Below are 56148 nucleotides of genomic sequence, written 5' to 3'. Positions count from 1 at the left end.
CGGCATGATTCTCTACGTGCTGCTCGCCGTGGCCGGAGCGAGCTCCACAGCCTTGTTCGTAATCCTGTGCGCAGTCATCATCTCCTTCTACGGTGGGGGTTTCTCCACCGTTCCCGCGTACTTGCGCGACCTGTTCGGTACCTACCAGGTAGGCGCAATCCATGGCCGTCTGCTCACCGCGTGGTCGACGGCGGGCGTGCTCGGTCCGCTGATCATCAACCGCATCCTCGATACGCGGGGCACGCCGGGCGAGCTCGTCGCATCCGACTACCGGCCCGCCCTGCTCACCATGGTCGGCGTCCTGGCGATCGGGTTCACCGCGAACCTGCTCATCCGGCCGGTCGCCGAACGCTGGCACGAGAGGACCCCGGTTTCGGACGCCGTTGACACCCCTCGTCGTCCTACCACCACACCCAACCAGTGATCATCCGACGCAACGGCTTGGAGGAATGCGGACCATGACCGAATCCACTCCCCGCACACCCGACAAGTACAAGGCAGAGATAGGCATTACTTGGCTGATCGTAGGAATCCCCCTGCTCTACGGCCTGTTTAACGCCATCACGGCGGCCTTGCAACTGTTCACCACGTGACCCAATGCCGGGGATGCCGCGCCCGTTTGCCGACGCGTCATCCCCGGCACCGCGCATACAACGTCACAACCCGACGAGTACCGCATCACCGACCCACCAGCCACCTCTCGCCCAGGTCGTTCCAGATACGTCGTTAGTCGCCTGCAGTGTCGAGCTCCACCGGAAACGTCACGGATTCTCCAGTGTCCAGGCCAGATTCACGAACCTGCGCTTCCTCGACAACGCCGGGCTCATCCAGTCCCGGTATTGGAAAACCCGTGCGGCTGGCGAGATCGACCGTGCTCTGCAGATCCATCCCGCCAGCAACGTCGAGGAGAGCCCGAGCCAGGATCGGCTCCGGATCGCGGTCGTGGATGACCAGGCCAATGGTCTGGGTGGCTTCCGGCTCCACCAGCGGGATGGCGCGCATTCCCTCGGCCACATTGTGCCCGTTCACCCAGGACTGCGGGAGCACGGTCGCGCACCGGCCCTCCTCGACGTACGCCCGCAGCGCAGTGATCGAATCGGCCTCCACGGCAGGTACGGGTCGGGCGTTGACCTCCTCGAAGATCGAGTCCAGAATGCGGCGGTTCTGCATGTCGCCGGACAGCAGGCACAGCGGCACCTCCGCGGCCTCCTGCCAGGTCACCGAGCTTCGTCCGGCTAACGCGTCGTCGCCAACCAGCAGCAGGTACCGCTCGCGGTAGAGCGGCATCGACCGCACCCGGCTGAGCGGTTCGTTGTCCACGTACGTCACGCCGACGTCCAGCTCGTAGTTCGACAGGTCCCGCTGGATCTGCGCGGAAGTCATCGACCGCACGGAAAACCGGATGCGCGGCTGCGCCTCGGACAACAGCGCGGTGAGCACGGGCAGCACGTTGAGGGCGGTGGGGACGCTGCCGATGCGCAGGCATCCACTCAGCCCCTCGCGCATCACGCCCACGTCCTCGACCAACGAGTCGCGCTCGGCCAGGATCCGGTAGGCCCACTGCAAGATGCGCTCTCCTTCGGGCGTGAAACCGAGGAACCGGTTGCCTCGCTGGATGATCGGCACGTGCAGATCAGCCTCCAGCTTGCGGATCGCAGTCGACAACGCGGGTTGCGAGATGTAGCAAGTCTCTGCCGCACGGGCGAAGTGCCGTTCACGCGCCAAGGCCGTGAGGTATTCCAACTGCCGGATCAGCATCTGAACATCGCACCTCCACCACGATCCCCCATCCCACAGCTCAAGGGCCACCCAGCGCCCACCATGCCATCAATCGGTAGAACGCTCGCAATGGCTCAACCCGCTCGACTGCCCGGGCGGATGCACTCCGTCCGGGCAGTCGACGGCCAGGAGCGAGCTGCCGCTCACCACCTGGTCGAAGCACGCGGCCAGTCGGCGTGACGTCGCAGGTCCTGCTTCCACGGACCCCGGCCGCACTGCCGGTCACTAGTCGCTCGAATCCGCCGTAAACACACTGCTCCCGTATATGTCCTCCGCAGTGATGGTGACGAGATCCTCCTTCCCCAAGGGGCGGTTCAATCCCACCAGGCGGCGAGCCTGACGCAGCCGGCTGCGCTCGATGGCGTTGCGCACGCTGCGCGCGTTGGAGAAGTTCGGCCGCTGCATCCGGCGGGTGAGGTAGTCCGAGAAGACCTCACGTGCCTGCTCGTCGAAGCGGAAGTTCTCCTCCGCGACCATGAGATCGGCGATCTGCAACAACTCGGCGTGGTTGTAGTCCTCGAACTCGATGTGATGCGGAACCCGTGAGCTCAAACCCGGGTTGGCCGAGAAGAACGTCGCCATCCGATCCGGGTACCCGGCGAAGATGACCACCAGGTCGCCTCGCTCGTTCTCCATCTCGGTCAGCAGGATCTCGATGACCTCCTGCCCGTAATCGCGCTCGTTCTCCGGGCGGAAGAGGTAGTAGGCCTCGTCGATGAACAGCACTCCCCCCGCCGCGCGAGCGAGCGCCTCCTTGGTCTTCGGCGCGGTGTGGCCGATGAACTGGCCGACCAGGTCATCACGGGTCACCACGTGCACCCGTGGGGCCCGGATGTAGCCGAGGGCGTGCAGAATGCTCGCCATCCGCATGGCCACGGTGGTCTTTCCGGTACCAGGCCCACCGGTAAAACTCATGTGCAACGTCGGATTCGACGCCGTGAGCCCGAACCGCTCGCGGGCGCGGTCGACCTGCAGCAACGAGGCGATCTCGCGGACGCGCCGCTTGACCGAAGCCAAGCCGACCAGTTCGGCCTCGAGACAGGCCAGGGTCTCCGCGACCCTGGCCGCCGACTCGTCCGCCGAGAGGTCGAGCTCCGCGTCGTCACCGAGAGGGGCCGGCTGCCCCGAGCCCTCCTCAACGATCGCTTCGTCCGGCTCCGATTCGTCCTTGGCAGGCCGAGGGAACCCGAAACCTTTGGGCGTTTCCATCAGATCACCCGCTTGCGTACCGAGCCCCGGCAGGCTTCTCGGTGGCGTAGGACTTCACGGAGTACCGCTGGGTGCGGTCCGGCCCTTCCTGGCGTTCGAGGAGGAAGCCGGGCTCCTCCTCGGGTCGTTGAACGAGGAAGTGCATCGCGGTCGACTGCCTGCCCAGACTCGCGTCGTAGGCCAGCACCCGGACGTAGTGGCGAGGGTGGGTCGCGCGACACTCGTTGATCTGCGCGAGAACACCGTCGGGCTCGGCCAGGTCGAACATCGGCAGGCCCCACATCTCCCAGTAGACGTTGCGCGGATGCGGGTCGTCGGTGTACTCCACCGACACTGGCCAACCCTGGGAGAGGGCGTACTTCACCTGGGCCGCGATCTCTTCGTCGGTGAGGTCGGGCAGGTACGAAAACGTTCCATACCGGAGTTTCATGACGTGCTCCTGTGTCAGTGGGTGGTCAGGCCGACGGCAACGGAGTCGGGACGAAGTCGGGCGCGTCGGTGCTGGTGTAGTCGAAGGTGACCTCGCCCCACGTGGAGAGCGCAGCCTCGAGGGACTGGCAGTTCTTCGCGGCAGTGCGAAGCACGTCGGGGCCCTCGCGCAACAGGTCACGACCTTCGTTTCGCGCCTTGACCATGGCCTCCAGTGCAACGCGGTTGGCTTCAGCGCCCGCGGCGATGCCGTACGGGTGACCGATGGTGCCGCCACCGAACTGCAGGATCACGTCGTCACCGAACAGATCCAGCAACTGGTGCATCTGACCGGCGTGGATACCGCCGGAAGCGACCGGCATGACGCCCGGCATGGAGGCCCAGTCCTGGTCGAAGAAGATGCCGTTCTGCAGGTTCAGGGGAACGTTGTTCTCGCGCAGGGTGTCGTAGTACCCGCGGGTGGTGGCCGGGTCGCCTTCGAGCTTGCCGACGACGGTGCCGGCATGGACGTGGTCCACCCCCATCAGGCGGCACCACTTCGCGATCACCCGGAAGCTCACGCCGTGCGTCTTCTGCCGCGTGTAGGTCGAGTGGCCGGCGCGGTGCAAGTGCAGCAGCACGCCGTTCTCCCGGGCCCAGTGCGCCATCGACTGGATCGCCGTGTAGCCGATCGTCAGGTCGATCATCACGATCACGCTGCCGAGTTCCTTGGCAAGCTCCGCGCGGCGGTACATCTCCTCCATGGTGCCGGCGGTGACGTTGAGGTAGTGCCCCTTGACCTCGCCGGTCTCGGCTGTCGCCCGGTTGACGCCTTCCATCGCGTAGAGGAAGCGGTCACGCCAGCGCATGAACGGCTGGGAGTTGATGTTCTCGTCGTCCTTGGTGAAGTCCAGCCCACCGCGGCAGGCCTCGTACACCACGCGGCCGTAGTTGCGGGCCGACAGGCCGAGCTTGGGCTTGATCGTGGCGCCCAGCAGCGGGCGGCCGTACTTGTTGAGGTGCTCGCGCTCCATGACGATGCCGTGCGCCGGACCCTGAAAAGTCTTGGTGTAGGCGACCGGAATCCGCATGTCCTCGAGACGCAGCGCCTTCAGCGGCTTGAAGCCGAACACGTTGCCGATGATCGAGGAGGTCAGGTTCGCGATGGAACTCTCTTCGAAGAGGTCGATGTCGTAGGCGATGTAGGCGAAGTACTCCCCCGGCCGGCCTGGGACCTCGTCAACGCGATAGGCCTTGGCCTGGTAGTGAGTATTGGCCGTGAGCCGGTCGGTCCACACCACCGTCCAGGTCGCGGTGGATGACTCACCCGCCACCGCCGCGGCGGCCTCGATCGGGTCAACGCCATCCTGCGGCGTCACTCGGAACACCGCGAGCACGTCGGTGTCCTTGGGAACGTAGTCCGCGTTGTAGTAACCCATCCCCGCGTAGCTCTGCACGCCCGGGTCCCAGCGTTCCTTGGTCTCCGTACCGTCTTCGCTGATCGTCATGGCAGTTCCCTTTCCTGTCCGCTCGGTGCACGACCAGTCTCGGTTCCCAATCAATCAACGACAATCGAAACTTTTCTTCGAATAGATAAGGCATCATTGAACTATGGATGGGATTGCCGATCTGCCTGCCGCGGCCACCTGGGCGCGACTGCACACCTTCATGGCGGTCTACGAAACGGGCAGCGTGAAAGCCGCTGCCGAAGCGCTCCACGTGACGCCGTCGGCGGTCTCAGCAGCCATCGCGGCCTTGGAGTCCGCGCTCGGCACGACGCTGTTCGCGAAGGCAGGACGTGGCATCGTGCCCACGGACGCCAGCGAGACCTTCGCTACCTACGTCCGCAAACTCCTCGGTTTGCTCGCCGAAGCCGCCGGCGCGGTGCAGGACGCCGAGCGCGGACGCGTGCGGATCGGTGCCGTCGCGACAGCAAGCGAGTACGTCCTGCCGCGGCTGATCGCGTCGTTCGCCCGGGAGCATCCGCAGATCGAACTCTCCCTGTCGGTCTTGCCACGGGACGAACTGTTCTCGCTCGCGTCCGACCACGCCGTCGACGTGGTGCTCGCCGGCCGCCCGCCGCATGGGTCCGGTCTGGTGACCAGAGCGCGACGAGCGAACCGCTTGGTCCTCGTCGGCCGGCCGGAAATTCGAGGTGACCCACGGACGACGACCTGGTTGCTGACCGCCTTGGGATCGGGCACGCGCGAGACGACCTTGGCGCTGCTCACGCGACTGCAGGCAGCACCGCCGCTGCTGACGCTCGGCACCGCCGGTGCCGCGGTCGCCGCCGCACGCGAGGGCCTCGGTGTCACGCTGGTGCACGAGGAGGCCGTGCGCGAGCAGCTGGAGGCTGGCGAACTCGCGTCATACCCGGTGACGGGGACTCCGCTCGACCGCCCGTGGCATCTGTGCACCACCTCCGAGCCGACGGCTGCGACTCGCTTGTTCCTGCGGCACGTGTGCGCCCGGGAAAGGGTGGGTTCGGCGGCGTTTCACACCCGGCATCGCCCCAAGGGGTGAGTACAACGCATGGCACAGGTCACAACATGCTGAGCATGACGACCACTTTTCCCAGCAGCGTTCCCGCCCTAGCAGAGACTGCGGAGCAGATGACCTGCGAAGGCCGGGGCATCCTCGCGGCCGACGAGTCGATCAAGACCATGTCGGCCCGCCTGAAGGCCGAGGGAATTCCCGCAAACGAGATCACTCGTCGCGACTACCGCGAGCTGCTGCTCACCGCCAACCGGCTGTCGGACTCGGTCAGCGGGATCATCCTCGCCGACGAGACGTTCGGCCAGCATCTCAACGACGGCCGCACCTTCCCCGAGGCCGCGCACGATCTCGGCATCCTGCCGGGCATCAAGGTTGACACCGGGACCACCCCGCTGCCGGGGCTCGGCGGTGCGCTCATCACCGAAGGCCTCGACGGTCTGGGTGCCCGGCTGGCCTCCTACGCCGAGCGCGGGGCCGCCTTCGCCAAGTGGCGGGCCGTGTTCGACGTGCAGACGATCACGGCCTACAGCGCCCGTGCCAACGGCCACGCCCTCGCGAGGTACGCGTCACTGTGCCAGCAGCACGGAATCGTCCCGATCGTCGAGCCGGAGGTGCTCTGCAACGGGGTTCACGACCTGGCAACGTCCGCGCACGCGACCCGTCTAGCCCTCGCCGGCTTGTTCGAGGAGCTCGACCAAGCCAGTGTCGACCTGAACGGGATCGTGCTCAAGCCGAACTTCGTGACACCCGGTCTGGGCGCGCCACCGGCCGCAGCATCCACGGTGGCCGCAGCTACCTTCGAGGTCCTCGGTGACACCGTTCCCCGCGCCGTTCCGGGGATCGCCTTCCTGTCCGGCGGACACCCGACGTCGGACGCGTGCACGTTCCTCGCCGACCTCAACGCAACCACCAAGCGTCCATGGCAGGTTACCTTCTCCTTCGGGCGAGCGCTGGTCAGCGACGCCCTGCGCACCTGGGGCGGCGACGCGGCCAACGTCGCCGCCGCCCAGGAAGCCCTGGTCGCAAACTGCCGGCAGGCCGCAAAGGCAATCAGCTGACCTCCCTTGAACCGTTGAGGCGGCACGACCGCTTGGCCCGCCCCCGCGACCGCACCTCCTAGGGTTCTCAGCCGTCTTCTCGCGAGGACATTTCGTGACGTATGGACATACATGGGAATTGGGATTCCGAGCGTGAAGGCGGCTGAGGCCCTCGTCCCACCCGCCAGTAAAGGTGTGTTCAAAGGACAAACGCTAGAGCGGGAGTTCGACGAGCATCGTGGTACCGCGCTCCGGGACGGACTCGACTCGCAAGGACGCCTCGATGATGGCGCAGCGCTCGGCGATGGAGCTGAGGCCGAAGTGCTGCGCCCCGTCCGCGTCCATGGTGCGCGCATTGCGGCGTTCTTCCTGATCGAAGCCCTTCCCATCGTCTGCGCACCCGATCACGATCGAGTCGCCGACCCGGCGCAGTGACAGCACGATGCGGTCCGCTTCGGCGTGCTTGACCGCGTTGGCCAGGGCCTCTTGGAGGATCCGGTAGAGCGCGGCCGCCGCATGGTTGGGGAGGTCATCAGTATCGGCCGCGGGGTCCACCACGAGCTCGATCGACGGCCCCTCATCCCGGCTGGCCATCTGCACGAGCGACTCGATCGCCGCGACCAGTCCGAGGTCGTCGAGGACCAGGCTGTGCAGGCCCGAGATGGCCGCTCGCGTCTGGTTGTAGGCCATGTCGGCGAGCACGCGAGCACTCACCAGCTCGGCTCGCGCGCGCTCCAACTCCTGCGCCCGCATCGAGGCCTCCGAGTCGTCGTGCGCTGCGAGTTCGGAGACGGTCAGGTCCGCAGCCGAGAGGTGGAACGACATCGACGCCAGCGCAGTGGTCACGCCGTCGTGCAGGTCGAACGCGATCCGGCGCCGCTCCGCCTCCTGCGCCGAGATGGCCTGCTTCATGAGCCGGTCCCGCTCGGTGCGGTGACGGTTGACCGCCCTCCACAACTGCTCCGCGTGCAGCCGCAGACCGAGCACCGTCGCGATCGGTCCCGCGGCTTCGAGGTCGTCCGGACCGAACGGCCGCCGCGGGCTGCGGTGGACAGCCAGGACACCTACGACACCGGCCTCTTCGTCGAGCCCCCGCAGCGGGAGGCACATCCGGGCCACGGTCTGCTGCGGCTTGAGCCCCAGAAGCTGGCGGTGCAACGAATTGCGAGGCGAGTCGGCCTCAAGCAGAACCGGCTTGCCGGTGCGCGCGACCAATCCCGTGACTCCGAAGCCGACCTGCAGCTTCAAGGAGCCCGCGGAAGCGTGCTCTGGCCAGATGTCGACGATGCTTAGGTCCTGGGCTTCAATGGCGTACAGCAGCACACCGTCGGCCTCGAACAGTCCGGCGAGGTCCGCCGCGCTGGGAATCGAACTGGCGGCCGCGCTCAATGGAACAGCCCCTCCCGCAACGCGACGGCGATGGCTCCGCTGCGGTCGGCGACCCCCAGCTTGCGGTAGAGCCCGCGGATGTGGGTCTTCACCGTGTCCTCGCTGACCACGAGCTTGCTCGCGACCGCCTTGTTCGAGTGGCCCGCGACCAGCAACTCCAGCACCTCCGACTCTCGCTGGGTGAGGCCGAGGTGCGCACCGGACCAGAACTCGCCCGCGTTGAGCCGCGCGGCCGAGAGTGCCACCCGACCTGCCAGCGCTGGATCGACGACGGTCTCGCCCTCACGGATCCGGCGCAGATGGCCGACCAGTTCCTGGCCGTCGATGCGCTTGAGGATGTAGCCGGACGCACCGACGCGCAGGGCTTGGTAGAGGTAGTGCTCGTCGTCATACACGGTCAGCAGGACGACCTTGGTGTCCGGATACTGCGTGGTGATCTGGCGGCACAGGTCCAGGCCGCTCTCCTTGCCGATGCGCACGTCGCACAGCACGACCTCGGGGCGCTGCTCCGCGACCATCGTGAGCGCCGCCGCTCCGGTCGTCACCTGCCCCACGACCAGCACCTCGTCGGGAAAGTGACCGAGCATGGCGCCAAGCCCGTGCAACACCATCTCGTGGTCGTCGACGAGCACAAGGCGCTGGGGGTTCGGGGACGACGCCGTCATGCGCCAAGCCTACGGCGAGGAATCCGCCGGGCATATCACCCGCCCGTCCACCCGCGTGGGTGAGTGCGCAGCGTGCGTGACGGGGTCCGATGAACACACCCGATTTGAAAGGCCACGCCATGACCGACTCCAGTGTCCGCCAGCCGCTCGTCGTACCGTCGGTGTTGCCCGCCGATTTCGCCGAACTCGGCAACGAGGTGCAGGCGCTCTGCGAGGCGGGCGTAGACCGGATCCAGTGGGACGTCATGGACGGCGTCTTCGTCCCGAACCTCACCTTCGGTCCTGATGTCATCGCGGCGGCGCGCCCGCACAGCGCGGTCGAGTTCGAGGCCCACCTCATGGTGGTCACCCCCGACGAGCTGCTGGGACGGTACGTCGATGCGGGGTGCGAGCTCGTCATCGTGCACGCCGAGGCCTGCACCCACCTCCATCGCACGCTGGCGCGCATCCGCGACCTCGGCGCGCGCAGCGGGGTTGCGCTGAACCCGCACACTCCCGCGGATATCGTCGAGCACGTTCTGGGCGAGACCGACCTGGTCCTGGTCATGACCGTCAATCCCGGATTCGGCGGCCAGGCGTACATCCCCGCCGTGGAGTCGAAGATCGCGCGACTCCGGCGAATGATCGACGCCTCCGGTCTGCCCGTCGAGCTCGAGGTCGACGGCGGCATCACCGCCAAGACCATCCGGTCGGCTTCCGCCGCCGGTGCCGACGTCTTCATCTCGGGCTCGGGGTTGTACGCCCACCCGGCGGGCAAAGCGGCTGCCGTCGCGGAGTTGCGCGCCGCGGCGAGCGAGAGCGCATCACAGAGAAAGGCAGCTTGATGACCAACGTCCTGCAAAGAGCTCGCGTGCCCGTCGAGACCGACCGCCTGGCCGTCGACACGCTCCGCTTCCTCGCCGCCGACATGGTGCAGTCCGCGTCGAGTGGGCACCCGGGAATGCCGATGGGGGCGGCTCCGATGGCATGGACGCTGTGGAGCCGACACCTGCGCCACGACCCCCAGGCGCCCGGCTGGGCGGACCGCGACCGCTTCGTGCTGTCCGCCGGCCACGGCTCAGCCCTGCTCTACGGGCTCCTGCACACCTTCGGCTACGATCTCCCGGAAGCCGAGCTGCGCTCGTTCCGCCAGTTGGGCTCCCGCACCCCGGGACATCCGGAGTTCGGACACACGCCGGGTGTCGAATGCACCACCGGGCCTCTCGGTCAGGGCCTCGCCATGGCGGTGGGCATGGCACTGGCCGAGCGGATGGCCAACGCCAGGTATCCCGAGGTCACCGGCCACCACACGTACGCGATCGTCGGTGACGGCTGCCTCATGGAGGGCATCAGCCACGAGGCCGCTTCCTTCGCCGGGCATCTCGGCCTCGGACGGCTCGTCGTGCTCTGGGACGATAACGACATCACCATCGACGGCGGCGTCGACCGCTCGTGCGGCGATGATCAGCCCGCCCGCTTCGCCGCGTGCGGCTGGCACACCGAGGCGGTGGTAGACGGCACCGACATCGATGCGATCGACCAGTCGATCACCCGCGCCAAGTCCGACCCGCGACCCAGTTTCATTGCGGTGCGGACCGTGATCGGCCAGGGCGCTCCGGGGGTGGAGGGCACGGCGAAGGCGCACGGAAGCCCGCTGGGCGACGCGCTGCTCGCCGAGACCAAGGAACTCGCTGGGTGGGAGCATCCGCCGTTCACGGTGCCCGAGCCGGTGCGCGAGGCCTGCGCCGCGCTGGCCGAGGCCGGCGCTCGGGAACGCGCCGCCTGGGGCGAGGACTTCGCGACCTTCGAAGCTGCTTGCCCGGAGCGCGCCGCGAAGTACCGCCGAGCGCAGGAACGCAGGCTGCCCGACGACCTCACCCCCCTGCTGCAGGTAGCAGACGCGGTACCCCGGGCAACCCGGCAGTCCTCACAGGCCTGCTTGGACGCCGCCCGCGGGATGCTGCCGGAGCTGGTCGGCGGGTCGGCGGACCTGTCCGGATCGACCGGCACCGCCTTCGGCGAGCTGGTGACCCGCGACGACTACGCGGGCACGGCGATCGCGTTCGGCATCCGCGAGTTCGGCATGGCCGCGATCATGAACGGCATCAGCCTGCACGGCGGGTTCCGGGTCTTCGGCAGCACCTTCCTGGTCTTCGCCGACTACCTGCGACCGGCGCTCAGGTTGTCGGCGCTCATGGGACAGCCGGTCATCTACGTGCTCACCCATGACTCGATCGCGGTGGGCGAGGACGGTCCCACCCACCAGCCGGTCGAGCACGTCGAGTCGCTGCGCGCGATCCCCGGGCTTCAGGTGCTGCGCCCGGCGGACACTGCCGAGACCGTGGAGGCCTGGCGGTTGGCGCTCAAGCGCACCGACGGGCCCACAGCGCTGATCCTCTCCCGGCAGTCGCTCCCCCAGCTGGACGGGGATGACCTCGACGGCGACCATCCCGTTTCACTCGAAATCGTGGCGACCGGCTCGGAAGTGTCGCTGGCCACCGCCGTTGCTCGTGGGCTGCGAGCCGAGGGGCACGGCGTCCGGGTGGTCTCGGCACTCGACCGCTCGCGCTACGCACCGGATCCCTCCGTGACCTCCGTCAGCCTCGAGGCAGGCAACACCGCGGGCTGGCGAGGGATCGTCGATCTCGCCATCGGCATCGACGACTTCGGCGACAGCGGCCCCGGTGGCGAGGTCATGGCCCGCCACGGCTTCACCGCGGACGCGGTCGCCGCCCGTGTACGCGACTACCTCGATTCCGCCCGATGAGCCGGCTCGACGCGGTGATCTTCGACGTCGACGGCACGCTCGTCGACAGCGAGCGGGACGGCCATCGAGTGGCGTTCAACGCGGCGTTCGAGGCAGCCGAGCTGTCGGATCGCTGGGATATCGCCACTTACGGACGGCTGCTGAAGATCACCGGTGGTGCCAAGCGGCTGGCGTTCTGGTTCGAAAGCACCGGCCGGTCACCGGGCGAGGCCGCGGAACTCGCGGAGCGGCTGCACAAGCGCAAGACCCAGATCATGCGGCGTCTGGTCGAGGATGGGCAGGTGCAGGCCCGCGCAGGGGCTCATCAGCTGATCGACGAGATCGAGGCGAGCGGCGTCCCGGTGCACGTGGCGACCACCGGCACGCGCGCATGGGTCGAACCCCTGCTGGAACACGCCTTCGGCAACAGGTTCCACACCGTGATAACCGGCACCGAGGTCCCCGATCTCAAGCCCAGCCCGGCCGCGTACCTCGAGGTGTTGCGCCGGACCGGCTGCCCACCCGAGCACGCGGTTGCCGTCGAGGACTCCGCCAATGGCGTGCAGGCGGCTGTCGCCGCCGGACTGCGCTGCGTGGCCGCGCACAACCCCTACACCCGCGACGACGACCTGTCCGGGGCGACGCTCGTCGCGGGCGGGCTGGACGACCCGGCGCTCGTGGCCTGGTTCCACCGCCGACTGAGGAAACGGCCGGACGAGTGACGAGGGCACGCAGGTGCCCCGTCCAGGTTTCAGACTTGCCAAGGTCAGGAACCTGGACGGGGCACCGGCGTGCTTCGCTCGCAGAGCGAGAAGCGGGCACGGTCTTGATCGAGACCGTGCCCGCTCCTGCGCGCTCAGGGCCATCAACGTTGCGCGGCCTCTGCCGAATCCTCCTCAAGAATCCGGATTCCGGGCAATTGCTTACCTTCGAGGTATTCGAGGCTGGCGCCTCCACCGGTGGAGATGTGCCCGAAGGCCGACTCGTCGAAGCCGAGCAGGCGGACTGCGGCGGCGGAGTCGCCGCCGCCGACGACGGACAGTCCATCCACCGTGATCAGTGCCTCGGCGACCGCCCGGGTGCCGTTGGCGAACTCGACGACCTCGAAGACACCCATCGGGCCGTTCCAGAAGACCGTGCTGGCGTCCGTGAGGACGTTCGCGAACGCCTTGGCCGACTCCGGCCCGATGTCCAGGCCGAGCGCGTCGGCGGGGATGGCGTCGGCGGCCACGACCTTGGGCTCAGGGGTGCGGCTACCGTCGGGAAACGCAGTGTCGACCACGACGTCGGTGGGCAGCACGACCTCCACACCCGCCTCCCGCGCCTGCGCGAGATAGCGCCTGACGGTGTCGAGCTGGTCGGACTCCAGCAGGCTCCTGCCGACCTCGTGGCTCTGGGCGGCTAGGAAAGTGAAGGCCATACCACCACCGATGAGCAGCTTGTCGGCTTTGGTCAGCAGGTTCTCGATGACGCCGAGCTTGTCGGAGACCTTCGAACCACCCAGCACCACGCGTAGGGCGGGTCGGGATCGACGGTCAGCTGCCGCAGCACGTCGATCTCCGTGGCCACCAAGCCGCCCATCGCGCGCGGGAGTCGCTGCGCGACGTCGTAGACGCTGGCCTGCTTGCGGTGCACCACGCCGAAACCGTCGGAGACGAAGGCATCGGCGAGCGCGGCGAGCTGGTCGGCGAACGCGGCCCGCTCGGCGGCGTCCTTGGAGGTCTCGCCGGAGTTGAACCGGACGTTCTCCAGCAACGCCACGTCACCGTCGGCCAGCCCCGCAATTGTCGCCGAGGCCGACTCGCCCACGGTGTCGGTGGCGAAAACGACCAGTCGGCCGAGCAGCTCGGCGAGCCGCGCGGCCACCGGGGCCAGGGAGTACGCCGGGTCGGGCTCTCCCCGGGGGCGGCCGAGGTGAGCGGTCACCACGACCCGGGCACCGGCCTCGGAGAGCGCTTCGATCGTCGGCACCGCCGCGAACCCGACCGTCATCGGTGATGCTGGAGCCATCCAGGGGAACGTTGAGATCGGACCGGACGAGCACCCGCTTGCCACGGACATCGCCCAATCCCGCGAGGAAGTCCACCATTGCTCAGACGCTCTCACCGACGTGAGTGATCAGATCTGCGAGCCGGTTGGAGTAACCCCATTCGTTGTCGTACCAGCCCACGACCTTGACCTGGTCGCCGATCACCTTGGTCAGCGGCGAGTCGAAGATGCACGACGCCGGATCGGTGACGATGTCAGACGACACGATCGCATCGGTGGAGTACCGCAGGATCCTGCCATCGGCCGCAGCCCTGACGATCTCGTTGACCTCCTCGACCGAGGTCTGCTTGGGCGCCTCGAAGGTCAGGTCGGTCGCCGAGCCGGTCGGCACCGGCACCCGCACTGCGTAACCGTCCAGCTTGCCCCGCAGCTCCGGCAGCACCAGACCGATTGCCTTCGCCGCACCGGTCGAGGTCGGGACCACGTTCAACGCGGCGGCACGCGCACGGCGCGGATCCTTGTGGATGTTGTCCTGCAAGTTCTGGTCGGCCGTGTAGGCGTGCACCGTGGTCATCAGACCCTTGGTGATGCCCAGGCCGTCGTGCAGCGCCTTGGCCATCGGGGCCAGGCAGTTGGTCGTGCACGAGGCGTTCGAGATCACCGTGTGCGCCGCCGGGTCGTAGTCCTGCTCGTTCACCCCCATCACCACGGTGACGTCCTCATGGCGCGCTGGAGCCGAGATGACCACCTTCTTCGCACCACCGGAGTCGACGTGTGCACGTGCCTTCTCAGCATCGGTGAACAAGCCTGTCGACTCGACGACGATGTCGGCGCCGAGATCCTTCCACGGCAGATCAGCCGGGTCGCGCTCCGCGAGCGCTGCGACCGATGTGCCACCGACGACGATGGCGTCTCCGGTGGCGGTGACCTCAGCGTCCAGCCGGCCGAGGATCGAGTCGAACTTCAACAGGTGCGCCAGCGACGCGTTGTCGGTCAGGTCGTTGACGCCCACGATCTCGATGTCGGCGCCGCCGGAAGCGTTGAGCGCACGCACGGCGCGGAAGAAGTTACGGCCGATGCGGCCGAAACCGTTGATACCTACGCGAACGGTCACTGATGTCCTCCTCGGGTGCAGGGGCGGATTGCTCGATGGGCGCGGGTCAACGAGCCTTGTCGCGACGCTCGAAGAGCCGCCAGAGCATCGGGGTGAAGATCAGCTGCATCGCCAGGTCCATCTTCCCGCCGGGGCAGACGATGGTGTTCGGGCGCGACATGAACGAGTCGTGCAGCATCGAGAGCAGGTAGGGGAAGTCGATCCCGCGCGGGTCGGCGAAGCGGATGACGAGCATGGACTCGTCCGGTGAGGGAATCGTCCGCGCGATGAACGGGTTCGAGGTGTCGACCACCGGAACCCGTTGGAAGTTCACGTGAGTTCGGGAGAACTGCGGGCACATGTAGTGCACGTAGTCGTGCATCCGCCGCAGGATCGTCTCGGTCACCGCCTCGGTCGAGTAGCCCCGTTTCGCCTTGTCCCGTTGCAGCTTCTGGATCCACTCGAGGTTGATCACGGGCACGACGCCGATCAACAGGTCGGCGTGCTGGGCGACGTCGACCTTCTCGGTGGCCACCGCGCCGTGCAGCCCTTCGTAGAACAGCAGGTCCGTATCGGCCGGGATGTCCTCCCAGGCTGTGAACGTCCCCGGTTCCTGCGCGTACGGCGCCGCCTCCTCCTCGTTGTGGAGGTACTTGCGTACCTTCCCGGTGCCGCTCTCGCCGTACTCCCGGAACAGGGTCTCCAGTTCCTCGAACAGGTTGGACTCGGGGCCGAAATGGCTGAAAGTATGGTCCCCCTCGGCGAACGCCCTAACCATCTCGCCCTTCATGGCCATGCGGTCGTAGCGGTGGAAGCTGTCGCCTTCGACGAAGGCGGCCTCGACCTCCTCCCGGCGGAAGATCTGCTCGAAGGTGCGCATCACCGAGGTGGTACCGGCGCCGGAGGACCCGGTGATCGCGACGACTGGGTGCTTGGCGGACATGGATCCTCCAGGAGATCAGATGGCGTGAAACAGGCCGCGGACGCCGTACAACGGGTTCCAGTGCTCCGTCGTGTCGCTCGGCTCCTCGGTCGGCTCGGTGTGATAGCGCGTGATCCGCTCGACCTCCTCGCGGGAGCCGAAGACGAGCCCGATGCGCTGGTGCAGGTCGGTCGGGTTCACCTCGAGGACCCGCTCACGGCCGGTCGTGGCAAGGCCGCCGGCCTGCTCGATCAGGAACCCGATCGGGTTCGCTTCGTAGAGCAACCGCAGCCGACCCGCCTTCTCGGGGTTCTTCGAATCCCGCGGATACATGAAAACGCCACCGCGAGTGAGGATCCGGTGGGCCTCGGCCACCAGCGATGCCACCCAACGCATGTTGAAGTCCTTCTCACGGGGACCCGACACCCCTTGCAGGCACTCATCGATGTAACGCTTGATCGCCGGCTCCCAGAAGCGGCGGTTGGAGGTGTTCACGGCGTACTCCGCGGTGGTCTCCGGCACCTCGATGTCCTGGCGGGTCAGAAAGAACTCGCCGAGTTTCGGCTCAAGGGTGAAGGCGTGCACCCCCGTCCCGACGGTGAGCACGAGCACCGTCGACGGGCCGTAGATGGCATATCCGGCGGCCACCTGCTTCGTTCCCGGCTGCAGGAAATCCTCCACCCGGGCTTCCTCCCCGGGCGCCGGCGCCCGCAGGATCGAGAAAATGCTGCCCACCGAGACGTTGGCGTCGATGTTGGACGAGCCGTCGAGCGGGTCGAACGTGAGCAGGTACTTGCCACGGGGGAATTCGACCGGGATGGAGTACGGCTCCTCCAGTTCCTCCGAAACCATGCCGGCGAGTTGACCACCCCACTCATTGGCGCGCAGGAAGATCTCGTTGGCCACGACGTCGAGCTTTTGCTGCTGCTCGCCCTGAACGTTGACCGCACCCACGCTGCCGATCACGCCCGTAAGCGCACCAGAGGCGATGCGCTGGGAGATGGCTTTGCAGGCCAGCGCCACGTCTAGAATCAGCGAGTTGAGCTCTCCGCTCGAACCGGGATGACGTCGGCGTTCCTCGATGAGGAATTGGGCCAGCGTCGAGCGCTCGGTCAGCATCTCATCACTCCTGACGGGTCATGGGCGTGCGTCGAGCACAACCGGGGCGTGCGTTGAGCCCACCAGCCTGGCCGGCGACGAGCATCCACCCGAGGGGTGACCGCGGGGGTGGTTGCCAGATGGCGGGGTCTCTTGGAATCACCCTGCCGAGCAGCTCACCCCTGAGCTCATTCCCGCAGGTGATTCCTTGGCTCCGCGCGTCTCATAACGTCGGCCCACAGTCCCCACCGCACGTCAGAGGAGCCCGACGCACATGATGGGTGAGACCACCACCGACTCCCTCGGCACCGAGCCCCTCAGCACGCTGTACCGCGGTCTGATCTGCGACCTCGACGGTGTCGTTTACCGCGGCGCCACGGCCGTCCCCGATGCGGTCGAGACCTTGAACCAGGTGACAGCGGACGGCCTGCCGGTCGTCTTCGCGACCAACAACGCATCTCGCTCACCGAAGAACGTGGGCGAGCACCTCCACCGGCTCGGCGTCGCACCGCAGGGCTGGTCGGTGGTCACCAGCTCCCAGGCCGCCGCGGCGCACCTGTCGGAGCGTCTCGAGCGAGGCGCTCCCGTGTGCGCGGTCGGCGGGCCAGGTGTCGCACAGGCGCTCACCGAAGCCGGACTGACCCCGGTTCGCGTCGCGGAGCTGGATGACACCGGGGTCGAGGCGGTCGTCCAGGGACTGGGAGTCGACGTCACCTGGGCCGAGTTGGCGGCGGTCGGATACCTCGTCCACGGAGGAGCCGCCTGGGTGGCGACGAACCTCGACCTCATGCTGCCCACCGCGCACGGCCCAGCCCCCGGCAACGGCGCCCTCGTCGCGGCGGTGCAGACCGCGACCAGCGCAACCCCGCACGTGGTCGGCAAGCCGCGCGCCGCCCTGTTCGACCTGGCGCGCACCCGGCTCGGCACCGATCAATCAGACACCCTCGTGTGTGGAGACCGGTTGGACACCGACATCGAGGGTGCCAACTCGGCCGGTCTCGACTCGCTGTTCGTGCTGAGCGGTGCCTCCCGTCTCCGCGACCTGGCGTTCGCCCCGCCGTCCGCACGCCCGACGTACGTCGCCACCGACCTGACCGGTCTGCTCGCTCCCGGGCTGCCCTTGCACACCACGGTGCCCGACCAGCTCGTCGAGCTCACACCCGAAGCCGTTCTTCGCATGCGGGTTGATGGCGACAACAGCAAGCTGCTGCAGTCCGTGGTCGCCACGGTATGGGCCGCGCTCGACGACGGTCGTGCGGTCCCCGACGACGAAGACATGTGGGCCAGGATCGAACGACAGCTCGAACTCGACCGCGCGAGCTCGAGCTCGGTTGTTGCGAGATGAGCTAACGGTCGGCCGTTCCGGTTGCGTGATGCGCCGCGGGGTACTCCATGCCGTCTTGGCGCGTGAGCGCTTCCACGACGGGGCGTCACGAGCTGCTCAAGCTGACCCGGGCTTCAACGCGCAGGACCACCGCCCGTTGGCCATCCTTCAGTACGGTCGGTTCAATTGGATCAGTCCGACGGTGTCGCCGGTTCCGCCTGCGCGGCGGGCGAACTGGTCGCGCCACCTCGGTCCCGCGCGAGACAGTCGATCCAAAACGGCTGGGGGGAAGAGCGAAATTGTTCACCCCTGCCGACATCCAGTTCGCCGCACGCCAAGACGCCCAGACCACACTCGAACGCGACGTCCTGCACTTGCTCAGAACGCGTGCAGGATGTCTTCGACGCGCTTCTTGGCGTCGCCGAACAGCATCGCGGAGTTGTCCCGGAAGAAAAGCGGGTTCTGCACGCCGGCATACCCGGAGGCCATCGACCGCTTGAACACGACCACGTTGTCGGCCTTCCACACCGTGAGCACGGGCATGCCCGCGATCGGGCTGGCGGGGTCCTCGGTGGCGGCCGGGTTAACCGTGTCGTTGGCTCCGATCACGAGAACGACGGAAGTGCCGGTGAAGTCGTCGTTGATCTCATCCATCTCGAGGACAACGTCGTAGGGCACCTTTGCCTCGGCCAAGAGCACGTTCATGTGCCCGGGCAGGCGACCTGCGACCGGGTGGATGCCGAACCGCACGTCCACGCCCTTCTCACGCAGCTTGCGGGTGAGCTCGGCGACGCCGTACTGCGCCCGGGCCACCGCCATGCCGTAGCCCGGCGTGATGATGACGGAGTCGGCACGGGCCAGCAGCTCCGCGACGCCCGCCGCGGTGATCTCGCGGTGCTCACCGCACTCGGTGTCGCCGGCCGGGCCGGCCTCCACGCCGAACCCTCCGGCGATCACCGAGATGAAGGACCGGTTCATCGCCTTGCACATGATGTACGACAGGTAGGCACCCGAGGAGCCGACAAGCGCGCCAGTGATGATCAGGAGGTCGTTCTCGAGCAGGAAGCCCGACGCGGCGGCCGCCCACCCCGAGTAGCTGTTGAGCATCGACACCACGACCGGCATGTCGCCGCCCCCGATCGAGGCGACCAGGTGCCAGCCCAGCAGCAGAGCGAGCGCGGTGACCACGATCAGCAACCACAGCTGCGGCTCGAGGATGAACCAGGCCGTGAGGGCGACGAACCCGACGAGCGCGCCCACGTTGAGCAGGGTCTTGCCCGGCAGCACCAGCGGGTCGGACTTCATCCGTGCTGACAACTTCAAGAACGCCACAATCGAGCCGGTAGAGGTGACCGCTCCGACGAACACGCCGATGACGACCTCGGCGCTGTGGATGCCCAGCAGGTCCGACCGGCGCAGCTGCTCGGCGGCGGCGCCGACGGGGTGGTGCTCCACGTGGAAGAAGCCGTTCCAGCCGACCAGGACCGCAGCGAGTCCGACGAAGCTGTGCAACAGCGCGATCAACTCCGGCATCCCGGTCATCTCCACGACGCGGGCTCGCCACAGCCCGATCGCGGCACCGACGGCAGTAGCGCCCAGCAACAGACTGAGACCGAGCGGCCCGATGCCCCGATCGACGGCGAGCGCCAAGGTCGCGAGCAGCGCGACTAACATGCCGGCGATACCGAAGCCGTTGCCGGCCTTGGCCGTCTCGTGCTTGGACAGACCCGCCAAGGCAAGGATGAACAACAGGGCAGCGACGATGTACGCCGCCTGCGCGGTGGTTCCCACCGAAATCATGTGATCAGCGCTCCGTCAGAGCTTGTTCCTGAACTGGTTTGGTGTTTGTCCTGAGGCGGCAAATCCGCTTGGCCCACCCGAGCAACCTGCGCCGCTGCGCAACGCAAGCCCAGGGAGCAGGCGCTCAGGACCGGGAGAACATGGCGAGCATGCGGCGGGTCACCGCGAAGCCACCGAAGATGTTGATGCTGGCGAGCAGGATCGCCGCGGTCGAGAGCACGGTAATCGCGGCATCCCCTTGGCCGATCTGCAGCACTGCGCCGATCACGATGATTCCCGAGATCGCGTTCGTCACCGACATGAGCGGTGTGTGCAGCGCGTGGTGCACGTGCCCGATCACGTAGTAGCCGATCACGATCGCGAGCGCGAACACCGTGAGGTGCGCCTGCAGCGCCTCAGGCGAAATCGCTACCAGACTGAACAGGACGGCGGCCGCGGCCGTGACGATGCCGAGCCGCTTGCCCGCGGACATGGGCTGTCGCACCGGTTTCTCCACGGGCTCCCGTGTGGATTCCAGCTCCGGTGCAGGGGTCGCCGAGACCTGCACCGGCGGGGGCGGCCAGGTCAACTCCCCGTTTCGCACGACGGTCATCGAACGTTGGACCACGTCGTCGAAGTCGAGCACCAGTCGGCCGTCCCCATCCGGTGTCATCAGCTTCATCAGGTTCACCAGGTTGGTGCCGTAGAGCTGAGAGGCCTGGGACGGGAGCCGACCGGCCAGGTCGGTGTAGCCGATGATGGTGACACCGTTGCCGGTCACGACCCTCTCACCGGCGACGGTCCCCTCGACGTTGCCGCCGGTCGAGGCAGCCATGTCCACGATCACGCTGCCGGGTTTCATGCCGGCCACCATTGCCTCGGTGATCAGTCGCGGTGCTGGCTTGCCGGGGATGAGCGCAGTGCTGATCACGATGTCAACATCGCTGGTCTGCGCGGCGTACAGCCGCGCCTCGCGCGCCCGGTATGCCTCGTCCATCTCCTTGGCATAACCGGTAGCGCTGACCTCGGCTTCGGGCGACTCGATCGCGAGGTATTCGCCACCGAGCGACTTCACCTGGTCGGCGACCTCGGGGCGCGGGTCGGTGGCGCGCACGATCGCCCCCAGACTTCCCGCGGCGCCGATCGCGGCCAACCCCGCCACACCGGCCCCTGCCACCAGCACCTTCGCCGGCGCGACTTTTCCCGCTGCGGTCACCTGGCCGGTGAAGAACCGCCCGAACTCGTGCGCCGCCTCCACGACCGCGCGGTAGCCGGCGATGTTGGCCATCGAGGACAGCACATCCAACGACTGCGCCCGCGAGATCCGAGGAACCGCGTCCATCGCCATCACCGTGATCGGCCGATTCTCCAGATCCGCGACCAGGTCGGGGTCCAGCGCTGGGCTCAGCAAGCTGATCAGCGTGGCACCCTCGCTCAGGCAGTCGAGCTGCTTCTTCGACGGCGCGTTCACACCGAACACGACGTCGGCCGCGAGAGCCTCGCCCAGCCGTGCCCCGGCCTCGATGTAGGCTTCGTCCGGGAACGCCGATGCCACGCCCGCACCTGGCTCAACAACCACCCCGTAGCCCAGCTTCAGCAGCTGAACCACGGTCGCCGGTGTTGCCGCCACCCGAGTTTCGCCCGGACGCGACTCCTTCAGCACGCCAATGTCCATTCGCTTCTTCCTGTGTCGTCTCGGCGGCGCGTCGTGCCCTCAAGCAGCCGCGCTCTCCCGACCGGCGCAGCGCGCCGCAGTGAGGGTGTTGCTCAGCAGCATCGCGATCGTCATCGGACCGACGCCGCCGGGCACTGGTGTGATCGCGCCGGCCACCTCGGCGACGGTTGCGGTGTCGACGTCCCCGCACAGACCCGCGTCGGTGCGGTGGATCCCGACGTCGATAACAGTCGCGCCGGGCTTGACGTGGTCCGGACCGATCATCCGGGGCAGGCCGGCCGCGGCGATGAGCACGTCTGCGCGTCGGCAGGCGGTAGCCAGGTCGCGGGTGCGGGAGTGGCAGACGGTCACCGTGGCGTTGCGTTCGAGCAGGAGCTGCGCCATCGGCTTGCCGACCAGGTGCGAGCGTCCGACCACCACCGCCTCCGCGCCCTCCAGCCGCACGCCTGCCCGGTCGAGCAGGGCGATGACGCCGGCGGGGGTGCACGGGCGCAGGCCCGGCGCGCCGAGCGCGAGCCGGCCGACACTGGCGATGGTGAGCCCGTCGACGTCCTTGTCGGGGTCGATGCGGGCGATCAAATTCGCGGCGTCCAGGTGGCGCGGGAGAGGGAGTTGGAGCAAGATCCCGGTAACCGCCGGATCGGCATTCAGGTCGTCGACCACCGCTGCGAGCTCGGCCGCCCCGATGTCCGCGGGCAGGTGCCGGTGCAGGTCGCGCATCCCGGCCTGCACGCACTGCCTGCGCTTGCTCGCGACGTAGACCGCTGACGCCGGGTCATCCCCGACCAGCACCGTGGCCAGACCGGGCGGCTCGGGCAGCTGCGCGACGTCGTGCGAGATGCGCTGACGCAGCTCCGCCGCCGCGGCCTTGCCATCGATTATCGTTGCGGGCAACGTTCTTCTCCTCCTCATGACCAGCAGTGGCAGCGGCGCTGGCCGTACCACATCAGGCGATCCGGTGGGGCGGCTCCCGGCCGTCCAAGAACGCCTGAAGGTTGTCCAGCACGAGCATTCCCATCCCGATCCGGGTCTCGCGGGTAGCGCTGCCGAGGTGGGGCAGCAGGACCACGTTGTCGAGCTTGCGCAGTTCCTCGGGAACATCGGGCTCACGCTCGTACACGTCGAGGCCCGCGCCGGCGAGCGCACCGGACGCGCACGCGTCGATCAGCGCCCGTGTGTCCACCACGTCGCCGCGGGCGGTGTTGACGAGGATCGCGCCCGGTCTCATTCGCGCCAGTAGCGCGGAGTCCACGAGGTGCGTGTTCGCGCCGCCGCCGGGCAGGTGCAGCGAGACGACGTCCGCGGTCTCGAACACCTCCTGCACGGTGTCGACCCGTCGGGCCCAGGCGAGCTCGGCAGGCCCGTCGCCGCTGTCGCAGTAGACGACGGGCATGTCGAAGCCGAAGTGGCCGCGCTGCGCCACCGCGGTGCCGATCCTGCCCATGCCGACGACGCCGAGCGTCTTGCCCGTCAACTCGGTGCCGACGAGGTGGGTGGGTCGCCAGCCGGTCCAGTCGCCGCGCCGCACCTCGCGCTCCCCTTCCCCGGCGCGGCGCGCCACCATCAGCATCAGCGTGACCGCGAGGTCTGCCGTCGCGTCGGTGAGGACGCCGGGTGTGTTGGTGACGACGACGCCGGCGCAGGCTGCTGCCTGGAGGTCGATGTGGTTGAACCCGACGCCGTAGTTGCCGAGGAACCGGCATCGAACCTCCCCACCGAAAAGGTCGGCCGGGAGTGGGTCGGTGACGGTGGGGAGCACGACGTCGGCTTCGGCCAGCGCGTGACGCAGCCCCTCTGGGCCCAGCGGCCGGTCGCCGACGTTGAGCCTGATGCGGGGGAAACGCCTGCGCAGTTCCTCCTCCACCTCGGCGGGCCAGCGGCGGGTGACGACGACCACGGGGTCCTCGGGCACCGGTTGGGACATGGGATCTCCTGATCTCAGACGGTGGCGAGCTCGAGCAGTCCGTGCTGCTGCAGCGCTTTCGCCACGGTGGTACCCATGCTGGACGGGTCGGGCGCCATCGTGATGCCCGCAGCGGTCATGATCGCCGTCTTTTCCCGCGCGGATTCCCCCTCGCCGGACACGATCGCCCCGGCATGGCCCATGGTGCGTCCGGGCGGCGCGGTCATCCCGGCCACGTATCCAATGACCGGTTTGGTCATTCGCGAGCGGACGAAAGCCGCGCCCTCGGCTTCTTGGGGACCGCCGATCTCGCCGATCATCAGCACGGCGTCGGTCTCGTCGTCGTGCTCGAAGAGGTCGAGGTGATCGCGGAACGAGGAGCCGTTGATCGGGTCGCCGCCGATGCCGACCGACGTCGAGACTCCGATGCGCAGCGCGCTGAGTTGCGCCGCGGCCTCATAGCTGAGCGTTCCGGAACGGCTGATCACTCCGACTCGGCCAGGCAGGTAGATGTGACCGGGCATGATGCCGAGCAGCGCCTTGCCCGGCGAGATGGTGCCCGCGCAGTTCGGGCCGGTGAGCCGCATCCGCGAGCTCATCCGGTAACGCCGCATGTAGCGCTTCACCCGCATCATGTCCTGCGCGGGAATACCGTCAGTGATGCAGACGCAGTAGCGAATGCCCGCATCGGCCGCCTCCATGATCGCGTCAGCTGCGAACGCCGGCGGCGCGAACACGATCGACGCGGTGGCCTTCTGGAAGTGGACCGCATCCTTGACCGTGCTGAAGATCCGCTTGCCGAAGATCGTCTGGCCGGCTTTGCCGGGCGTCACGCCGCCGACGATGTTCGTACCGTTGGCCATCATCTCCTCGGTGTGGAACGCGCCGATCCGGCCGGTGATGCCCTGCACGATCACCCGGGTGTCGCCGTCGATCAGGATGCTCATCGAAGCCCTCCGCCCGTCACTCGGTCCGCGGCCGGTCGACCGGCCGCGGAGGCCGCCACCACGTTCTCCGCCGCGTCCGCCAGGGTGTCGGCGACGATGATCGGCAACCCCGAATGGGAGAGGATCCTGCGGCCTTGCTCGACGTTGGTCCCGGAAAGCCTTGCCACGACGGGCACCTTGACGTCGGCCTCGGCGAAGGCCTTCAGCACGCCCTCCGCCACCCAGTCGCATCGGTTGATGCCCGCGAAGATGTTGACCAGCACGGCCTCGACGTTGTCGTCCTGGAGGACCGCGCGAAAGGCGGTCAGCACGCGATCCGGCGACGCGCCACCGCCGATGTCGAGGAAGTTCGCGGGCTCGCCGCCCGCCAGCTTGATCATGTCCATTGTGGCCATCGCAAGCCCGGCGCCGTTGATGATGCAGCCAATGTTGCCGGTGAGCCCCACGTAGGACAGCCCGTGGTCGGCCGCATGCCGCTCGCGAGGGTCCTCCTGGCTGGGGTCGCGCAATTCGGCGATCCCCGGGCTGCGGAAGATCGCGTTGTCGTCGAACGACATCTTCGCGTCCGCAGCCACGAGGTCACCGTCGTGCGTGATGACGAGCGGGTTGATCTCCAGCAGGGTGGCGTCGAGATCCCGGAAAGCGCGGTAGGCGGCCCGGAAGATCCGGGACGCCGGGGTGATCTGCCCGGCGGGGAGTCCGACTGCGAGCGCGATCTCACGCGCCTGGAACTCCAGGAACCCGACCGCCGGCTCGACCGGCACCCGCACCACTGCTTCCGGAGCGGTCGCCGCGAGGTGCTCGACGTCGACCCCGCCGTCGGCGGAGGCGATGATGACGACCTGTTCGCTCGCCCGGTCCAGCAAGATAGCGAAGTACAGCTCGCGGTCGATCTCCGCGGCCTCCTCGACGTACACCTGCGAGACCAGCTTGCCCGCGGGCGCCTGCCGCGTGACCAGTCGCTTGCCGAGCAGTCCGCCTGCCGCGCGGGCCACGTCCCGGTCCGAGTGGCAAAGCGACACGCCGCCGGCCTCGCCGCGACCACCGGAATGCACTTGGGCCTTGACAACCCAAGCTTCTCCCCCGATCTCGTCGGACCGGTAGGCGGCTTGTTCCGGACTGTTGGCGAGCCCGCCGCGCGGCACCGGCACGCCGAACCGCGCCAGGATCTCCTTGGCCTGGTACTCGTGGATGTCCATTGCGCTCCCCTCACCCCCGCCTGGACGCCGTGTCGCGAATCGCGTCGTCGAGCGCGATCACGTTGCGGGCCATGCGCTCCGAGGCGGCGTCGATCATCTTCCCGTCCACCGCCGCCGCTCCTCGGCCCTCGGCCTCAGCCCGCCGCAGCTCGGCGACGATCCGTCGAGCCCGTTTGACCTCGGACTCCGGCGGCGTGAACACCTCGTTCGCCAGCTCGACCTGGCTCGGGTGGATCGCCCACTTTCCCTCGCAGCCGAGTGCGGCCGCGCGTCCGGCACCCGCTAGGTAGCCGTCGGGGTCGGAGAAGTCGCCGAACGGCCCGTCGACGGCCCGCAGCCCGTAGGCCCGGCAGGCGACTGTCATCCGGGAGAGAGCGAAGTGCCACTGGTCGCCCGGGTAGGCGGGGTTGAGCCCGCCGATCGTCACCGTGCGCGCCCGGTTGCTCGCGGCGTAGTCGGCGACCCCGAAGTGCAGGGCTTCCAGCCGCCCTCCGCTCGCCGCGATCGCCTCGACGTTCGCCATGCCCAGCGCGGTCTCGATCAGAGCCTCGGTGCCCACGCGCGTGGCGAAGCCGAGGGCCTGCTCGATCTGGTCGAGCAGGGTCTCGACCACGTACAGGTCTGCCGGCACTCCGACCTTCGGAACCAGGATGGTGTGCAGCCGGTCGCCCGCCTGCTCCACGACATCGACGACATCGCGGTACATGTACGGGGTGTCCAGGCCGTTGATCCGCACCGAGACCGTTTTGCCCAGCCCGGCCCAGTCGATCTCGGTGAGACCGCTGATCACGTTCTTGCGGGCTTGCTCCTTCTCCGGAGGCGCCACCGCATCCTCCAGGTCGAGGAACACCACGTCGGCGGTGCTCGTCGCGGCCTTCTCGATGAACGTCATGTTGGAGCCGGGAACGGCGAGCTCGCTGCGGTGCAGCCGGTTCCGACGCATCGGGTACAGGGTGTGGCTCATGGGACTCCTCTGGGCGCGCGGTGGGTCAGCGAGGGGCGGCGTAGGACAGCTCGACCGACCGCTCGGCAGCCGGGTGGGCGCTGCAGTAGTACTCCTGAGCGGCGGCGACGCCCACGCCGAAAGCGACGTCCGCGCCGGCGTCGGCCAGCGCCATCTCGGCCGCGGCGAGCGCGGCCAGGCACGACACCTCGTTGAGGTCGCCGAGGTGCCCGATCCGGAAAACATGACCCGCGAGTCGCGCGAGGCCCCCGCCGAACGACGTCCGATACCGGTCGTATGCGATACGGCAGACCTGCACACCGTCCACACCCTCCGGGACGCGGATCGCGGAGACTGTGTCGGAATACCACTCGGGCGCCGTCGCGCACAGCTCCAGGCCGAGCGCGGCCACCCCGCGCCGGACACCCTCGGCCAGGTGGTGGTGTCGGTCGAACACCGCGTCCAGGCCCTCGTCGAAGAGCAGGTCCAGCGATGCGCGCAGGCCATGCAGCAGTGGAACCGGCGGGGTGTAGGGGAAGTAACCCAGGTCGTTGGTGGCGATCATGTCCTCGAAGCTGAAGTAGCAGCGCTTCATGCCCGCCACGGCCGACGCCGCCAGCGCCTTGTCGCTCACACCGAGGATCGACAGTCCGGGCGGGAGCATCAGGCCCTTCTGCGAGCCGGTGACAGCGAGGTCCACTCCCCACTCGTCCTGCCGGAAGTCGATCGAGGCGATGGAGGAGACGCCGTCGACGAACAGCAAGGCGTCCGAACCCGCGGCGTCCATAGCGCGCCGGACAGCGGCGACGTCGGAGGTGACGCCCGTGGCGGTCTCGTTGTGGGTGACGAACACCGCCTTGATGTCCGGCTCCGCCGCCAACTGGCGTTCGTACTCATCGACCGGCACGCCCGCGCCCCACTCGACGTCGACGCACACGACGTCCAGCCCGAGCCGCTCGGCCATGTCCACCCACAGGTGCGAGAACTGCCCGAACCGCGACATCAACACCCGGTCGCCGGGCCTCAGCGTGTTGGTGATCGCCGCCTCCCACGCGCCGCTCCCGGACGACGGGTAGAGGAACACCCGACCGGTGCGGCAGCGCAGCAACGTCCTCAGGTCGGCGAGCAGCCCGTTCACGAGGTCGGGGAAGTCCGGAGCCCGGTGGTCCTGCATCGGGACGTTCATCGCCCGCCGCACCACATCGGGAACGTTCGTCGGACCGGGTACGAACAGATGGGTCACTCCGGTGGCCATGTCACCCGCCTTCCTAAGATTCCACGTTGTTTGGTGAACCTATTTCTGCTGGTGGACCCGCGTGATCACCCGCCAGGGGGAGTTCGGGGGTGCACCGCAGGTGAGTCAGGACAAGCCCTCGATCTCGCCATCCGCGTCAATGTCGATCGAGTGGGCGGACGGGGTCGCGCCGAGTCCGGGCATCGTGCGCATGTCGCCGCAGATCGGGTAGATGAACCCGGCGCCAACGGAGGTGCGGACCTCGCGCACCGGCAGCCGCCAGCCCGTTGGTGCGCCCTTCAGCGAGGAGTCCGACGAGATCGACAGGTGCGTCTTGGCGATGCACACCGGGAGATTGCCGAAACCGTTGCGCTCGTGGCGGTCGAGCTCGCGGGCCGCCTTGCGGTCGTAGTCGACGCCCTCGGCACCGTAGACCTCGGTCGCCACGGTCTCGATCTTCTCCCGCAGAGAGGCCGAGTCCGGGTAGAGCAACCTGAAATTCGACGGTTTCTCAGCGGCTTCGGCAACGGCCTCGGCGAGCTCGGTGGCACCCTTGCCCCCATCGGCGAAGTGGGTGCACACCGCGGCCCGCGCGCCGATCGACTCGGCGATCTGCCGGATCGCCTCGTGCTCGCTGGCGTGGTCCTCCGGGAAGGCGTTGATCGCCACGACCGGGGAGACGCCGTGCAGCCGGATGTTCTCGATCTGCTTGCGCAGGTTCGCCGCGCCCGCGTGCACGTCGTCCGGGCTCTCCGCTAGCAGTTCCGGCGGCAGCGGCTTGCCCGGGGCGATCGTGAACCGGCCGGAGTGCGCCTTGAGCGCGCGCACGGTGGCCACCACGACCGCGGCATCCGGCGTCAGCCCCGAGGCCCGGCACTTGATGTTGAAGAAGCGCTCCGCCCCCATGTCGGCGCCGAACCCGGCCTCGGTGATGAGGTAGTCCCCGCCGCGGATGCCGACGAGGTCGGCGACGACGGATGAGTTGCCGTGCGCGATGTTGCCGAACGGTCCGGCGTGCACCAGCACGGGCGTGTTCTCCAGGGTCTGCAGCAGGTTCGGCTTCAACGCCTCCCGCATGATCACGGCCATCGCACCTGCGCCACCGATGTCCTCGGCGGTGACCGGGTCGCCGGCGGCGGTGTAGCCGACCACGACGCGCGCGAATCTCTCGCGCATGTCCTGCACGGAGCGGGCCAGCGCGAAGATCGCCATCACCTCGGATGCCGCGGTGATGTCGAAGCCGGTCTGCCGTGGTTCGCCGTCCACGTGCGTGCCCAAGCCGACGATCACGTTGCGCAGCGCGCGGTCGTTGACGTCGAGCACGCGCCGCCAGATGATGCTGTGCGGGTCCAGGCCCGTGGGATTGCCCTGGTGCAGGTGGTTGTCCACCAAAGCCGAGAGCATGTTGTGGGCGGCGGTGACCGCGTGGAAGTCCCCGGTCAGGTGCAGGTTGAGGGTCTCCATCGGCACGACCTGGGCGTAGCCACCACCCGCGGCGCCGCCCTTGATGCCGAACGTCGGCCCCATGGAGGGCTGACGGACGGCCACCACTGCCTGCCGCCCGATGTGCTTCATCGCCTGCGCGAGGCCCACCGTGGTAGTGGTCTTGCCCTCCCCCAGCGGGGTCGGGGTGACTGCGGAGACCACGACGTACTTGGCCTTCGGACGGTCGGCCAGCTCGTCGATGGCCTCCAGCCGGATCTTGAGGACGTCTCGGCCATAGGGCTCGATCAGGTGCGGCCCTAGGCCCATCTGCTCAGCAACACCCTCAATGGGCTTCAGGGACGCGCCGCGGGCGATCTGCAGGTCGGTCGGGAAGGACACGGTCAGCTCCTCGAAACGGTGGTCGCCGGGAAGTCGTCGATCTCGACGCCGAACTCGACACGCGCGTCGAAGCAGGTGCTGACCGGACGAGCGCCGGCAGTGCAGCGGTTTGCTCTGACCGCGCTGGCTGTCGTTGCGCACGACAGGGGGTAACGCGATGAGACTCGGAGTCCGCGTCTGTTCAGTGAACGTATTTCCGCTTCCGGGCCCGCATGATCACCCTCCGGGGGGAGTTCAGGGGTGAGGCGAGCACTCGTTCAGCGGGCGCGTCGGGCCAGGCGATGCGGATCGATGATGAGCACGCTCTTGCCCTCGAGCCGCAGCCAGCCGCGGTGCGCGAAGTCGGCCAGCGCCTTGTTCACCGTCTCCCGCGAAGCACCGACGTACTGCGCGATCTCCACCTGCCTCAGGTCGTGGGTGACCTGCAGCAAACCCGCCTCCTGGCTGCCGAAGCGCTGCGCGAACTGCAGCAGCGCCTTGGCGACCCGGCCGGGCACGTCAGTGAAGATCAGGTCCGCGAGCATGCCGTTGGTGCGGCGCAGCCTGCGCGCCACCACCCGCAGCAACTGCTCGGCGATCTCTGGGCGGCTGCCGATCCACTGCCGCAGCACGGCGCGGTCCATGGTCAGCGCGCGCACCTCGGTGACCGCAATCGCGGTCGAAGTCCGCGGCCCCGGGTCGAAGAGGGACAGCTCTCCGAACATGTCCGACGGGCCCATCAACTCCAGCAGGTTCACCCTGCCGTCCGGGGACCTACATCCCAGCTTGACCTTGCCGGATTGAACGATGTAAAGCCGGTCACCGGGATCGCCCTCGGCGAATACCACCTCGTCTCGCCGGAACTCAGACGGTTCCAGCGACCGCATCAACGCTTCGGCCGCGGCCGGCTCAATGCCTTGGAACAGGCTCGCGCGTGCAAGTGTCGGATCGGTCATCTTCTGCTCCTTGGCCCTGACTGCTCGGATGTCCGGTGGGTGTCAGCACCCTGGGAGCTTGCGACGGTCTCAATTCCGAGTCAGCGTGCCTGTGCGAGCACATCAAAGACGCCGCCCGGCCTCATCCCCCTGCGCGGTGAGCTCCGGTGTGAGCCAGCGCACTGACGCGTCGCGCGGCAACGTCCTGCGGCTGCACCCACAGCCCGCACGAGGAAGTGGAAACAGGCGGTACCCGATCGGTAACCCAGCCCGCACTTCACCCCTCAGGGGGATGGGCGTGACCTACGTCTCTGGTGTGGTCGCAAACACACCCAAACCAGCTCCTCGCCTGCTGGGCAGCCGAGCCAACGCATCCGGCGCGCACTGTTCACCAATGGTCATCGTTCTGGTGGAACCGGCTGGCACTGGACGTCCGAACTAACGCACCTACGAGCACACGTGGAGCTCTCATGAGTCGAGCAACCGTGGACCTGCCGGACGTGGTCCGGTCCGTTGTGGACGCGCATCGGCACGAACGAGGTCCACTCCTGGTAGTTCTGCAGGAGATCCAGGAACGCCTGGGGTGCCTCGACCCTGAGGTGGTCCCGCTAGTAGCGGCGGAGATGAACCTGTCCCGAGCCGACGTGCACGGCGTCGCCACCTTCTACCGGGACTTCCATTCGGAGCCGCACGGCAGGGCGCTTGTCCGGATCTGCCGTTCGGAAGCCTGCAAGTCGATGGGTGCCGAAGACCTCGTTGCCCAGGTGGAGACTGCCCTCGCCGTCAAGACGGGCGAGACCTCGCCCGATGGCTCGGTCACGCTCGACCAGGTGTTCTGTCTGGGCAACTGCGCCCTCAGCCCCGCCGCGCAGATCAACGGCCGGCTGCACGGACGGCTCACCCCTGACCGAGTGCTCGCCATCGCACGGAGGGATGCCTCGTGATCACCGTCTACGTTCCCCACGATTCGGCGGCCAAGTCAGTCGGCGCCAACGACGTAGCGGACGCCCTCGAACGCGCGGCTGCGGCCGCCGGTCAGCAGATCAAACTCGTGCGCAACGGAACTCGCGGAATGCTCTGGCTCGAGCCGCTGGTCGAAGTCGCGACCGAAGGCGGGAGGGTGGGGTACGGGCCCGTCCGCGCAGACGACGTCGACGAACTCGTGAGGTCCGGAATGCTCGAAGGAGCAGGCCACGACCTCTACCTCGGGCTGGTCGAGGAACTGCCGTGGATGCGCGATCAGCAGCGGCTGTGCTTGGCACGAGTCGGCGTCACGGATCCGCTGTCGCCCGACGACTACCTCGGTCACGGAGGTCTCGCTGGTCTCCAGCGGGCGCTTGAGCTGGACCCGGCCGACGTCATCGCCGAAGTCACCGAGTCAGGCCTGCGCGGCCGCGGCGGCGCGGGATTCCCCGCCGGCATCAAATGGAAGACCGTGTCCGAAACCGAGGGAGAGCTGAAGTTCGTCTGCTGCAACGCCGACGAAGGCGACGGCGGCACCTTCGCCGACCGGATGGTGATGGAGGGCGACCCGTTCTGCCTCCTCGAGGGCATGGCGATCGCGGCATACGCCGTCGGGGCCCGGGAGGGCTACATCTACCTGCGTTCGGAATACCCGGACGCTGCCACGGCAATCAGAGCGGCGATCGAGATCGCCCGGGACGAAGGCTGGCTCGGGGACGACGTCCTGGGGTCCGGGTTCAGCTTCGACATCCACCTCCGGATCGGCGGCGGTGCCTACATCTGCGGCGAGGAGACCTCGATGCTGGACAGCCTCGAGGGCAAGCGCGGCATGGTACGCCCCAAGCCACCGATCCCCGCGATCACGGGGCTTTTCGGCAAGCCCACCGTGGTGAACAACGTGCTGACCCTGGCCAGCGTGCCGACGATTCTGGCCCAGGGCGGCGAGGCGTACGCCGCGCTGGGCGTGGAGCGCTCGCGTGGCACGCAGGTGTTCCAACTGGCAGGAAACATCGCGCGGGGCGGGGCCTTCGAGACCGCATTCGGCATCTCCCTGGCCGACCTGGTCCATGACTACGGCGGCGGGACCCGTTCCGGCAGACCTGTGCGAGCCGTACAAGTGGGTGGACCGCTCGGGCCCTATCTCCCCGGATCGCAACTCGACCTCCCGACCGACTACGAAGCCTTCGATGCGGCCGATGCGATGCTGGGCCACGGCGGCATCGTGGTCTTCGATGACACCGCTGACATGGCCGCGATGGCACGGTTCGCGATGGAGTTCTGCGCCGAGGAGTCCTGCGGCAAGTGCACGCCCTGCAGAGTCGGGTCGGTCCGCGGGGTCGAGACCATCGACAAGATCATCAACGGCGAGGACACCGACGGCAACCTCGGACTCCTCAACGACCTCTGCGACCTGATGACCGCTGGCTCGCTGTGCGCGATGGGCGGACTGACGCCCAACCCGGTGAAGAGCGCGCTGTCCCACTTCCCCGAGGACTTCACCCAGAAACGCGAAGTGCACCAGGAGGAGGCGCGATGACGCTGTTCAAGGAACCTGATCTCGGCACCCCCGCTCCGCCGGACGGAGCACCACCAGTCGCGGTCGAGGTCGACGGCCTTCCGGTGACCGTGCCGGAGGGAACGTCGGTGCTGCGGGCCGCAGCGCTGGCCGGCGTCGAAATTCCGAAGCTCTGCGCGACCGACAGCCTCGACGCGTTCGGGTCCTGCAGGTTGTGCCTGGTCGAGATCGACGGACGCCGAGGCACGCCGGCCTCGTGCACCACGCCGGTCGCCGCCGGGATGCAGGTGCGCACCCAGAGCTCGAAGCTGGAAAAGCTCCGCCAGGGAGTCATGGAGCTCTACATCTCCGACCACCCGCTGGACTGCCTGACCTGCCCGGCCAACGGCGACTGCGAGCTGCAGGACATGGCGGGTGTGGTCGGGCTGCGGCAGGTCCGCTACGGCTACGAGGGCGCGAACCACCTCGATCTCGAGATCGACCACAGCAACCCCTACTTCGACTTCGACCCCTCGAAGTGCATCTCCTGCTCCCGCTGCGTTCGCGCGTGCGGCGAGGTCCAGGGAACGTTCGCGCTCACCATCGAAGGGCGCGGGTTCGAGTCCAAGGTGTCTGCCGGAGCCGGCGAATTGTTCGCCGATTCCGAATGCGTGTCCTGCGGTGCGTGCGTCGCGGCCTGCCCGACGTCGACTTTGCAAGAGAAGTCGGTGGTGGACCTGGGGATTCCCAACCGCACGGTGAAGACCACCTGCGCCTACTGCGGCGTGGGGTGCTCTTTCAAGGCCGAGCTCCGCGGCGACGAGCTCGTCCGAATGGTTCCGGACAAGGACGGCGGCGCCAACGAGGGCCACGCCTGCGTCAAGGGCCGGTTCGCGTTCGGCTACGCCACGCACCCCGACCGGGTGCTGAGCCCCATGATCCGCGAGAAGATCACCGACGAGTGGCGTGAGGTCGACTGGGACACCGCGATCACCTACGTCGCCGACAAGATGCGCGACATCCAGTCCAGCCACGGCGCGGGCGCTATCGGCGGCATCACCTCCTCCCGCTGCACCAACGAAGACGTCTACGTGGTGCAGAAGATGGTGCGCGCGGCGTTCGGCAACAACAACGTCGACACCTGCGCGCGAGTGTGCCACTCCCCCACCGGCTACGGCCTGAAGCAGACGTTCGGCGAGTCCGCCGGCACCCAGGACTTCCGGTCAGTGGCCAAGTCGGACGTCATCGTGGTGATCGGCGCGAACCCGACCGACGGGCACCCGGTGTTCGCCTCCCGGATGAAGCGGCGGCTGCGTGAGGGCGCCAAGCTGGTGGTCATCGACCCACGCCGCATCGACCTGGTTCGCTCCCCGCACATCGAGGCCGAGTACCACCTGCCCATCGCCCCCGGCACCAACGTCGCCCTGGTCAACGCGCTGGCCCACGTGGTGGTCACCGAAGACCTGGTCGACCGCGAATTCGTGGACGCACGCTGCGAGGACTTCGAAACGTGGGCGGAGTTCATCGCCCAACCGCAGAACAGTCCGGAGGCCACCGAGGAGATCACCGGAATCCCCGCGCAGGACGTGCGCGCCGTTGCCCGGATGTACGCCACGGGAGGCAACGCGGCGATCTACTACGGGCTCGGCGTCACCGAGCACAGCCAGGGCTCGACGATGGTGATGGGCATGGCCAACCTCGCCATGGCCACCGGCAACATCGGGCGGGACGGTGTCGGCGTGAACCCGCTGCGCGGTCAGAACAACGTGCAGGGCTCCTGCGACATGGGTTCGTTCCCGCACGAGCTGCCCGGATACCGGCACGTCTCCGACGACGCCGTGCGGGAAGTGTTCGAGAACCTGTGGCAACGACCGCTGATCCCCGAGCCCGGCCTGCGAATCCCGAACATGTTCGATTCCGCCCTCGACGGGTCCTTCCGCGGACTTTACGTCCAGGGCGAGGACATCGCGCAGTCCGACCCGAACACCGGCCACGTCGACGCAGCGCTGCGCTCCCTGGACCTCCTCGTGGTGCAGGACCTGTTCATCAACGAAACCGCGAAGCTGGCCCACGTGTTCCTGCCCGGCACGTCATTCCTCGAGAAGGACGGCACCTTCACCAACGCCGAGCGACGGATCAACCGGGTCCGGCCGGTGATGGCCCCCATGACGGGCAAGCACGAGTGGCAAATCCCGTGCGAGATCGCACAGGCCATGGGATACGACATGTCCTACGACCACCCGAGTGAGATCATGGAGGAGATCGCCTCGCTCACACCGACGTTCACCGGGGTTTCCTTCGAGAAGCTCGACAAGCTCGGCAGCGTGCAATGGCCCTGCAACACCGAGGCTCCTGAGGGAACCCCGATCATGCACGTTGACGAGTTCGTGCGCGGTAAGGGCAAGTTCATCACCACGACGTTCGTCCCGACCAACGAGCGCTCCACCCGCAAGTTCCCTCTGATCCTGACCACCGGCCGGATCCTGAGCCAGTACAACGTGGGCGCCCAGACACGGCGGACCCCCAACGTCCACTGGCACAAGGAAGACGTGCTGGAAATCCATCCCCACGACGCCGAGGTGCGAGGCATCGACAACGGCAGCGAGGTGACGATCACCAGCCGGACCGGCGAAACCACGCTGCCCGCGGTGATCTCGGACCGCATGCCCACCGGGGTCGTTTACACCACCTTCCACTACCCGCTCAGCGGCGCGAACGTGGTCACCACCGACAATTCCGACTGGGCGACCAACTGCCCAGAGTACAAGGTCACCGCGGTCCAAGTCATGCTCGGGTCACGTGCCGCCAACGGTGTTTCGTCGGAAGCGCCCGCCCATGCCGCATCGTCAGACGAAGGAGTTGAGAGGTGAGCACCTCACCGGTGATGAAGCTGGCTGACGACATCGCGGTACAGTTCCGGCATTACCCACCCCGCGCGGCCGCCGCCTCGATAGCCAACCACATACGTCAGTTCTGGGACCCGCGGATGTGTTCGCAGCTCAAGACCCAAGTGGAAGAGGACGGCGCAGACTGCGACCCGAACGTCATCGCGGCAGTCCAGCTGCTCAACGCACCCGAACGCTGACAACATCACGACGTCTGCAAACGCAGGACCTCTCCGACGCCCCATGGCGGCGCCGGAGAGGTCTTGCAGTAGCGCACACCTCCCCCTCACGCAGAGCGCGGGTGGACGGGCTTCGCACACGAGGATCGGCTTTGAGTAACACGTTCACCTGCGGAGGATGCAAGAAGACCTGGACAGGGCTTGCGCAAGCGCACTGCTCCCGGTGTCACCGCACGTTCGCCGCGGCCGCGCTATTCGACAAGCACCGCCAGGGGCGTTGTGCCAAGAAGCGCCACCGGACGTAATGCCGACACTATGCTGATGCCGGTGTTCAGTACCACCGCTTAGGTCAAGCCCCGTACCTCGGCCTTTGCTTCTCCCGAAGAGCCTTTCTTCGCCCCCGCCCTTACTCCGGCCGTGCGGACTTCGGAACGGCCCGTCAATCTGTTTCCACCAACAGTCCAGGCTGGGCAGCTGTTGCCAGGAGCGAGTGGGTCGACCAGGCGTTGCGGTCGGTCCGGCGGGGTGCCCTCAGCATTGGTGTGTCCGTCACCGCCGTCACGACGAAGCAGCAGTCATCGGTCGCCACCAAATGTTCGAGGGGCAGCGGTAGGCCTGGTTGTTCGCCGTGCTCGATCAGCTGTTTGAGCTCCGATTCGGACTGCGGTTCAAGCATTGCTTGCATCGAGCCGCCCAGGCATCGGGCAGCGCAAGCGGCGAGAACACCCTCTGCGGCACCGCCGATGCCCGCGAGCATGTCCGCCTCGCCAGACAAAACGTTCAGGGCGCCCACGACATCTCCGTCGGGGATGAGTCGCACGCGGCATCCGATCGTCTTCAGGTCCTGGACCAGATTCCGGTGGCGGGGTCTGTCAAGCACTACCACCGAAAGCTCAGTGACGAGCTTGTCCAGAGCGGCGGATACCGCCACGACGTTCTTCTCGATCGACGCAGTGATGTCGATGGCCGGCGCCGCCGCCGATCCCACGACGAGCTTGTTCATGTAGCGCCCAGTCGTGTCATATAGGCTGCCGGTGGCCGCAGCGGCGGCAACGGTCATAGCTCCTTGCGCATCTCGCACGCAGGCCTTGATGTCTTCGATCGGGTTCACAGCGAGCTCGAAACGAAACCCCGGGCCGGCCGAAACGAGTTCGCCCGGAGATAGCGTCGATGCGTCATCCGATCCGCTCCCGCCGATCACGATCCGCCCGCTCCCGGAAACCTGGCCCAATCGCTGCCGCATAGCCTCGGTCGCAGCCTGGCGCGCCGCATTTTCGTCACCGCCGCCTACCCATGGAAGGCAAGCAATCGCGGTGTGGTGGGTAACGTTCAGCAGGCCATGTGCCACCTGCTCAATACTCATGGGAGTTCCAACCTTCCTGCACGCAGCCGCATTTGAGTGCCCGGCGGCAGCAGTTCGTTCGGCACGCGGTGACTCCATCAGCCAGGAAAAAGGGAGACATCCATCCTGGGGGTGACCAACGGGGTGGTTGCCGAAACTGAAGCTTCCCTGTTCCGACAAGGGATTCTTATCGCTTCATTTCCATTTCCGATTGGAACTCCATATCGTCGATCACTTAAGGTGCGGTTAACACCCGTGAGTCTTCTGGTCGAGCCCCGAAACATTCACGACATTTTGAGCGGAGAACCCCATGGCGCGCACAGCTCGTGTGGTCGCGGTGTCAAACCGGGCCACCGACGGGGGGCACGAAGACAGGACGGGTCCGGTGATCGCGGCATGGCCACACTCCTGCAGCTACGCCGCGACCGGGCCCGCCCTGGCGCCTGACGGAGATCCGGTCGCCTCCGAACCGCCCGACACCCTCGATGCCGTGTTCACTGGCCAACAGCAACACCCGACGCGTGAGCCGGGAGCTGTGTTTCGAGCAGATGTCGTGGACACGCCGTTGACCGTCGAGGAACTGGCGAAGCTTGTCGAGCGTGACGCGGCCGGTGCGATCGTCACCTTCGGCGGAGTCGTACGCGACCACGACGACCGGCGAAGCGTCCAGGAACTGGAGTACATCGGCCACCCCACCGCGACCACAGTGATCGCAGAAATCGCCGACGAGATCGCGGCCCGCTTCGACGGTGTCCATGCGCTTGCGGTGTCACACCGCATCGGCCTGCTCAGCATCGGTGACGTGGCACTCGCCTGTGCCGTGGCCGCCGAGCACCGCGAGCAGGCCTTCACCGCCTGCTCCGAACTCGTCGACGAAGTCAAGCGCCGCCTGCCCATCTGGAAACGCCAGGTCTTCGCGGACAAGACCGAAGAATGGGTCAACTGCCCGTAACAACATTCGCAGGTGAGGCCGCACAAATGTGATCAATACTGGAGCGGAGCAGTTCGAGGCGTGCGCGGCGCGAGGAGCTCACCGCCGCTGGCCTGTACCGCGACATCTGGCAGTGCCCGGTGGTGCTGCTGGCCGACGTCCGCTCCGTCGGCGTGCAGGGCGACGGCCGCACCTACGGCCACCCGGTGGTGCTGCGCCCGGTGTCCAGCGAGGACGCGATGACCGCCGACTGGACGCGGCTGCCCTACGACGTCCTGACGCAGATCTTCACCCGCATCACCAACGAGGTCCCCGAGGTCAACCGCGTGACGTTGGACGTCACGTCCAAGCCCCAGGGCACCATCGAATGGGAATGGGCAGCGCTCGCTACCTCAACGTCGCCGCTGATGACCTTGGTCCGAGCGTGAACCAGCTGGCCAGCGTGAGCGGCATGCTTGACCACAGGAAGCAGAACAAGAACAGAAAAGAGGGCTTCCACAGGCTCTGACCTGAGGAAACCCTCTCGCCGGTCGGGACGGCGGGATTCGAACCCACGACCCCTTGACCCCCAGCCAAGAACCACCCTGGGTGCGAATCTGGGTGCGAACTGCAGCCGATCGGGCGTCTGAAGCAAGGTCTTCGCCAACATTCTGCGCTGTTTGCCCTGGGACAACACCAGAGCCACAACGTGAAGCCGACTCAAAATCCGTCCAGTGTGCGTTCGAATCGCACCGGGGGCACTTCTCTGACCAGGTAAAATACGCAAACTTCTGGATCTTGACGGCGTGCTGCACTCCGTCAACGCCGGCGGCGCGGGAGCTCGTCAGGTTCCCTCCCGCGCGGATCTGGCCAGGTCTTGCTCACCCGGACCACGACAACGGTGATCATCCCGGCGAACTTCGTGCTTGTTCACCGACCTGGCCGCGGTCGTTGTGTCGCCGACCAGCGAGCGAGCGCGGGCACCAGGCGTTCAGAAGGACCGTTCGCGAATGCGGCGAAGGACGGCCTCGGTCCCGAGTTCTTCCCGCGCGCTCTGATTATCGGTGTAGAAGCGGACCAGCTGGTAGACGAGTGTGGGATCCACGGCCAGGTGGATCGTGTTGATCTCGATCATGGGTACCGGTGGAAGCTTGTCGAGCCGCCACGGCCCCAGCGAGTTGTCGCTTTCGCCAAGGGGCGTTGCTGTAGGCGATGACGAGCACCTCTCGAGTGCCGTTGTCACTCGGCTTGACTCCAGCGAACGAATCCGAAGAACACCGCGGCTGCAGCGGCTAGGAACATCGGAATGCCTGGAGCGAACGCACCATCACCGACGTTGCCGTAGTCCCAAGCGGCGAACACCGCGCACAGGAACAGACAAGCCACCAGGAGGTTGATCAGGACGAACTGCGCGCCCGAATACCTGATCTCCGTCGCACGCTGGTCGCCAATCGTCGTGGTATCGACATCTGCGATGCGGTTCGGCGGCCGGAGCCGCGTCACATATCCGAACGCAGCCGTGGACCAGAGCAGAGCTGCGATCAACAACGCGTACTTGACCGCGCCTGCGAAGCCGGTACCGAAGGCCATCAGCCCCCACACCCACGCTCAGAGCCCCGAGCACCACGAGAGCACCGAATGCCAGGACGACCCTCCCCCTGCTCTCGACCGGCCATTCCACCGGCACGGCCAGGGGACTAGAAGACGGCATTCCAGGCGTCCTCGCTCACGGCGGTGGAAGGGCGGTTGCGATCGACGCGACTCCGTCGAGAAGGGTATCCGTCGGGTGGCCGCTGACCGGTTCGGTCTCGGCGATGGTGAGCAGTGTTCCATCCTGGTCGGAGTCGTAGTGCTCGCCGGTGAAGCGGAAGCCACCGAACCCCAGAAGCTGAGTTCCGACCGGGATCACGTCACCTGTCCCGTACTCGTCTTCGACTCGCTTCAGCCCTGAGGCGGTCGTGCGCGACGGCATTCTCACCCACATGACGGACACGGCGATCACGTTGCCTTCTCCGTCGGCGACCGGGAAGAGCCGTTGCTGCAGCTTCTTGCACGGATGCCGCAGGAGGTACTGCTGCACCTCACCGTAGGACTGCGCCGCGCAGGAGAGATCATGCCGAACTTCTTGGCGGAGCCTGCGGAGTCCCATCCGCTTCCAGGCTTCGCCTTCGTTGCCCTTGCGAGCGGCGTTCCGACTGCTCCTCGTGGTTTTCACCTGGGTGCCGCGCTGAGCGGCCGCACTCTCCACCGAGCTGCCGACCGACGCGGTGGTCCCGCCCCCACCAGCGGACATCATGAGTCCGGCTACTACGGCCGCCCCCACCGTTCCGCTCGTAGCCTTGGTCCAGCGGCCTCTGCTGTCTCGGGGCTGATCGGGGTTCCCGGCCAAATGTTCTCCTCCATCGAGTCGTTGAGCGACCCGATGGTCTTAGGAACCTCCCGCTGCGTCCGGAGAACGCACAACGATCACCCGAACGACGCAATCAACACTCATACCGAGTCCAGGTCGAAGGTGCGTTGGGCTCCGCCGACGACGGTCGGGGGCGGGAACGGGTCTGGTCCGGGGAGCGACTCCCTTTCCGGTGAAGCAGTAGCGTCACGTCCCGTCCGCGCCGTCCTTCAGGCACGCCTCGATCGCGACGGTCTTCCCTTCGGGGATGTCCACGTTCTTGAACTCGCATCGGCCGGGCGGATTGGATCCGTCGTCGTCCTCGGCTTGCGCGCGATGGTTGCCGCTGGATTCGCTCCGGCTCCCCGCACCCCAGGCGCGCAACCCGCCTTCCTGCACATCGCAGACCTCGAGGACATCACCGTCGTGGAAGAACACCGCATGAGCCTGCGATCACCCGAGCGCGTACTGGTCGCGTTCAAAGCGGGCGAGGATTTCACAACCCAATTGATGTGGGTGAACACCGATGCGGCGACAGCGCCCGGCCAGCAACACGAACCTCGGTAGCGCCACCTCGCCCCGAAAGTGCCACGCACCGACCAGACCTCAGGGAAACTGAAGTTCGGTGACACGGCAGTGGTGGAAAAGCACGGCTCTGAGCTATGAGAAGCGCGCAGAAACGCCAAAGACCATCGGCACCGGTTAGCTATGGCGACGGTGCGGGATCGTTCTTTCACGGGGCGGAGGTACTCCGCGCGCCATCCATCGCCTGACCAACAAGGGAGATGGCTGGCCCATCGGCTCACGCCCATCCCGGATCGCAGCGATCTGATGATCTGATTCCAGCACGCCAAGTCGAGTTTCGTTGCTACGCTGCCGCTTGCTGGCAGATCAAGGGAACAGAGGGGGAGCAACTGTGACGACGTTTACGGATTCGTCGCTCCCGGCTGGTTCCCGCGTGACAGAACAAGAGCTCGCCCGGCTAGCGGACTAGAGGTTCGCCGGCCCGACGGCGACCGACGCACCCTTGGGCGGGATGTCGTCGGGCCACACCGGGACATCTGGCCCAGGCGAATCCCACCAGGTGATGCAACCACGTTCAACGTCCGCATCCGGGGCATCCCAGTGCGGCTCATGGATAGCGAGAAGGGCATGTTCGTACCCGGCCGCGTCAGGGTTGGATTGGAGCGACCCGGTATACCCCTCGTGGGTGTTGAACCAGTAGCCGAATGTTCCCCGTCGTCCCGTTTTCCGGTAGACGACATAAGCGAACTCACCGTCGAGCCACGCTGCGAGCACCGTCGGTCAGCGCCATCGAGCAACACGTGCAGCCGGGTGGTGGTGCTTGGCACGAGCGAACATCATCGGTACAAACGGCGAGGTTGTTCGGATGTTCGACACGAGGGAGTGTTGCGCGAGTGCTGATCAAGAGCAATGCGGGCGAGTGGGGAGACAGCTCGACGCGCGTTGGACCGGATGACGGATACCTCGATCGAACACCGGTCTTCCAGTTCATCCTCCTGTCCTTGCTCTTCCCCATGTGGGGCGCCGCAGCGGGGCTCAACGACATCCTCATCCCGCAGTTCAAGTCGGTCTTCGAACTCAGCGATGCGGCGACCGCTTTCGTGCAGAGCGCCTTCTACGGCGGCTACTTCCTGATCGCCATCCTCGCTTCGCGGTTCATCAAGCGGACGTCGTACAAGGCCGCGGTCATGGTCGGCCTGGTCCTCTACATCGTGGGCTGCGGGCTGTTCTTCCCCGCCTCCCACATGGCCACCTACGGCATCTTCCTCGTCGCGATCTTCGCGATCGCCGTGGGATTGAGCTTCCTGGAGACCTCCGCCAACACGTTCAGCTCGATGCTCGGGCCGCGGCGCACGTCCACGCTGCGGCTGAACATCAGTCAGACGTTCACCCCGCTGGGGAACCTGACCGGCATCGTCCTGGGCAAGTACCTCATCTTCGACAACGCGGCCTCGCTCGAAGCGCAGATCGCCTCCGTGCACGGCGCGGAGCGCCAGGAGCTCATCGACCGGCTGCTGGGCCAGACATTGCTCCCGTACAAGTACATCCTGGCCGTTCTCGTCGTTCTCCTCGTGCTGTTCGCTCTCACCGAGTACCCGAAATGCCGTCCCAGGGTCGAGAAAGCCGCCCAGGCGGGGATCGGGGAGACCCTGAAGTACCTCTCGGCGAACAAGCTCTTCCTCAAGGGAATCGGAGCGCAGTTCCTCTACGTCGGACTGCAAACGGCGGTCTGGTCGTTCACCATCCGCCTCCCCTTGGAAACGATTCCGGGCATGAACGAGTACGAGGCCTCGAACTACATGATCCTCGGATTCGCCGCCTTCTTCATCGGCAAGTTCCCCGCCAACTTCCTGATGAGCAGGTTCTCCGCTTCGCACGTGCTGATCGCGTACACGGCCATCGGCGCCGTGATGCTGGTCTTCGTCGCGTTCGGTCCGGGAAACTGGGCGGTGTGGGGCGTCGTCCTCGCGAACCTGCTCATGGGACCGTGCTGGCCGACCATCTTCGGGCGCACCCTGGACACCATCGAGGACAAGCGCCACCAGGAAACCGGCGGTGCCATCCTGGTCATGGCCATCGTGGGCGGCGCCGTCATCCCGGTGCTCCAGGGGTTCGTGTCCGATGCGACCGGGTCGCTGCAGGTGTCGTTCATCGTGGGCGCGGCGTGCTTCGCAGCCATCATGGTGTTCTTCATGGACCAAGCTCGACACGCCGTGACCGACGAACACGCCTGACCAGGCGGCGTCAAGCGGGGCCTGCACGGGCAGGACCGGAAAGGCCGGAGCTCGCCACCTCCCGGTCGTCATTCGCCCCCGGTGTCGCGTGGCGTGGGGATCTCGCCCGCCGAACGGGCGCGTGCGTTCCTGCACCGGTTGGCCCACGCCACCCGTGGGGATGCGGCGAGGATCCTTCCGTCCTCGAGGTCTGGGAGGGCGTAGCGGAGGATTTCGGCTTCCGCAGGACTCCACGGCACGAGGATCACGTCGGCTCGCCAGCGGTTCTTGTGCTCCTGCAACCAATTGCGGGCGTCCGGGACCACTACTGTCTGGCGGCCGTGTCGCCGAGCGAGTTCGGTGGCGACGAGGTGATGGGTTTTGCGCTCAGGGCGGGTGTCCTGATCCGACCGCTCGGGCACAGCGACGCACCTCCACCGTGACGAAAGAGACTGGTTGCTCAGTCAACCGGAAGCGGCGGCCGTCGAGGAACCGGCAATCAGGCGGAGACGGTGACCCGTCCAGGTGTCACCCGACGTTCCCAGTCGTCGCGCTCAGGAGTTCGGCATGCCGGTTCCGCTGGACGGCATTCGGTGCTCTGCGCGATTAGCGTGACACCTCATGGGTGAGGAGCACGGGCTGGTCACCGACTTGTTGTCGGTGTGGTGGATCGCTTTGGTGGCGGCGTTGGGGCCTGTGTTGGCGTTGATCACTCGGCGAGTGGTTCCGGACGTGGTCTGGTTGTTGGTGTTCGGGGCGTTGATCGGGCCGCACGTGCTGGGCTTGGCGGCCGAGACCGATGCGGTGGGGTTCCTGCGCGAGCTCGGGTTGGGGCTGTTGTTCCTCCTCGCGGGGTTCGAGGTGCGGGTGGCGGACATGCACGGTGCTCAGGGTCGGCACGCTGCGCTCACGTGGGCGGGGTGCGCCGTGCTGGGTGTCGGGGTTGGCCTGCTGTTGACGCACGGTCAGTGGCAAGTCGCGATCGTCGTGGCGATCGCCTCGACGTCGACGGCGTTGGGCACGTTGCTGCCGATCTTGAAGGACTCCGACGGGATGGGCACGCCGCTGGGGCGGGCGGTCATGACCCACGGTGCCTACGGTGAGCTGCTGCCCATCGTGGCGATGTCGGTGCTGCTGTCGACGCGCGGCACGTGGCAGGCCGCCGCGGTGCTGCTGGCCTTCGCCGCGGCGGCCGTGATCGTGGTCGTGCTTCCCGCCCGGATCCTGCGCCGGCTGCCGCTGCTCGGACGTGCGGTGATGGGTGCTTCCAACACGACGATGCAGACGACGTTGCGGATCACCGTTCTCGTGCTGGTGACCTTGATGCTGCTGACGGCGGTGCTCGAGCTCGACGTCGCCTTGGGTGCCTTCTCGGCCGGTCTGCTGTCGAACGCCGTGTTGCAGGCAGTCTCCCGGGGTCATGCCGAGGAGATCGCGCACAAGATCGAGATCGTGGGGTTCAGCCTGCTCATCCCCGTGTTCTTCGTGACCAGCGGCATGGCCATCGACATCGCGGCGGTCGCTGCGCAGTGGCCGCTGCTGCTCGGCTTCATCGCGATGATCCTGCTCGTGCGCGGGCTGCCGGTGTTCCTGCGCGAGGCGTGGACCACGACCCGTTCCGGCATCACCGGCACCGGCGAGCAGGTGGCGCTCGGGTTGTACGCGGCCACCGGGCTGCCCATCATCGTCGCTGTCACGCAGATCGCGGCGTCCTCGCAGCTCATCACCGCCGCCACGGCCTCGGTCATGGTCTCCGCGGGCGCGGTCACCGTGCTGCTGTTCCCGCTCCTCGCCGGGCGCCTGTCCCGGCGCGGCAGCTGAGTCAGTTCGCCGCGATGAGGTCGGCGGTGGCGCGGGCGCTTCCCCAGGACAGGGTGATGCCCGCGCCGCCGTGTCCGTAGTTGTGCACGACCGTTCGGCCGGGGATCAGATGTCGGTCGAGTTCGAGGCGGGGGCCGTTCTCGCGGGCGGGGCGCAGGCCGGCGTGGTGTTCCAGGACGCGGGCTTGGCGCAGTTCGGGGACGAGTTCGGTCGCGCGTGACCACAACGCCTTCGCCGTGTCGGGGTCCGGGGCGGTGTCGGTCTTGCCGGGCTCGAAGGTGCCCCCGATGATCACGTCGTGGCGGCGGGGGTGGACGTAGGTGTGGCCGCCGGGGTTGTGCTCGTCGCGCACCGACACCGCGAGCCCGGGGTTCGACGCCCGGATGACCTGCCCGCGCACGGGCTGCACGGTCGTGTCCCCGCACAGCGTGCGGGACGCCAGCCCGGTCGCGTTGACCACGACGCGGGCGTGGTCGGTGAGCTCCGCCAGCGAGGACAGCTTCTTGGTGCGCACGTCGACGCCGAGTTCCCGCGCCTGCGCGTGGAGCCAGGGCAGGTACGTCGGAACCTCCACCATCGGCACGGAGAACCGCCAGGTGCCGGTGAACGGGTCGTCCGCGTCCTCGGTCGCGAACCCGGGCACCGCCGTCGACCACCACGGGGCCCGGGGCAACGGGCGCCGGTGCAGCATGCGGGTGCCGACCATGCGCACCCCGGGCACTCCCCGTTCCGCCTGGTCGGCGAAGACGTCGAAGCTCTCCTGCGCGCAGGTCAGCGCTCGCTCGCTGCCGCCGATGCCGACCGGGTACCAGACCGCGGCCGCGAGCCACGACGTCGTCCTCGAAGGTTCATCGGCGGTCACCACGCACACCCGCGCACCGCGTCGGCGCAGCTCGACGGCGCAGGTCATCCCCACGATGCCGCCACCGACCACCACGACGTCGAACTCCTCCACCTTGCCCCGCTCTCCACGACGACACGAACTCGCCCAGTCCACGCCGTCCAGCAGGCCGTTGTCCAAGATCCAATTGGTATGCTCCCATAAGGAGCGCTTATAGTGGCTGGATGGAGGTTCGGCGGCTGCGCTACCTGGTCCACCTGGCCGAGCACGGCAGCTTCACCCGCGCGGCGGCGTCGCTGCACATCGCCCAGCCCGCGCTGAGCCAGCAGATCCGGTTGCTCGAACGCGAGCTCGGCGCGGAGCTCGTCGACCGCCGGCCGACCGGGATCGCGCTGACCGCGGTCGGTGAGGTCGCGGTCGCCGAGGCCCGGCAGGTGATGGACCGGATCGACCGCGCCGAGCGGGCGATCCGCGACGCCGTCACCGGTCAGTCCGGCCGGTTGCGCATCGCCTACACGCGCTCGGCTCCGGGCGGTGTGACGGCCGAGCTCGTCGACCGCTTCCGCGAGCACCACCCGGACATCGAACTCGCGCTCACCACCGGGTGGACCGCCCGCAACATCGACGATCTGCGCAACGGCTCGCTGGACGCCGCGTTCGTCCGCCCACCGCTGGACGTTCCGGACCTGCGCTGCGACACGCTGACCACGGAGGAACTCCTGCTGGCCGTGCCCGCGGAGCACGAGCTGGCGTCGGTGCGCACAGTTCGCCGCGAGCAGGTCGAGGATCAGCCCGTCGTCCTGTGGCCGCGCGAGAACGCCGCCGGCATGTACGACCGGATCGTCAACCAGATCTGGCCGGGTTCGACCCCGCGGGTCGTGCGCGAGGAACCCGACGACGAACAACTCCTCCGCGCCGTCGCCGACAACGCCGGCATCGCACCGGTGCCCGCGCCCCGCGCGCGCTCGCTGCGCACCCGCGGCGTGCGGCTCAAGCACCTCGCGGCACCACGCCCCACCGTCGACCTCGCGCTGGCCTATCACCCCGAGACCAGCCCCGCGCTCAACCACTTCCTCGACCTGTGCAGGCAGATGCCGAATGCTGATGCCGCCCAACCGCGGTGATCAGCGCGGGTCGCGCTCACCGGGAGTCAGGTGGTCTGCCCCGCAGGCCTCCAGTGCTCGCGCGGGCGTTCACGAGCCTTCACGTGCACCTGTGCGAGACGCCGTGTGGCGAAGGCCCTGCCCGCCTGAATCCTCAGCACTGCGATACCCAAGGGCAGCACCGCGCGAACCGCCGGCGAAGTGGGTGCCTCGCTCGACGCGGAGAACACCGACGGCGCCCCGCTCGCGCGGTGGGCGGCGACGAGTTCGCCGAGCGGCAGACTCGCCGTCTTCACCTGGGAGCCGTCCGGCAGGGTGGGGGTCATGGGGTGGTCGCCGAGCCGGGCCGCTGCCAGTTCGCCCTGGCCGCGCCCCGGCGACGCCAGACCGTCGACGAGCGTCGCGGCCAGGGCCTCACCGACCTGTCCGTCCTCCATCCCCAGGGACGGCAGCATGTCCACGCGGACCTCGGCTGCCGGTGGACGTCCTTCGCACAGCTTGACCACGACGCTCTCGGCGGCCGCCACGCCGAAGCCGGCTCCGCTGACGAGCGTGCGGTCCGCTGCTGCGGCGTCCTCCCCCAGGTCGAGCAACGCGGAGAGGGCTTCGACGTCGTTGGCCAGGTCGACGTAGTGACTCGTGGGCAGGCACGCCCGCACCAGCGGCAGCGCGGTCTCCGCGAAGGGCCCGACCGTGTTGATCACGACATCGGGCCGCTCCTGCCGAATTCGCTCCGCCATCTCGTCGGCGGAAGCGGCGACGACCGTCGTGGCACCGGGAACTCGGGCCGCGACCTCCGCCAAGCGGGCAGCGTTCCGACCGACTTGGTTGATCATGGCCGGAAGGCGTCATCAGGTGCTTGAGCACGTCGCCATTCCGCGCGGGCCGATCGAGCTCGCCGCCCACCTCCACCTGGAGTCCTCGTCACCGTTGGGGCAGTACGAGTGAGACGTGGGACCTGATGCTGTGCTGCGTCGGTGTACCGGGTGCCATCACACCGCAGAAGTGCCGATCAAGCCTTCTCGGGTCACGAGTTCGGCGAGTTCTGGCTCGCTCCAGTCATCGGTGCCGGTGGGACGCTGCGGGAGGACCATGTAGCGGGTCTCCGCGCTCGAATCCCAGACGGTGATCTGCACGTCCTGGTCGAGGTGCAGGCCGAACTCGACGAGGACGGCGCGCGGGTCGCGGACCACTGCTGATCGATATGCCTCGTACTTGTACCAGCTCGGCGAGGGACCGAGGAGGGCCAACGGGTAGCAGGAGCACAGCGTGCAGACGACGACGTTGTGCTCGGTGGGCGTGTTCTCGACGACCCTGAGACGTTGTTCCTGCAATCCGCCGCCCATCGACAACCCGAGTTCGTGCAACGCGGTGTTCGCGTTGCCGAGCAGCCGTGCGCGGTAGGCCCCGGAGCTCCACGCGCGTGCCACGACGCGGGCGCCGTTGGTCGGGGATGCCTGGTCGAGGAAGTCCGCGACGGCCGAGTCCAGCTCGGCATCGCTGGTCACCCCTGCCTCGATCAGGCGTTCCTCCAGCCTTCTCACCCGGGCGGCGACGGGCAGGCTCGCGTGATCACCACTCATGGCTCCTCCGTCAGGTAGGACTCCCACAGGTCGACCGTGACGTCGTGCGAGCCGTCGCCCCACAGGTCGCGCGCTGCGAACCGCACCGCGTACACGGGCTCGATGCGGGAATCGGGTAGTTGCTGCGCCCGGTCGTCCGGGAGCGGGTACCGCCCTTGGAACTCGACGACTTCGCCGACTCGTCCCCGCACGTACCTCGGGACGCGGGTGTGGTGTGGCGGGTCGACCACAGTCGTGCGGACCCGGCTGCCGGGGCGAAAACGCGGTTCACTCACGTGCCAACAGCCCCTTCTCCACCAGCAGCGTTTCAATCCCGGCCAGCCAGCGCTCGTAGTACGAAGAGGCCAGGTAGTCCTGGGGCGGCATTCGTTCGACCGCATCGCGGAACTCGTCCAGGTTGTAGACACCGCGACCCAGCAGAACCCGCTGGAGAGCGAAAACGCGGGCCTCCCAGTCAGCCTGGAAGGCCGGGGCCTCGCCTGGATCGGGGTGCACCGCGCCGAATCCCTGCTGGCCGCCGACGTCGTTGACTCTGCTCACGACCCACGACGCTATCCCGGAGAAGCGGTTCACGCATCAGTGCCGCGCACTGGTCGGGGGACATGGCAGCAACCGGAAAGGATCGGCCACCAAGTTGAGCACCAAGGACGATGTCACCACCGCGTGGATCCGTCGGTACCGGCCGTCCGCGACGAGCACGACGCGGCTCGTCTGCTTTCCGCACGCGGGCGGGTCGGCCAGCTTCTTCCACCCGCCGGCGCCGCACTTCTCCCCCGACACCGACGTGGTCTCCCTGCAGTACCCGGGCCGCCAGGACCGGCGCAACGAACCGTGCGTCGAGGACATCGAGACGCTCGCCGACCTGCTGACCGACGATCGCCGCGCTCAGCGACAAACCCACCGTCTTCTTCGGACACAGCATCGGCGCGGTGCTGGCCTTCGAAACCGCGTACCGGCTCGAGCAGCGGGGAGCCCGCGCGCCCCGCTCGGTGATCGCCCCCGGCCGTCGCGGACCGGCCACGCGGCGCGACGAAGCGGTGCACAAGACATCCGCCAGTAGACCTGGGCAGAAGTTCACCATCGGTCTTACCAGTGCGCAAGCGTTGATCAACACCGGATACATGGTGATCGCCCTAGTTCCCCTGAGGTAGACGCGATCGTTCGAACCGCAAGAAAATGTTGTGGTCGCCGACGGCCACAGTTCTGTAACGCCGCCGAGAAAAAGATTGAACCGCCCTTGTCCAGCGACAACGAAAAGCCTGCACCCCGTACGGGCTCCCCACGTTGCGGTATGCGGCCCAACCTTCGAGTGCGGTAAACAGCGCATCCGAACACGCGTGACCGACACCACTTTCCGCCAGGAAGAGCATTTAGTTGCGCGCAACCCGAGCCGCCAGAACGGACAAGTCCGAACACCCAGAGCAATTGCTCAAATGAGCCGACACCCCTCCCTCACCCAGATGAGCGCGGTTAAAATCCCATAATTCACAGAGTTGCCATATTTACTTCAACTCGAACAGGAACCCTTATGTTTGCGACCGCATCCCGGGAAACAGCGGATCGTTGTCGCGCCGTGACAGCGTGAAACGACTCAATCCGGCCGGAGCGCGTTCACAGCGGTGGTCCACCTGCGACGACACGCGCTAGTGCGAATCGAGGATTCGCGGCTCCTACCGCGAGCTTCAACGATGCGCTTTTCACCACTCGTGCACCGACGCGCATGATTCGGATGCGAACGCCGTCGGTGACGACGTGTGATCAGCGCGCTCGGACGTCCCGGCCGAGGTGCGCGGGCATCAGCTCGCGGACCGCTGGGAGGTGCTCCAGCGGATGCGCCCGCCGGGCTTGTAGATCGAGAGCCACGCGGCGGCCCCGATCGTGAGGACGTGGAACACGGCCATCCCGACGAGGTTGGTCCGCGCGCCGTTGAGCGCCCCGACGGGCCGGATCGCGTCGGCGATCCAGCCGGGCGTGAGGCTGGCGGTGATGGCGATCGTGGCGACGACCAGGACCAGCTTGATCAACGGCCAGTAGTGCTTCGCCACTCCCCACTTGGTGCCGACGGAGAGCACGAGCCCGGTGCCCAGGGTGATCAGCGACGCCGGACGCGCGAGCGAACCGATGAGCAGCTCGTGGAACTCGTACCCGGCGCGCACGATCGCGGCGTCGGACTCGGTCAGCACCGCAACGGTGAGCACGAAGGTCACCGCAGCGATCCCGAACCACCCCGTCCCGGCGACGACGTGCGCCAACAGCACCGCTCGCCGCGCCCGCGCGGAAAGCCGGCCTCGGGTCCTGCGCGGGCTGCGACTGCGCGGTGCGGCGGACGGCGTGGGCTGCCTGGAGGTGGTCATCATCGCTCCACGAGGTATCGGGCCCACCGGCGATCCGGGCGAGCACGTCGACTTCGGTGTGCGAGCGATGATCCGCTGCCCACAGCTCTCCGCCATCCTCACCAGAGCTGATCCGCACCTACGCAACCCCGCGTACGTCGCAGCACCCGTGCGCCGAGACCTGTTCGCCGCAACAGCGGCCCCGAACTCCCGGCACCGGGCACTCGCCGCCGATGTGCGCATAAGGTGGCGGCGAGGAGGTTGCCATGGAGGGGATGCGTCCCACCATCGCGGACGTGGCGCGGGCCGCCGGGGTGTCCCGGACGACGGTTTCGCACGCGCTCAACGGCCTGGGCAAGGTCGACCCCCGCACGCGGGAACGGGTCGCGCAGGTCGCGGCCGAGCTCGGCTACCGGCCGAGCCTGCGGGCACAACGGCTGAGGCGCGGCGAGTCGCGCACGATCGGTCTCGTGTCGTCGATGCCCGTCGCAGTCGCTGGTGGACCGTCCCGGCTCGGTTTCTTCATGGAGGCAGCGGCGGCAGCGGCAGAGACGGCCCTGCTGCACGGATTCGCGCTGGTCCTGGTCCCGCCGGTCGAGGCGGACCCGCCCCTGAACTCGCTGGACGTCGACGGTGCGATCGTCGTCGAGCCCGACGAGGCCGACGTGACGACGAAGCAGTTGCGAGCACGCGGACTGCCGGTCGTGGCGCTGGGGCGCCACCCCGGGGCCGACGTGCCGCACGTTGACCTGCACGCCGCGGCGGTCGGCCGGCTGCTCCTGGACCACCTCCGGGAGCGGGGCGCGCAGCGCATCGCGCTGATGATCGGGTCCAGCCGTCGTCACTCCTACGTGGACGTGGAGGCGACATATCGGGATTTCACGGCGGAGGGCGGGGTTCCAGCACTGGTCACCCTGGCTGACGAAGCCGGCGGTGAGGAAGCCGGCTACCGGTCCTGCGTGGAGATCTTGGACCGGAATCCCGATGTCGACGCCATCTGCGCGGTGGTGGACGCGTTCGCGGTCGGAGCCGTGCGCGCGTTGACCGACCGCGGACGTCGCGTGCCCGACGACGTGCTCGTCGCGACCCGCTACGACGGGCTGCGGGCCCGCACCTGCGAACCGCCTCTCACAGCGGTGGATCTTCACCTCGGCGACGCCGCGGCCAAAGCCGTCGAACTCCTCATCACCACCCTCCGGAGCGACACCGAGAAACCCGAGGCCGCCGTCCCCGCCCCCGTTCTCGTCCCGCGCCGCTCGTCGCTGCGCTGATCGAGGCCGGGCTCAGCCCGCGATCAGGAGAACGGTGCCGGAGACGATCGCGAAGAGTTGCACGAGCAGTCGCATCACGCGGTCGTCGAGGCGGTGGTGGACGAAACGGCTCAGCAGCGCTCCGACCGCCACGGCCGGTAGCAGGACCGCCGCCATCCCCAGCGCGTGCAGGGTGATCTTGCCCGTGGCCAGCAGGACCACCAGCGAGATCACCTCGCCGGCGATGAAGCAGACCGCGACCGTCGAGCGCAGCACGGCGGCCGGGTGGTGCTGGTAGACCAGCGCGAGAGGCGGCCCTCCGACCCCGGTCGCCGTCTCGGTCACACCCGTGATCGCCCCCGCGGCCAGGAACGCGCCGCGGCCCGGGGTGAACGACGGCGCGAGCAGCGTGACCACCGCCGCCAGCACCGTGGACGCGCCGACCACCAGGTTCAACTGCGCCAACGGCACGGCGACGAGCACCCAGAGGCCGCCGAAGGTGCCTGCGAACCGGCCCGTCGTGATCCACTTGGCTCCGCGCCAGTCCAGCTTCCCGCGCTCCCGGCCGGCCACGTAGAAGTTGAGCGGGATCATCAGCGCCAGGAGGAAGACCGGCAGCAGCGCGGGTTCCACCAGTCCCACGACCGGCGCGACGATCAGCGCGAAGCCGACTCCGGTGCTGCCCTGGACGAACGCCGCCACGGCCACGACGAGCGCGATGACGGCCAGCAGCGCGACGCTCACCGGCGCACCTCCGTCGAGCGGGGGTGGACGCGGTGCAGCTCTGCGGTCGCCACCACCTCGCGGGCGAGCTTCTCCCCGCGTTCGAGGAGTTCTCGCCCGTCCCAGTCGACCGGCCGGCCGTGCCAGAGCCGGAGCCGACCGCCGACGAAGACCGCCGTGATCTGGTCGCGGTTGGTCAACCGGACCAGTTCCCACGGCAGGTCCCACGACGGGCACAGCTCCGGCACGTTCAGGTCGACCAGCAGGAAGTCGGCGAGGCCACCGGTTTCGATCCGGCCGATCCGGTCGATCCCGACGGCGTCACCCGAGATCGCGTGCTGCAGCCACGTCCAGCCACCTCCGCACGAGGAGTCTCCGGTGGCCAACCCCGATGCGATCCGCTGCGCGAACTCGGCGGCGTCGACGAGCCGGAACCCGTCGCCCCGCGTGCCGTCGGTGCCGATTCCGAAGCGGACGCCGAGCGCGAGGAACGCTGTCGCGGGGGCCACGGCGTTCCCCTTCCAGGCGCTGGCCACCGGGTTGTAGCTGATCGCCGTCCCGGTCTCGGTGAGGAGCCGGATCTCACCCGGGGTCAGCAAGGTCGCGTGCGCACCGAGGATCTGCGGCCCCAGCGCGCCGATCTGGTCGAGGTGCTCCAGCGGCCGGAGTCCGCGCTTCTCCAACGACCTCTCCACCGATGCGAGGTGTTCGTTGACGTGGATCTGGAGGATCGCACCCGATTCATCGCACAGCTGCGCGAGTTCCCGCAGCACGCCGTCCGGTACGTGGTCCGGGGTCGGTATCGCCAGGGACGGGTGGAGCAGCGGCGAATCCCAGCGAGTCAGATGCCGCTCGGCCACCTCCACGTCCTCGCACACGGCACCGAGGACGCACCGCAGTCCGGCCTCGTCCACGCCCTGCGCGACGCTCGAAACATCGACCGGCGCCCGTGTTCCCGCTTCCGCAACCGTGGTGAAGCCCCCGCGGAGCGCTTCGAAAGCGGCCAGTTTCGCCGCCACGTAAGCGGATTCCGCGGTGAGCTGCCGCTCCAGCGGCACCCAGATCCGCCGGAAGATCTCGGACGGCTCACCGAATGCGAGCGCCTTGCCGAAGCTCTGCGTGAGGTGGTGGTGCGCGTCCACGAAACCGGGCATGAGCAGGTGCCGGTCCAGGTGAACGGCTCGGAGGTCGGGACGGGCCGCGACGACGGCATCGGCCTCGCCGACCATCGCGAACTCGCCCCGGGAAACAACGACCGCCCCACCGCGCACCGGGCCGTCCGGCAGCAGCAGGACTTCGGGGAGCAGCAGGAACTCGTCGTCATCGAAAGCATCAGGCCGCAACGGTGTCCTCACTTCGTTCGGTCTTGCGGACGTGGTTGAACAGAACGTTCAGCACCGCGGCGCTCGCCGCACCGACCGCGACTCCGCTCTCCAGCAGGATCCCGGCGGTGGCCGGGAGCCGATCGTAGATTCCCGGCACCAGCACGGGAATCAGTCCGAGGCCGAGCGGAACCGCGACGACCAGCAGGTTCCGGTGATCGGACAGGTCGTAATCCCGCAGCATCTGCACACCCATCACGGCGATGACGCTGAACACGACGACCGCCGTGCCCCCGACCACCGAGGGCGGGATGGCGTCGATCAACCGCACCAAGGGCGCCAGCAGGCCGATGACGACGAGCACCAGCCCGGCGACGACCGTGACGAACCGGCTGCGGACCCCGGTCATCCGGACGATGCCGATGTTCTCGCCGCTGGTGACCATGAGCGAGGTGCCGAAGAACCCGCCGAGCAGCGAGACCAGGCCATCGCCGCGGATGGTGCGCGGGGCGTCGCGCCGCACGTCGATCTCCTTGCCGACGACCTCGGCGTTGAGCACCGTCTGGCCGGTGGCTTCGGCCATCGACGCCAGCGCGAAGATGAGCAGCGGGATCGCGGCGAGGAAGTCGAATTCGGGCGGGCCGAACGGGAACGGCGTCGGCAAGGCCACGATCTCCGAGCCGATTCCGCCGAAGCGAAGCTCGCCGAGCGTGGCGGCCAGGGCGGTGCCCGCCACGAGGCCGAGCACGACCGCGAGCTGCCGCAGCATGCCGCGCAGGAGCCGGTGGAGCAACACCGTGAAGGCGATGGTCGCCAAGCCGATCAGCAGGTGCTTCGGATCGCCGAAGCCGGGACTGCTGGGCTTCCCGGTGATGAGCTGGGCTCCGGATTTGATCAGCGTGACCCCGACCAGCACGATCATCGTCCCGATCACGATGCCCGGGAAGAACCGCAGCAGACGGCCGAACAGCGGCAGCGCCGCGAAGTAGAAGGCACCGGTGAGGATCACCGCGCCGACGGCGGTCCGGACACCGTGCTCTTGCGCGATCGCCAGGAAGAGGATCACCGGGGCCCCGCCCGGCAACATCACGAACGGCAGCCGCGCGCCGATGTGCCACGGGCCGAACGACTGCAGGAGCGTTCCGACGCCGGCCAGCACGAACGTCGCCGAGAGCAGTCGAACGGTGAGATCAGGAGCCAGGTCGAGCGTCTTCGCCACCAAGAAGACGCTGGAGATCGGTGCAGCGGCCATGACCAGCACGTGCTGCAGACCGAAGGGGATGAGACGGGACAGCGGGCGGAATTCATCGACCGGATGTCTTGGCACTTCGAGCCTCCGTTCCCGGGGAGGTCGGGCAGAACGGGATGGGGCGGCGCTGCCGCCCGCGGGGTGCCGCGTGACGCCCTGTCGACACGTGCATGTTCTCGCCGCATCACCAGGGCCAAATCGATTTGGCCGGAAGTATTCAGACCGTCCCGGGCCGTGTCAACCCCGCGGACGATCCGCGCTCCTGGCCGTCAATGCATCACCGGGATGGCCGGAAATCAGGGCGAAAGGCCCAGGCGGTGTTGCGGTGGGCGTGGTGGACTTGTGCCTCGCTGCGTCGTTGCGCCCGAAGGCAGGTTGCCCATGTCGTCTGAGCGTCGTTCGCATTCGGTTGGGGCCGAAGGTGGCCGGGCTCTGGGGGTCTGGCGGGGGTTGAGCGCCCTGTTCCTGCT

The 56148-nt window shown here is 67.7% G+C and carries 54 protein-coding genes and 3 pseudogenes (1 of these 57 only partly in view); 21 read left to right on the top strand and 36 right to left on the bottom strand.

Annotation, left to right across the window (positions count from 1 at the left end; genetic code table 11):
• Nucleotides 1-424: the end of an OFA family MFS transporter gene (locus E1202_RS21330; protein ID WP_132684924.1), read on the top strand. Its footprint begins 980 nt before the window's first position; 424 of the gene's 1404 nt are visible here — the last part of the coding sequence; the start codon falls outside the window, past its left edge; it ends in the stop codon at nucleotides 422-424.
• Nucleotides 425-458: 34 nt separating this feature from the next.
• The gene (locus tag E1202_RS32635; protein WP_268952350.1) at nucleotides 459-593 is read left to right on the top strand and encodes an MFS transporter small subunit; all 135 of its coding nucleotides are present in this window, start codon (nucleotides 459-461) and stop codon (nucleotides 591-593) included.
• 133 nt (nucleotides 594-726) lie between these two features.
• Here E1202_RS32635 and E1202_RS21325 read toward each other — a convergent pair whose 3' ends face one another.
• The 4 genes from E1202_RS21325 to E1202_RS21310 all read right to left on the bottom strand — a co-directional run bounded on the left by E1202_RS21325 (nucleotide 727) and on the right by E1202_RS21310 (nucleotide 4904).
• On the bottom strand, nucleotides 727-1758 hold the full coding sequence (locus E1202_RS21325; RefSeq protein ID WP_132684915.1) for a LysR family transcriptional regulator: 1032 nt from the start codon (nucleotides 1756-1758) through the stop codon (nucleotides 727-729).
• A 246-nt stretch (nucleotides 1759-2004) separates the two neighbouring features.
• On the bottom strand, nucleotides 2005-2988 hold the full coding sequence (locus E1202_RS21320; RefSeq protein ID WP_207918829.1) for an AAA family ATPase: 984 nt from the start codon (nucleotides 2986-2988) through the stop codon (nucleotides 2005-2007).
• 4 nt (nucleotides 2989-2992) lie between these two features.
• Complete coding sequence (locus E1202_RS21315; protein ID WP_132684914.1) at nucleotides 2993-3418, bottom strand: ribulose bisphosphate carboxylase small subunit; 426 nt, start codon at nucleotides 3416-3418, stop codon at nucleotides 2993-2995.
• A gap of 25 nt (nucleotides 3419-3443) precedes the next feature.
• Nucleotides 3444-4904, bottom strand: coding sequence for a form I ribulose bisphosphate carboxylase large subunit (locus tag E1202_RS21310; protein ID WP_132684913.1), 1461 nt, complete (start codon nucleotides 4902-4904; stop codon nucleotides 3444-3446).
• Nucleotides 4905-5007: 103 nt separating this feature from the next.
• On the opposite strand from E1202_RS21310, the gene E1202_RS21305 reads away from it, so the two are divergent.
• On the top strand, nucleotides 5008-5919 hold the full coding sequence (locus tag E1202_RS21305; RefSeq protein WP_207918827.1) for a LysR family transcriptional regulator: 912 nt from the start codon (nucleotides 5008-5010) through the stop codon (nucleotides 5917-5919).
• A 35-nt stretch (nucleotides 5920-5954) separates the two neighbouring features.
• Nucleotides 5955-6950, top strand: coding sequence for a class I fructose-bisphosphate aldolase (locus E1202_RS21300; protein ID WP_132684912.1), 996 nt, complete (start codon nucleotides 5955-5957; stop codon nucleotides 6948-6950).
• Between the two features lie 192 nt (nucleotides 6951-7142).
• Here E1202_RS21300 and E1202_RS21295 read toward each other — a convergent pair whose 3' ends face one another.
• The gene (locus tag E1202_RS21295) at nucleotides 7143-8318 is read right to left on the bottom strand and encodes a GAF domain-containing sensor histidine kinase (protein ID WP_132684911.1); all 1176 of its coding nucleotides are present in this window, start codon (nucleotides 8316-8318) and stop codon (nucleotides 7143-7145) included.
• Nucleotides 8315-8983, bottom strand: coding sequence for a response regulator (locus E1202_RS21290; protein ID WP_132684910.1), 669 nt, complete (start codon nucleotides 8981-8983; stop codon nucleotides 8315-8317). Before E1202_RS21290 ends, E1202_RS21295 begins: the two co-directional genes overlap by 4 nt.
• 119 nt (nucleotides 8984-9102) lie before the next feature.
• Here E1202_RS21290 and rpe point away from each other — a divergent pair, with 119 nt between their 5' ends.
• The 3 genes from rpe to E1202_RS21275 are packed head-to-tail and all read left to right on the top strand — an operon-like array spanning nucleotide 9103 to nucleotide 12430.
• Nucleotides 9103-9807 (top strand): ribulose-phosphate 3-epimerase, encoded by a 705-nt coding sequence (rpe, locus tag E1202_RS21285; RefSeq protein WP_132684909.1) that lies wholly within the window; start codon nucleotides 9103-9105, stop codon nucleotides 9805-9807.
• Nucleotides 9808-9833: 26 nt separating this feature from the next.
• Complete coding sequence (gene tkt / locus E1202_RS21280; RefSeq protein WP_235878803.1) at nucleotides 9834-11729, top strand: transketolase; 1896 nt, start codon at nucleotides 9834-9836, stop codon at nucleotides 11727-11729.
• A complete protein-coding gene (locus E1202_RS21275) occupies nucleotides 11726-12430 on the top strand; it encodes an HAD-IA family hydrolase (protein WP_132684907.1) in 705 nt (234 codons plus the stop codon). Before tkt ends, E1202_RS21275 begins: the two co-directional genes overlap by 4 nt.
• A 143-nt stretch (nucleotides 12431-12573) precedes the next feature.
• Here the strand turns inward: E1202_RS21275 and E1202_RS21270 are convergent.
• The 4 genes and pseudogenes from E1202_RS21270 to E1202_RS21255 all read right to left on the bottom strand — a co-directional run bounded on the left by E1202_RS21270 (nucleotide 12574) and on the right by E1202_RS21255 (nucleotide 16831).
• Nucleotides 12574-13797 (bottom strand): annotated as a pseudogene (locus tag E1202_RS21270) (phosphoglycerate kinase).
• A 3-nt stretch (nucleotides 13798-13800) separates the two neighbouring features.
• Entirely contained in the window at nucleotides 13801-14811 is a 1011-nt protein-coding gene (gene gap / locus E1202_RS21265; protein WP_132684906.1) for a type I glyceraldehyde-3-phosphate dehydrogenase, read from the bottom strand.
• Between the two features lie 46 nt (nucleotides 14812-14857).
• Nucleotides 14858-15733 carry a phosphoribulokinase gene (locus tag E1202_RS21260; protein ID WP_132684905.1) on the bottom strand — a complete coding sequence of 292 codons (876 nt, stop codon included), beginning with the start codon at nucleotides 15731-15733 and terminating at the stop codon, nucleotides 14858-14860.
• A 15-nt stretch (nucleotides 15734-15748) separates the two neighbouring features.
• Entirely contained in the window at nucleotides 15749-16831 is a 1083-nt protein-coding gene (locus tag E1202_RS21255) for a class 1 fructose-bisphosphatase (RefSeq protein ID WP_132684904.1), read from the bottom strand.
• Nucleotides 16832-17084: 253 nt separating this feature from the next.
• On the opposite strand from E1202_RS21255, the gene E1202_RS21250 reads away from it, so the two are divergent.
• The gene (locus E1202_RS21250) at nucleotides 17085-18155 is read left to right on the top strand and encodes an HAD-IIA family hydrolase (RefSeq protein WP_132684903.1); all 1071 of its coding nucleotides are present in this window, start codon (nucleotides 17085-17087) and stop codon (nucleotides 18153-18155) included.
• A 357-nt stretch (nucleotides 18156-18512) separates the two neighbouring features.
• On the opposite strand, the gene pntB is transcribed toward E1202_RS21250, so the two are convergent.
• From pntB to E1202_RS21200, 10 genes are all read right to left on the bottom strand, one after another.
• On the bottom strand, nucleotides 18513-19934 hold the full coding sequence (gene pntB / locus E1202_RS21245) for a Re/Si-specific NAD(P)(+) transhydrogenase subunit beta (RefSeq protein ID WP_132684902.1): 1422 nt from the start codon (nucleotides 19932-19934) through the stop codon (nucleotides 18513-18515).
• A gap of 124 nt (nucleotides 19935-20058) precedes the next feature.
• Nucleotides 20059-21588 (bottom strand): Re/Si-specific NAD(P)(+) transhydrogenase subunit alpha, encoded by a 1530-nt coding sequence (locus tag E1202_RS21240; protein ID WP_132684901.1) that lies wholly within the window; start codon nucleotides 21586-21588, stop codon nucleotides 20059-20061.
• Between the two features lie 39 nt (nucleotides 21589-21627).
• Complete coding sequence (gene folD / locus E1202_RS21235; protein ID WP_132684900.1) at nucleotides 21628-22482, bottom strand: bifunctional methylenetetrahydrofolate dehydrogenase/methenyltetrahydrofolate cyclohydrolase FolD; 855 nt, start codon at nucleotides 22480-22482, stop codon at nucleotides 21628-21630.
• 52 nt (nucleotides 22483-22534) lie between these two features.
• Nucleotides 22535-23512 carry a 2-hydroxyacid dehydrogenase gene (locus E1202_RS21230; RefSeq protein WP_132684899.1) on the bottom strand — a complete coding sequence of 326 codons (978 nt, stop codon included), beginning with the start codon at nucleotides 23510-23512 and terminating at the stop codon, nucleotides 22535-22537.
• Between the two features lie 14 nt (nucleotides 23513-23526).
• The gene (gene sucD, locus E1202_RS21225; protein WP_132684898.1) at nucleotides 23527-24438 is read right to left on the bottom strand and encodes a succinate--CoA ligase subunit alpha; all 912 of its coding nucleotides are present in this window, start codon (nucleotides 24436-24438) and stop codon (nucleotides 23527-23529) included.
• Nucleotides 24435-25637 carry a malate--CoA ligase subunit beta gene (locus tag E1202_RS21220; protein ID WP_132684897.1) on the bottom strand — a complete coding sequence of 401 codons (1203 nt, stop codon included), beginning with the start codon at nucleotides 25635-25637 and terminating at the stop codon, nucleotides 24435-24437. Before E1202_RS21220 ends, sucD begins: the two co-directional genes overlap by 4 nt.
• 10 nt (nucleotides 25638-25647) lie before the next feature.
• On the bottom strand, nucleotides 25648-26601 hold the full coding sequence (locus tag E1202_RS21215; RefSeq protein ID WP_132684896.1) for an HpcH/HpaI aldolase/citrate lyase family protein: 954 nt from the start codon (nucleotides 26599-26601) through the stop codon (nucleotides 25648-25650).
• A 25-nt stretch (nucleotides 26602-26626) separates the two neighbouring features.
• On the bottom strand, nucleotides 26627-27835 hold the full coding sequence (locus E1202_RS21210; RefSeq protein WP_132684895.1) for a pyridoxal-phosphate-dependent aminotransferase family protein: 1209 nt from the start codon (nucleotides 27833-27835) through the stop codon (nucleotides 26627-26629).
• Nucleotides 27836-27940: 105 nt separating this feature from the next.
• The gene (locus E1202_RS21205) at nucleotides 27941-29638 is read right to left on the bottom strand and encodes a formate--tetrahydrofolate ligase (RefSeq protein WP_132684894.1); all 1698 of its coding nucleotides are present in this window, start codon (nucleotides 29636-29638) and stop codon (nucleotides 27941-27943) included.
• Nucleotides 29639-29895: 257 nt separating this feature from the next.
• On the bottom strand, nucleotides 29896-30573 hold the full coding sequence (locus E1202_RS21200; RefSeq protein WP_132684893.1) for a Crp/Fnr family transcriptional regulator: 678 nt from the start codon (nucleotides 30571-30573) through the stop codon (nucleotides 29896-29898).
• A gap of 464 nt (nucleotides 30574-31037) precedes the next feature.
• Here E1202_RS21200 and E1202_RS21195 point away from each other — a divergent pair, with 464 nt between their 5' ends.
• On the top strand, nucleotides 31038-31496 hold the full coding sequence (locus E1202_RS21195; protein WP_235878801.1) for an NADH-quinone oxidoreductase subunit NuoE family protein: 459 nt from the start codon (nucleotides 31038-31040) through the stop codon (nucleotides 31494-31496).
• A gap of 35 nt (nucleotides 31497-31531) precedes the next feature.
• Here the strand turns inward: E1202_RS21195 and E1202_RS32275 are convergent, their stop codons facing one another.
• Nucleotides 31532-31747 (bottom strand): hypothetical protein, encoded by a 216-nt coding sequence (locus E1202_RS32275; RefSeq protein WP_235878789.1) that lies wholly within the window; start codon nucleotides 31745-31747, stop codon nucleotides 31532-31534.
• Nucleotides 31748-31783: 36 nt separating this feature from the next.
• On the opposite strand from E1202_RS32275, the gene E1202_RS21190 reads away from it, so the two are divergent.
• Genes E1202_RS21190 through E1202_RS33100 form a run of 4 tightly spaced genes read left to right on the top strand, consistent with a single transcriptional unit; the run spans nucleotide 31784 to nucleotide 36379 of the window.
• On the top strand, nucleotides 31784-33052 hold the full coding sequence (locus E1202_RS21190) for a complex I 51 kDa subunit family protein (protein WP_235878787.1): 1269 nt from the start codon (nucleotides 31784-31786) through the stop codon (nucleotides 33050-33052).
• Entirely contained in the window at nucleotides 33049-35880 is a 2832-nt protein-coding gene (fdhF, locus tag E1202_RS21185) for a formate dehydrogenase subunit alpha (protein ID WP_132684891.1), read from the top strand. The genes E1202_RS21190 and fdhF overlap by 4 nt, the downstream gene beginning before the upstream one ends.
• The gene (locus tag E1202_RS21180; protein ID WP_235878785.1) at nucleotides 35877-36095 is read left to right on the top strand and encodes a formate dehydrogenase subunit delta; all 219 of its coding nucleotides are present in this window, start codon (nucleotides 35877-35879) and stop codon (nucleotides 36093-36095) included. The genes fdhF and E1202_RS21180 overlap by 4 nt, the downstream gene beginning before the upstream one ends.
• Nucleotides 35999-36379 (top strand): FDXHR family putative zinc-binding protein, encoded by a 381-nt coding sequence (locus tag E1202_RS33100; RefSeq protein WP_456238810.1) that lies wholly within the window; start codon nucleotides 35999-36001, stop codon nucleotides 36377-36379. Before E1202_RS21180 ends, E1202_RS33100 begins: the two co-directional genes overlap by 97 nt.
• Before the next feature lie 134 nt (nucleotides 36380-36513).
• On the opposite strand, the gene E1202_RS21175 is transcribed toward E1202_RS33100, so the two are convergent.
• Entirely contained in the window at nucleotides 36514-37437 is a 924-nt protein-coding gene (locus tag E1202_RS21175) for a fructose-bisphosphatase class II (RefSeq protein WP_165943928.1), read from the bottom strand.
• 289 nt (nucleotides 37438-37726) lie between these two features.
• Between E1202_RS21175 and E1202_RS21170 the strand changes: the two genes are divergently transcribed.
• Nucleotides 37727-38368: a molybdenum cofactor biosynthesis protein MoaE gene (locus tag E1202_RS21170; protein ID WP_132684889.1), complete on the top strand. Its 642-nt coding sequence runs from the start codon at nucleotides 37727-37729 to the stop codon at nucleotides 38366-38368.
• A gap of 68 nt (nucleotides 38369-38436) precedes the next feature.
• Nucleotides 38437-38775: pseudogene (locus E1202_RS21165) on the top strand (GMP synthase (glutamine-hydrolyzing)); the annotation flags it as partial.
• Nucleotides 38776-39317: 542 nt separating this feature from the next.
• On the opposite strand, the gene E1202_RS31520 reads toward E1202_RS21165, so the two are convergent.
• From E1202_RS31520 to E1202_RS21150, 4 genes are all read right to left on the bottom strand, one after another.
• Nucleotides 39318-39461 (bottom strand): hypothetical protein, encoded by a 144-nt coding sequence (locus tag E1202_RS31520; protein WP_165943927.1) that lies wholly within the window; start codon nucleotides 39459-39461, stop codon nucleotides 39318-39320.
• A 104-nt stretch (nucleotides 39462-39565) separates the two neighbouring features.
• Nucleotides 39566-39916, bottom strand: coding sequence for a hypothetical protein (locus E1202_RS21160; RefSeq protein ID WP_132684888.1), 351 nt, complete (start codon nucleotides 39914-39916; stop codon nucleotides 39566-39568).
• A 136-nt stretch (nucleotides 39917-40052) separates the two neighbouring features.
• A complete protein-coding gene (locus E1202_RS21155) occupies nucleotides 40053-40574 on the bottom strand; it encodes a hypothetical protein (RefSeq protein WP_235878782.1) in 522 nt (173 codons plus the stop codon).
• 348 nt (nucleotides 40575-40922) lie between these two features.
• Nucleotides 40923-41153, bottom strand: coding sequence for a hypothetical protein (locus E1202_RS21150; protein ID WP_132684886.1), 231 nt, complete (start codon nucleotides 41151-41153; stop codon nucleotides 40923-40925).
• Between the two features lie 791 nt (nucleotides 41154-41944).
• Here E1202_RS21150 and fucP point away from each other — a divergent pair.
• A complete protein-coding gene (gene fucP, locus E1202_RS21145) occupies nucleotides 41945-43474 on the top strand; it encodes an L-fucose:H+ symporter permease (protein WP_132684885.1) in 1530 nt (509 codons plus the stop codon).
• 68 nt (nucleotides 43475-43542) lie between these two features.
• On the opposite strand, the gene E1202_RS21140 is transcribed toward fucP, so the two are convergent.
• Nucleotides 43543-43875 (bottom strand): hypothetical protein, encoded by a 333-nt coding sequence (locus E1202_RS21140; RefSeq protein WP_132684884.1) that lies wholly within the window; start codon nucleotides 43873-43875, stop codon nucleotides 43543-43545.
• A 199-nt stretch (nucleotides 43876-44074) separates the two neighbouring features.
• Between E1202_RS21140 and E1202_RS21135 the strand changes: the two genes are divergently transcribed.
• Entirely contained in the window at nucleotides 44075-45274 is a 1200-nt protein-coding gene (locus tag E1202_RS21135) for a cation:proton antiporter (RefSeq protein WP_132684883.1), read from the top strand.
• A gap of 1 nt (nucleotide 45275) precedes the next feature.
• Here the strand turns inward: E1202_RS21135 and E1202_RS21130 are convergent, their stop codons facing one another.
• The gene (locus E1202_RS21130; protein WP_235878778.1) at nucleotides 45276-46295 is read right to left on the bottom strand and encodes an FAD-dependent oxidoreductase; all 1020 of its coding nucleotides are present in this window, start codon (nucleotides 46293-46295) and stop codon (nucleotides 45276-45278) included.
• Between the two features lie 44 nt (nucleotides 46296-46339).
• Here E1202_RS21130 and E1202_RS21125 point away from each other — a divergent pair, with 44 nt between their 5' ends.
• Complete coding sequence (locus E1202_RS21125) at nucleotides 46340-47239, top strand: LysR family transcriptional regulator (protein WP_132684882.1); 900 nt, start codon at nucleotides 46340-46342, stop codon at nucleotides 47237-47239.
• 26 nt (nucleotides 47240-47265) lie between these two features.
• On the opposite strand, the gene E1202_RS21120 is transcribed toward E1202_RS21125, so the two are convergent.
• The 4 genes from E1202_RS21120 to E1202_RS21105 all read right to left on the bottom strand — a co-directional run bounded on the left by E1202_RS21120 (nucleotide 47266) and on the right by E1202_RS21105 (nucleotide 49341).
• Complete coding sequence (locus tag E1202_RS21120; protein WP_132684881.1) at nucleotides 47266-48021, bottom strand: saccharopine dehydrogenase family protein; 756 nt, start codon at nucleotides 48019-48021, stop codon at nucleotides 47266-47268.
• Nucleotides 48022-48210: 189 nt separating this feature from the next.
• On the bottom strand, nucleotides 48211-48801 hold the full coding sequence (locus tag E1202_RS21115) for a nitrile hydratase subunit alpha (RefSeq protein ID WP_132684880.1): 591 nt from the start codon (nucleotides 48799-48801) through the stop codon (nucleotides 48211-48213).
• Complete coding sequence (locus E1202_RS21110; RefSeq protein ID WP_207918826.1) at nucleotides 48798-49076, bottom strand: SH3-like domain-containing protein; 279 nt, start codon at nucleotides 49074-49076, stop codon at nucleotides 48798-48800. Before E1202_RS21110 ends, E1202_RS21115 begins: the two co-directional genes overlap by 4 nt.
• Nucleotides 49069-49341: an SH3-like domain-containing protein gene (locus tag E1202_RS21105; RefSeq protein WP_132684878.1), complete on the bottom strand. Its 273-nt coding sequence runs from the start codon at nucleotides 49339-49341 to the stop codon at nucleotides 49069-49071. The genes E1202_RS21110 and E1202_RS21105 overlap by 8 nt, the downstream gene beginning before the upstream one ends.
• Here E1202_RS21105 and E1202_RS33010 point away from each other — a divergent pair.
• Nucleotides 49328-49615, top strand: a pseudogene (locus tag E1202_RS33010) (thioesterase domain-containing protein); the annotation flags it as partial. The gene E1202_RS21105 and the pseudogene E1202_RS33010 overlap by 14 nt on opposite strands.
• 115 nt (nucleotides 49616-49730) lie before the next feature.
• Entirely contained in the window at nucleotides 49731-49952 is a 222-nt protein-coding gene (locus E1202_RS33005; RefSeq protein ID WP_408006980.1) for an alpha/beta hydrolase family protein, read from the top strand.
• Between the two features lie 645 nt (nucleotides 49953-50597).
• On the opposite strand, the gene E1202_RS21095 is transcribed toward E1202_RS33005, so the two are convergent.
• Complete coding sequence (locus E1202_RS21095; RefSeq protein ID WP_132684877.1) at nucleotides 50598-51155, bottom strand: hypothetical protein; 558 nt, start codon at nucleotides 51153-51155, stop codon at nucleotides 50598-50600.
• Between the two features lie 245 nt (nucleotides 51156-51400).
• Here E1202_RS21095 and E1202_RS21090 point away from each other — a divergent pair, with 245 nt between their 5' ends.
• Nucleotides 51401-52405 carry a LacI family DNA-binding transcriptional regulator gene (locus E1202_RS21090; protein WP_132684876.1) on the top strand — a complete coding sequence of 335 codons (1005 nt, stop codon included), beginning with the start codon at nucleotides 51401-51403 and terminating at the stop codon, nucleotides 52403-52405.
• 12 nt (nucleotides 52406-52417) lie between these two features.
• Here the strand turns inward: E1202_RS21090 and E1202_RS21085 are convergent, their stop codons facing one another.
• From E1202_RS21085 to E1202_RS21075, 3 genes are read right to left on the bottom strand one after another with little or no spacing between them, the layout of a single operon-like run.
• Nucleotides 52418-53128: a sulfite exporter TauE/SafE family protein gene (locus E1202_RS21085; protein ID WP_132684875.1), complete on the bottom strand. Its 711-nt coding sequence runs from the start codon at nucleotides 53126-53128 to the stop codon at nucleotides 52418-52420.
• Nucleotides 53125-54450 (bottom strand): amidohydrolase family protein, encoded by a 1326-nt coding sequence (locus E1202_RS21080; RefSeq protein ID WP_235878776.1) that lies wholly within the window; start codon nucleotides 54448-54450, stop codon nucleotides 53125-53127. Before E1202_RS21080 ends, E1202_RS21085 begins: the two co-directional genes overlap by 4 nt.
• The gene (locus E1202_RS21075; protein WP_132684874.1) at nucleotides 54440-55756 is read right to left on the bottom strand and encodes a uracil-xanthine permease family protein; all 1317 of its coding nucleotides are present in this window, start codon (nucleotides 55754-55756) and stop codon (nucleotides 54440-54442) included. The genes E1202_RS21080 and E1202_RS21075 overlap by 11 nt, the downstream gene beginning before the upstream one ends.
• Nucleotides 55757-56148: the final 392 nt, after the last annotated feature.

This window comes from Saccharopolyspora karakumensis (assembly GCF_004349225.1).
Classification (GTDB): Bacteria; Actinomycetota; Actinomycetes; order Mycobacteriales; family Pseudonocardiaceae; genus Saccharopolyspora; species Saccharopolyspora endophytica.
This window is presented reverse-complemented; position numbering and strand designations above follow the sequence as displayed.

What these genes read in the sequence shown, in the direction of transcription:
- E1202_RS21315 (WP_132684914.1), bottom strand. Translation starts at nt 3,418, where the DNA reads ATGAAACTCCGGTATGGAACGTTTTCGTACCTGCCCGACCTCACCGAC.
- E1202_RS21250 (WP_132684903.1), top strand. Translation starts at nt 17,085, where the DNA reads ATGATGGGTGAGACCACCACCGACTCCCTCGGCACCGAGCCCCTCAGC.
- E1202_RS21125 (WP_132684882.1), top strand. Translation starts at nt 46,340, where the DNA reads ATGGAGGTTCGGCGGCTGCGCTACCTGGTCCACCTGGCCGAGCACGGC.
- E1202_RS21160 (WP_132684888.1), bottom strand. Translation starts at nt 39,916, where the DNA reads ATGGCCTTCGGTACCGGCTTCGCAGGCGCGGTCAAGTACGCGTTGTTG.
- fdhF (WP_132684891.1), top strand. Translation starts at nt 33,049, where the DNA reads ATGACGCTGTTCAAGGAACCTGATCTCGGCACCCCCGCTCCGCCGGAC.
- E1202_RS21290 (WP_132684910.1), bottom strand. Translation starts at nt 8,983, where the DNA reads ATGACGGCGTCGTCCCCGAACCCCCAGCGCCTTGTGCTCGTCGACGAC.
- E1202_RS21275 (WP_132684907.1), top strand. Translation starts at nt 11,726, where the DNA reads ATGAGCCGGCTCGACGCGGTGATCTTCGACGTCGACGGCACGCTCGTC.
- E1202_RS21325 (WP_132684915.1), bottom strand. Translation starts at nt 1,758, where the DNA reads ATGCTGATCCGGCAGTTGGAATACCTCACGGCCTTGGCGCGTGAACGG.
- E1202_RS21260 (WP_132684905.1), bottom strand. Translation starts at nt 15,733, where the DNA reads ATGTCCGCCAAGCACCCAGTCGTCGCGATCACCGGGTCCTCCGGCGCC.
- E1202_RS21255 (WP_132684904.1), bottom strand. Translation starts at nt 16,831, where the DNA reads ATGCTGACCGAGCGCTCGACGCTGGCCCAATTCCTCATCGAGGAACGC.
- E1202_RS21200 (WP_132684893.1), bottom strand. Translation starts at nt 30,573, where the DNA reads ATGACCGATCCGACACTTGCACGCGCGAGCCTGTTCCAAGGCATTGAG.
- E1202_RS21305 (WP_207918827.1), top strand. Translation starts at nt 5,008, where the DNA reads ATGGATGGGATTGCCGATCTGCCTGCCGCGGCCACCTGGGCGCGACTG.
- E1202_RS21090 (WP_132684876.1), top strand. Translation starts at nt 51,401, where the DNA reads ATGGAGGGGATGCGTCCCACCATCGCGGACGTGGCGCGGGCCGCCGGG.
- fucP (WP_132684885.1), top strand. Translation starts at nt 41,945, where the DNA reads ATGTTCCCCGTCGTCCCGTTTTCCGGTAGACGACATAAGCGAACTCAC.
- E1202_RS32635 (WP_268952350.1), top strand. Translation starts at nt 459, where the DNA reads ATGACCGAATCCACTCCCCGCACACCCGACAAGTACAAGGCAGAGATA.
- E1202_RS21095 (WP_132684877.1), bottom strand. Translation starts at nt 51,155, where the DNA reads ATGACCACCTCCAGGCAGCCCACGCCGTCCGCCGCACCGCGCAGTCGC.
- E1202_RS21170 (WP_132684889.1), top strand. Translation starts at nt 37,727, where the DNA reads ATGGCGCGCACAGCTCGTGTGGTCGCGGTGTCAAACCGGGCCACCGAC.
- rpe (WP_132684909.1), top strand. Translation starts at nt 9,103, where the DNA reads ATGACCGACTCCAGTGTCCGCCAGCCGCTCGTCGTACCGTCGGTGTTG.
- E1202_RS21210 (WP_132684895.1), bottom strand. Translation starts at nt 27,835, where the DNA reads ATGGCCACCGGAGTGACCCATCTGTTCGTACCCGGTCCGACGAACGTT.
- E1202_RS21220 (WP_132684897.1), bottom strand. Translation starts at nt 25,637, where the DNA reads ATGGACATCCACGAGTACCAGGCCAAGGAGATCCTGGCGCGGTTCGGC.
- E1202_RS21240 (WP_132684901.1), bottom strand. Translation starts at nt 21,588, where the DNA reads ATGGACATTGGCGTGCTGAAGGAGTCGCGTCCGGGCGAAACTCGGGTG.
- E1202_RS21320 (WP_207918829.1), bottom strand. Translation starts at nt 2,988, where the DNA reads ATGGAAACGCCCAAAGGTTTCGGGTTCCCTCGGCCTGCCAAGGACGAA.
- E1202_RS31520 (WP_165943927.1), bottom strand. Translation starts at nt 39,461, where the DNA reads ATGATCGAGATCAACACGATCCACCTGGCCGTGGATCCCACACTCGTC.
- E1202_RS21190 (WP_235878787.1), top strand. Translation starts at nt 31,784, where the DNA reads ATGCGCGATCAGCAGCGGCTGTGCTTGGCACGAGTCGGCGTCACGGAT.
- sucD (WP_132684898.1), bottom strand. Translation starts at nt 24,438, where the DNA reads ATGAGCATCCTGATCGACGGCGACACCCGGGTGATCGTGCAGGGCATC.
- E1202_RS21310 (WP_132684913.1), bottom strand. Translation starts at nt 4,904, where the DNA reads ATGACGATCAGCGAAGACGGTACGGAGACCAAGGAACGCTGGGACCCG.
- pntB (WP_132684902.1), bottom strand. Translation starts at nt 19,934, where the DNA reads ATGATTTCGGTGGGAACCACCGCGCAGGCGGCGTACATCGTCGCTGCC.
- E1202_RS21135 (WP_132684883.1), top strand. Translation starts at nt 44,075, where the DNA reads ATGGGTGAGGAGCACGGGCTGGTCACCGACTTGTTGTCGGTGTGGTGG.
- E1202_RS21115 (WP_132684880.1), bottom strand. Translation starts at nt 48,801, where the DNA reads ATGAGTGGTGATCACGCGAGCCTGCCCGTCGCCGCCCGGGTGAGAAGG.
- E1202_RS21300 (WP_132684912.1), top strand. Translation starts at nt 5,955, where the DNA reads ATGACGACCACTTTTCCCAGCAGCGTTCCCGCCCTAGCAGAGACTGCG.
- E1202_RS21215 (WP_132684896.1), bottom strand. Translation starts at nt 26,601, where the DNA reads ATGAGCCACACCCTGTACCCGATGCGTCGGAACCGGCTGCACCGCAGC.
- E1202_RS21175 (WP_165943928.1), bottom strand. Translation starts at nt 37,437, where the DNA reads ATGAGTATTGAGCAGGTGGCACATGGCCTGCTGAACGTTACCCACCAC.
- E1202_RS21230 (WP_132684899.1), bottom strand. Translation starts at nt 23,512, where the DNA reads ATGTCCCAACCGGTGCCCGAGGACCCCGTGGTCGTCGTCACCCGCCGC.